Origin of the sequence: Streptomyces sp. NRRL S-340 (genome assembly GCF_000720185.1) — a bacterium.
Classification (GTDB): domain Bacteria; phylum Actinomycetota; class Actinomycetes; order Streptomycetales; family Streptomycetaceae; genus Streptomyces.
In genome coordinates, this window is record NZ_JOIY01000034.1 from 55842 (window position 1) to 113512 (window position 57671).

Consider the following 57671-nt stretch of genomic DNA (forward strand, 5'->3'; position numbering starts at 1 on the left):
CGGCCGAGACACATTACAGTCGCGGCCACGACAGCGCCTATCGTGGTCCGGTGACGAGCAGCGACGACCACGTGCCCCGTTCCCCCGTTCCTGACAGCCCGGTTGAGGCGGCGGCCACGACGGCGGTGACGACGGCGGCGGCGGCGACGGAGCCATGCGGCCGGCAGGAACGGCTTCGCCCCTTCGGATACGTGGCACGGCCGGGAACCGACGTCCGTGAGCGGCTGGTCCCGCCGTTCGCGCGGCCCTCGACACGTGTGTGGGAGCTGCTGGGTGCCGGCCCGGCACGGGCGTACCGCGTCGCGAAGGTGATGGACTGGCTGGGGCCGGTGCTCGTCGCCGTCCTGGCCGGGGCGATCCGCTTCCGGCACCTGGGCCGGCCGCGCGGCCTGGTCTTCGACGAGACCTACTACGCCAAGGACGCCTGGTCCCTGCTGCGGCTCGGCTACGAGAGCACCTGGCCGGATCGCAAGGTCGCCGACCCGCAGATCCTCGCCCACCCGCAGGCCGTCCAGCTCTCCGACACCGGGGCCTTCGTCGCCCACCCGCCGGCGGGCAAGTGGGTGATCGGCCTCGGTGAGTGGATGTTCGGCCTGGACCCGTTCGGCTGGCGCTTCATGACGGCGGCCCTGGGCACCCTGTCGGTGCTCATGCTCTGCCGGACAGGGCGCCGGCTCTTCCGTTCGACGCTGCTGGGCTGCCTGGCCGGCGGGCTGATGGCGGTGGACGGACTGCACCTGGTGATGAGCCGTACGGCGCTGCTGGACCTCGTCGTCATGTTCTTCGTCCTGGCCGCGTTCGGCTGCCTGCTCATCGACCGCGACCGCGCCAGGGGACGGCTCGCGGCGGCCCTGCCCACCGGTGCGGACGGCCGGGCGCGCCCCGACGCGCACACCGGCGACCGTGCCGGGACAGGGGTGCGGCCCTGGCGGATCGCGGCCGGGCTCTTCCTGGGACTCGCGGCGTCGGCCAAGTGGAACGGCCTGTATGTGCTGGCGTTCTTCGTGGTCCTGACCGTGCTCTGGGACGTGGGGGCGCGGCGCGTCGCCGGGGCCCGCCGCCCCTGGCGTGCGGTGCTGCGCAAGGAGCTGGGCCGCTGTGTCCTGTCCCTGGTCCCGGTGGCCGCGGTGACCTATCTGGCGACCTGGGCCGGCTGGTTCCTGTCCGACGACGGTTACGGCCGCCACTGGGCCGACGGCCGCGGCGGAACCTGGTCGTGGATCCCCGCCCCGCTGCGCAGTCTGTGGCACTACGAGGACGCCGTCTACCAGTTCAACGTGGGGCTGCACACCCCTCACACGTATCAGTCCAACCCGTGGAGCTGGCTCGTCCTGGGCCGCCCGGTGCTCTTCCACTACCAGTCGCCGAAAGCCGGGCACGACGGCTGCCACACGGCGGCAGGCTGCTCGCAGACGGTCCTCGCGCTCGGCACCCCGCTCCTGTGGTGGACGGCCTGCTGCGCCCTCGCCTACCTGCTCTACCGCTGGGCGCTGCGCCGCGACTGGCGCGCCGGTGCGGTGCTGTGCGCAGTGGCGGCCGGTTACCTGCCCTGGTTCCTCTACCAGGACCGCACGATCTTCTCCTTCTACGCGGTCGTCTTCGTGCCGTACCTGTGTCTGGCCGTGACGATGCTGCTGGGGGCCCTGGCCGGCCCGCCGGGCGCCACCGGCCGACGCCGCGCGGCGGGGGCGACGGCCGCGGGTGTGCTCGTCGTGCTCGTCGTCGGGAACTTCCTCTGCTTCCTGCCGCTCTACACCGGGCAGACGATCCCCTACGCCGACTGGCTCGCCAGGATGTGGCTCGACACCTGGATCTGAGCCTCTTCTCCCGCCGGATGTCAGGAAGTTGTCGGATTCCTGTCGCCGTCCGGTGCTCCCTCGCCGACATGTGCGGCAGCGGAGCGTGTCACCTGCCGCGCTTCCTACGATGGCCCCCATGTGTGCGTACATCGTGCTCGCCGACGACGATCCCAAACAGACCGATCTCATCCGCCGCTACCTGGAGCGGGAGGGCCATGCGGTCGGTGCCGTCCACGACGGGCGGGCCGCCCTGGAGGAGATCCGGCGGCGGACGCCCGATCTCGTGGTGCTGGACTGGATGATGCCGCGCACGGACGGGCTGGACGTGGTCCGGGTGCTGCGGCGGGAATCCGAGGTCCCGGTCCTGATGCTCACCGCGCGTGCGGAGGAGGACGACCTGCTCCTCGCCCTCGACCTGGGCGCGGACGACTACATGACCAAGCCGTTCAGCCCCCGCGAGCTGGTCGCCCGCGTGCGTACCCTGCTGAGGCGTACCCGCACCGCTGTCACGACTGTTCCGCCCGTTCCCCCGGCCGCGCCTCTTCCCGGGGCCGCCTCCGTTCCCGGGGCCACCCGGCCGGCCGAACCGGTGTTCGCCGTGGGGTCGCTCGTGGTCGACCCGGCCCGCTTCGAGGTCCGGGTGGACGGGCGGACGGCCGACTGCACGCCCGGTGAGTTCCGCGTGCTGGAGATGCTGGCGTCGGCGCCGGGCCGGGTGTTCACCAGGAAACAGATACTGGAACACCTGCACGGCATCGACCGCTACGTCACGACCCGCACGGTCGACGGGCACGTCATGAACCTGCGCCGCAAGATCGAGCCCGATCCCGCCCGGCCCGAACGGCTGCTCACCGTCTACGGCGTCGGCTACAAGCTCGCCGACGTCCGCTCCCCGGGCACCTCCGGCAGGTCCGCCGATCCCGTCGGCCGCGAGATCGGTTCCCGGTCCCGTGCGAGGTGACACACCGCCGCGCAGAAACCTGCGGGCGCGGCTGCTGGCGCTGTCCGCGCTGGTCTCCCTTGCTCGGTCGCGGCGACGGCCTGGCTCGTCGTCAGCCTCACCGCCGTCGCCATCGGGCGGGAGCGCGGCCAGGTCCTCGCCGACGACGCACGGATCTACGACACGCTCGTCGGTTTCGCGGCCACGCACCCGGACTGGGGACGGACGGTCGGAACCTGGGACCAGAACTGACGTCCGGGGCGGACGGTCGGAACTGCCTGACTGGCCAGGACGTCAGGACGGAGAAGTCCTGCCGGTGTCCTGTCGCCGTCCCCTTGCCGTGCCGTCGACGTCCGCGCCCTGTGAGGGAGTTGTCAGCGGACGGTGGGCGTCCGCTCTCCCGGTGTCCTCGTCCTCTCCGGCCCCGGCTCCGGTACGGCCGGCTTCCTTCTCCCGCCGAGAACCACCGGAAGGGCCCTGCGTCCGGGGGCCGACGCCGAGGACGCGGAGCATCGCGCGGGCGGCCGGGCTGGGGTTGAACCGGCTCCACGCCAGGTGTTCCACGCGGTGCGGGCCGCCGGCCACCGGCACCAGCGCGAGTCCGGGCTCGGCGGCGGCCGCCGGGCCGATGAACGCCGAGGGCAGCAGGGCCACGCCGAGGCCGCGTGCGATCAGCCGGATGATCAGCTCGACGAGCGCGGCCTCGTACGCGACCTCGCGGACCAGGCCCGCGGCGGTGAACGCCTGGTCGGTCTGGGCCCGGCCGGGTGTGCCGGACACGAAGTCCACGAACGTCTCCCCGGCGATCTCGCTCAACGTCACCCGGGAGGCGCCCGCCAGCCGGTGACCGGCGGGCACCACCAGCACGTGCTCGTCGTGGTCGAGGACGAGGCTCTCCACTCCGAAGGGCCGCTCGCCCTCGGGCAGGCCGAGGAAGGCGATGTCCAGGTCGCCGTCGCGGATCGCCGCCACCAGGTCGTCGCTGCGCCCGGAGCGCAACACGACGTGGACGTCCGGGTGCAGGGCGCGGTACCGCTGGAGCACCTCGGGCACGTCCACCGCGGCCGTGGTCACGATCACGCCGACGCCGAGCCGCCCGCGCACCACACCGGTCGCGGCGGCGGCGTCGGCGACCGCGCGGTCGGCGGCGGCCAGGCACTCGCGCGCGGCGGCGAGGAACGCCTCGCCCGCGCGGGTCGGTTCGACCCGGCGGCTGGTCCGGGCGAACAGCCTGACCCCCAGTTCCCGTTCCAGGCCGGCGATCCGGTGGCTGAGGGACGACTGCACCACGGAGCAGCGCTCGGCGGCGCGGGTGAAGTTGCGGGTCTCGGCGACGGCGACGACGTACCGCATCTGCTGGAGGTCCATCCATCCATCGTCATCGTTCATGGCTGCGATGACAAACATGCTTTGGAATCATGAGGGGTGCGGTCCGAGACTCGCTCCATGCACTCATCGACCCAACGGTCACCGGGGCCCCCGCGGACCTCCCAGCCGCGGCCCCGGCAGCTGGTGACCCTCGCACTGACCGCGCTCGCCCCGGCTTCCTGGGGCACGACGTACGCCGTGACGACGAAGCTGCTGCCCCCGGGGCATCCGCTGTTCGCCGGACTGGTGCGCGCCCTGCCGGCCGGGCTGATCGCGCTCGCCCTGACCCGCGTGCTCCCGCGCGGCACCTGGTGGTGGAAGGCCGCCGTCCTCGGCGTGCTCAACATCGGCGCGTTCTTCCCGCTGCTGTTCCTGTCCGCCGAACGGCTGCCCGGGGGTGTCGCCGCCACCCTCGGCGCCGCCCAGCCGCTGCTGGTCGCCGCGCTGGCCGTCGCGGTGCTGCGCGACCGGCCCTCGGCCTGGCGGCTGGTCTGGGGGGTGATCGGCGTGATCGGCGTCGGACTGGTCGTCCTCGGGCCGCAGGCCCGGCTGGACGCCGTCGGGGTCCTCGCGGGCCTCGGCGGTACGGCGACCATGGCGTGCGGGGTCGTCCTGACCAAACGCTGGGGCCGTCCCGCGGGCGTCGGTCCCCTGGCCCTGGCCGGCTGGCAACTGACGGCCGGCGGGCTGCTGCTGCTTCCGCTGACCCTCGCGATCGAGGGGGTGCCCCAGCGGATCGACGCGGGGGCGGCCGGCGGCTACCTGTGGCTCGGCGGCATGGGCGGGCTGATCGCGTACACGCTGTGGTTCCGGGGCATCGGCAGCCTCCCGGTCGGCGCGTCCGCACCGCTGGTGCTGCTGTCCCCGCTGGTGGCGACCGTCGTCGGCCTCGTCCTGGGCGAGTCGCTCAGCCTGCCGCAGGTCCTCGGTTTCCTGCTGGCGCTGGCTGCCCTGCTCGCGGCACAGCTCAGTCCCCCTGACCTGTCCCGCATCCGCCGGCGCGGCGGACGGACGGCACCGCGCCGCGCACGAGCGGACCTGTTCCCACGGGCGGGCCGGGCACCCGCTGACCGGATGGCCGAAGGGCGGACGCCATGAGGCCCCGTACGACCGTCGCCGTGCTGGGTGCCACCGGGCCGGTGGGCAGCCGGGTGACCACCGAGGCCGCCGCCCGCGGGCACCAGGTGCCCGCCACGTCCCGCAAGCCCGCGCGCGAGCCCGCGCACACCTCCGCGTACGGGACGCCGCTCGCGGTCGACGTGAGCCGGAGCCTGAGCCGGGCCAGGGCCCCGCCGGATGACCGGCACTCCGTCCCCGCCCCCGCGCGCCCGGGCGGCTCCCCAGCCGCGCGCCCTACAGGGCCCCCAGCAACTCCAGGACCTTGTTGACCGCTTCGGCGACCGGCTGGCCCAGCGCTCCGACGGTCGCGGCGATGGTGGCCACGGCGATCAGGGCGCGGTGCCGCTCCTGCGGGGCGCTCGCCCGGGAGGAGATCACGGGCAGGGCGTCGTCGATGACCCGCCCGGTGGCGGGCGCGACCTGGCCGCGCAGTTCCCGCAGGAGAAGCGACAGTTCCTCGATCGCCACGAGGAGCTGCGGGGACGCCGGTTGCGCCGTCCCAGCGTACTGGTTCTTGACGATCCCGGTGTTGTGGTTCCCGCCGTACATGTTGACGGTGTCGCCGCTCACTTCTTCAGCACCCCCGTGTTTCCCAGGCCGCCGTACATGTTGACCGTGTCGCCGAAGTGGTATTCCCTGCGGTTGAACTGGATGCTCTCCACCTCCACGTGGAGTGTCTTCTCCGGGTTCTCGACGGTCTCCATGATGGCGCGGACGATCCCGCGCAGCTCCTCCCGGTCCGGCAGCGTCACCAGGGCGCTGGCGTTGCCCGCCGTCTCGATGGCCAGCACGTGTCTGCTCGACGAGGACAGCACCTTCAGGAACCGTCCGAACAGCAGGACCACCGCGACCAGGCAGACGCCCCGCGCCTCCGGCTGCGCGTTCGCCACCACGTACGCGAGGCCGCCCCCGAGGGCCAGGTACCCGAACGCCTCCCAGCGTCTGGGCTTGAACTCGGTGGTGTAGACCCGCACGAGGTTGTGCAGCGGGTAAGCGGCCTCTCCCAGCCAGAGCACCCCTTTGTCGACGCGGAGGTCGACGCTCTTCCCCTCACGCGACGGCACCGGCGGCAGCTCCGGCGGCCCCCAGGTCCCCTTCGTCTCCACAAGTCCCCCGTACGCCATGCGACTCCATGACCGTGTGGGAACCATTAGGCATCGCCAACGCCCTTTTGGAAAGGGCAAGTTCGGTCCCTGTGACGACTCGGCACGCCTCCCGTGAGCCCGTCGGCGTGCCGGCCCGTGAGCCTGCCGGCGCGTCAGCCCGTCGCGGCCCAGCGCTCCGCCCAGCGCGGGCGGTCCGTCCCGCGGCCCTGCTGTTCGTGCTCCGTGCGGGCCGTCTCCAGCAGGAGCCGCCAGGACGTCACCGTGGGGCGGCGCCGCAGCAGGGCGCGCCGCTCCCGTTCCGTCATGCCGCCCCAGACCCCGTGCTCGATACGGTTGTCGAGGGCGTGCGCCAGGCATTCGGTGCGCACGGGACATCCGCTGCACAGGATCTTGGCTCTGTTCTGAGCGGCCCCCTCAACGAACAGTTCGTCAGGGTCGGCGGTCCGGCAGGCCGCCAGCTCGCCCCACTCCTCGTTGTCCGAAACCACCCCGGCGCCGTCCTCTCCCCTTTATGGCCAGCGGTTTTCCACCCGACTTGCGGGTAGGGACGTGACAGTACGGCAGTCGGGCATATGCCGTCAGTTCCCGCGGCCACCGTTCCACACCTTCGGGTGACCCGGATTGCAGGCGCGTAAAGCTTGGCGGTATAGGGGAGTTCGAGGAGGTGAAGCGTCAGCGTTTCATCAGCGCCCGCAGTGCCTCCGTGATGTCCTGGGGGGCTTCCTCGGCCATGAAGTGACCGCAGGACACGGTGGAGTGGTCCAGGTCCGCGGCCCAGGCGCTCCACAGGGCGGCGGCCTCGTAACCGAGCGCGGCGCCCCAGTCCTGCTGCAGCACGGAGACCGGCATCGTGAGCTGCCTGCCGTGCGCACGGTCCGCCTTGTCGTGCTCGACGTCGATGCCGGCGGAGGCCCGGTAGTCCGCCACGATGGACGGCACCGCGCCCCGGCAGGCGTCCAGGTACGCCTGGCGCACGGGGCCCGGCACGGCGTCGGGGTCCTTCGCCCACAGGTCGAGGAAGTGCGCGAAGAAGGTGTCGGCGCTCGCCTCGATCATCGCCTCCGGCAGCCCCGGCGGCTGGGCCATCAGGTACAGGTGGAAGCCGACCGCGGCCGAGGTGCCGTGCAGCGCCTCCCACATGTCCAGGGTCGGCAGGACGTCCAGGCAGGCCAGGTGCGTGACGGCGTCCGGGTGGTCGAGTCCGGCGCGGAACGCCACCAGGGCGCCCCGGTCGTGCCCCGCCAGGGCGAACCGCTCGTGCCCCAGGGCGCGGGCGAGGGTGACGATGTCCTGGGCCATGGTCCGCTTGGAGTAGGTGTGCGGGCCGTCCTCCCGCGGCTTGTCGCTGGCCCCGTATCCGCGCAGGTCGGGGCAGATGACGGTGTGGTCGGCCGCCAGGTCCGCGGCGACGTGCCGCCACATCAGGTGGGTCTGCGGGAAGCCGTGCAGCAGGACGATCGGCGCTCCGCTGCCGCCGACGGCGACATTGAGGCCGACACCCTCGTCGACGGTCACCCGCTGCTGGTCGAAGCCCGGGATCGTGTGTGTCATGGCGCTGCTCCTCGGTCGGTGGTGAGGTGATGGACAGGTGTGCCGGGCCGTGCGGCGGCAGCCGCCCGGCCGTGCACCCAGCCTGGGGGCCCCCGATCAGCAACGGATGAACGAACCACACCCGGCCGTCGCCGTGACGGGCAGGGCGCCGGCTGTCACTGTCCTCGGGCGCGGGTCGGGTTCCTCGACGCGTCGGCGCGCACACCGGTCAGGACGGACGAGGCAGGGGCACAAGCACGGGGCGCGTGCACGGGCACGGGCACCCGGGTTGCACGCCCGCGGCGCCGGGGATTGCTGTCGGGTGTTCCCGGGGGCCTGGCTAGATTGGGTGGGGCGAGCGGACGGAGAGGACGGGCTGCGAGGGTGCGTGTGAAGATCGGGGTGCTGGGGGCCGTGGCGGCCTGGGACGAGGCCGGGGACCCGCTCGCGCTCAAGGGACCCCGGCACCGCGCGGTCCTGGCCCGGCTCGTCGTCGCCCACCGGAGGGTCGTGCCGGTGACCCGGCTGACCGAGGACCTGTGGGACGATCCGCCCGCCCGCGCCGTGGGCAGCGTACGCACCTTCGTCGGCGATCTGCGCCGGGCTCTCGAACCGGACCGGCCGCCGCGGACCCCGTCCCGGCTGCTCGTCACCGAGGGCCCCGGCTACGCGCTGCGGGCCGCGAAGGAGGACGTGGACGCCTGGCGGTTCGAGCAGACGGTGGACGCCCTGGCCGACGCCGGGCCGGAGCGGGTGGCGGCCGGGCTGGGCGAGGCGCTGGGCTGGTGGCGCGGCCCCGCCTTCGCCGACTTCGGCGACGAACGCTGGCTGCGCACGGAACGCGCCCGGCTCACCGAACTGCGCCTGCACGCCGTCGAGCGCCGCGCCGAGGCCCGTATCGCCCTCGGTGAGGCGGCCGCGACCGTGCCGGGCCTGGACGCGCACGTCACGGAACACCCGTGGCGCGAGGACGCCTGGCGGCTGCTGGCCCTGGCGCTGTACCGGTCCGGGCGGCAGGCCGACGCGCTGTCGGTCCTGCGGCGGGCGCGGGCCATGCTGCGCGAACACCTCGGCGTGGACCCCGGCCCGCGGCTGCGGCGGCTGGAGGAGGACGTCCTGCGGCACGCCGAGCACCTGGACCCGGGCGCCGGCTCCGGGATCGACGACGTGTGGAGCCGGGCGACCGCCGCGTACGAGAGTTCCCTGGGCTCGCGGGCGCGGACCCGGCTGGAGTCGACGGCGAGCCTGATGCGCGACCTGGCGGTGACGGGCGGCGGGGGTCTGGAGGCGGCCCGGCGGCACCGGGTCGCGGCCGTGGCCGCCGCGGAACAGCTCGGCGACCCCGAGCTGACCGCCCGCGTCATCGGGGCGTACGACGTCCCGGCCGTCTGGACCCGGTCGGACGACCCGGAGCAGGCCCGGTGGCTGGTGGGCGCGGCCGAGCGCACCCTGCGACTGCTTCCGTCCGGCGGCCACGACGCGACGCGCTGCCGGCTGCTGGCGACCGTCGCCGTGGAGTCCCGGGGCACGCTGCCCGCCGACGAGTCGGCGGGCGGAGCGGCGGCACGCCCGCTGCGGGCCGCCCGGCAGGCGGAGGAGATCGCCCGGGGACTCGGCGACCCGGCCCTGCTCTGCTTCGCCCTGAACGGCACCTTCATGCAGACGTTCCAGCGGGCGGGGCTCGCGGCCCGGCGGGACGCCGTCGGGGCCGAACTGGTCGCGCTGGCGGCCCGCCACGACCTGGTCCGCTACGAGGTGCTCGGCCACCTCGTCCGCGTGCAGGCGCGGTGCGCCCTGTCGGACCCGGCCGGGGCCGGCCGGCACGCGAGCGCGGCCGACGAGCTGGCCGCCCGGCACGACCTGCCGCTGGTCTCCGTGTTCACCACCTGGTTCCGGGCGCTGCGCACCGCCATGACCGGGCCGCCGGACGCGGCCCTGGCCGCCTACGCGGATGCCGCCGGGTGCCTGCACGGGTCGGGGATGCCCGGGTTGCAGCAGGGCCTGCTGCCGCTGGCGCTGCTGAGCGTGCGGCTGCGGCACGGGCTGCCGGCCGGCGGTCCCGGCGACCTGCCCGCCGACGGGAGCGGCGACCGGAGCGGCGGCTGGGGGCCGTACGAGCCGTGGGTGCGTCCGGTGCTCCTGGTGGGCGAGGGACGTATCCCGGAGGCGGCGCGGGCGCTGAGGGACGTGGTGCCGCCCCCGCGCGACCTGATGTACGAGGCCATGTGGTGCCTCCTGGCGCGGGCCGCGGTGGCGGTGGGCGACCGGGCCCTCATGGCGCGGGCCCGGACGGCGCTGGCCCCGGCGGCGGCCGAGCAGGGCGGCGCCGGCAGCGGTCTGATCACGCTCGGCCCGGTCGCGGACCACCTCGCCCTGCTGGCCGACGGCGCCCCGGACTGACCCGCGGCCCGGCCCGCGGCCCGGTGCGGGAGTTTCAGGGGCTGCCCGCGCCGCGTGCGACGGGCCGGTGCGGGTCGCGGGGACGGAGCCGAGCGGGCGCGGCGCCTCCGCGCAGGGGCTGCCGGGTCCGGCCCGGTGGACGACCAGCTCCCGGCCCGGGGCCTCGCGTACGTCGGAGGCCTGGTGGTCCAGCAGGAGTGAGCCGACGCCGGGGTGCGGGAAACGCCCGGCCTTCCGGGTCCTGCCGCGCACGGGGTGGCCCGGCAGCCGGAACGGACTGTGGTGATCTACGCCGAGGCCGGGTCCCGGGAGGGCGGGGACCTGCGGCGCAGACGGCGCCGTAATCCGCTGGCGTGCGGGCGTGCCGCGCCCTAACCTGCGGCGCATGGCAAAGGCACCCGTGCTCACCCCCCGGGCGGACGACTTCCCCCGCTGGTACCAGGACCTGGTCGGCAAGGCCGAACTGGCCGACAACGGGCCGGTGCGCGGCACCATGGTCATCCGACCGTACGGGTACGGGCTGTGGGAGCGGATGCAGCAGGAGATGGACGCCCGGATCAAGGCGGCCGGCGCCTCCAACGCGTACTTCCCGCTCTTCATCCCGCAGTCGTACCTGACGAAGGAGGCCGAGCACGTCGAGGGCTTCGCCCCCGAACTGGCCGTCGTCACCCACGGAGGCGGCAAGGAGCTGGAGGAACCGGTCGTCGTCCGCCCCACCTCCGAGACGATCGTCAACGACTACTTCTCGAAATGGGTGCAGAGCTACCGCGACCTGCCCCTGCTGATCAACCAGTGGGCGAACGTGGTGCGTTGGGAGCTGCGTCCGCGCGTGTTCCTGCGCACGACGGAGTTCCTGTGGCAGGAGGGACACACCGCCCACGCCACCTACGAGGACGCCCGGGACTACGCCGCGCACATCCACCGCGCCGTCTACGGCGACTTCATGGAGAACATCCTCGCCATGGACGTCGTACCGGGCCGCAAGACGGCCAGGGAACGCTTCGCCGGTGCGGTCAACACCCTGACGCTGGAAGGCATGATGGGTGACGGCAAGGCCCTGCAACTGGCGACGAGCCACGAACTCGGCCAGAACTTCGCCAAGGCCTTCCACACCCGGTACCTGTCGAAGGACGGCACGCAGGAACACGTGTGGCAGACCTCCTGGGGCTCCACCACCCGGATGGTCGGGGCGCTGGTGATGATGCACGGGGACGACGACGGGCTGCGCGTCCCGCCCCGTCTGGCCGCGGTGCAGGCGGTGGTCGTCGCGGTCAAGGACGACGGCGCGGTGCTCACCGAGGTGCGCGCGATCGGGGAACGGCTGAAGGCGGCCGGGGTGCGCGTGCACGTCGATGACCGCACCGACACCCCGTTCGGGCGGCGCGCGGTGGACTGGGAACTCAAGGGTGTGCCGGTACGGATCGAGGTCGGGCCGCGTGACCTGGCCCACGGCAGCGCCGTCCTGGTCCGCCGCATCGCCGGGACGAAGGAGCCGGCCGAGATCGCCGCGCTGCCGGAGATCCTGCCCAAGGTTCTCGCGGACGACCAGGCGCTGCTGCTGGCGCAGTCCCGGGAGCGCCGTGAGCGGCGTACCGCTGATGTGTCGACCGTCGCGGAGGCCGTGGAGGCCGCGGGCAGCGGGTGGGCGCGGATCCCGTGGTCCGCGCTGGGTCCGGACGGCGAGGCACGGCTGGCCGAGCAGGGCGTGACCGTACGGTGCCTGGTCGCCGCGGACGGCTCGGTCCCCGAGCGCGACGACCAGCCGGGGAACGTGGCCGTCGTGGCACGCGCCTACTGACCTCCCCGCCCGGGTGCGGCTCCCCCGGCGGAGCCGCCCCCGCGGGTGGCCGCGCCGGCATCCACCATCGCCACGGCCCCAGGGCACGGAAATCACCCTCACCGTCCCCGGCGCCGCCCGGGCCACGGCCACCTGGCGGGTCAGCCTCCCCGAGAACGCCGGTTTCACCGCGGCCCGCTCCACCGCGGACGGCGTCGGGATAAGAGCTGCGAACAAAAGTGGGCCCCGGCGGGCGGCGCCCACTTTTGTTCGCAGCTCTAAGCCTCACGGGTCGCCTGGTGAATCTGAACTCCTCGCAGTTCGTGAGGTGACACCGGCGATGTCAGTTCCTGCTCACAGGCCTTTGTGAACCCTCCTGAAGGCGCCCCGCCGCCACGGCCCTGAGCTCGTCCAGTGAATCCCGCAGCAAAGGCGCCATGTCGCGCTCTTCACCGGGGGCGACCCATCGTTCGAAGCCGACCTTGAAGACGGCGACGCCCGCTTCGGCGCTCAGGCTCGCCGCCGGTTCCGGCACACCGCGTCGGCGCAGCGTGGCGGCGAGGGCGGCCGATACCGAGGCGAGCTTGATCAGTTCGCGTTCGCGCAGTTCCGCGGTGGCCATGATCACTGCCTGGCGCGTGCGCGCGAACTCACGCCGCCCGGCGAAGAAGGAACCGACCGCGTCGAGCCCCGCCGCCACCGCGTCGAGCGGCGCCGCGGATTCCGGCGCGGCGGCGACGGCCTGCGCGAACAAGTCCTCCAGGTCCCCGGCCCCGGCGAACAGCACCTCGCGCTTGTCGGCGTAGTGCCGGAAGAAGGTGCGCTCGGTCAGCCCGGCCCGTCCGGCGATCTCCGCCACGGTGGTCTGCTCGTAGCCGCGTTCCCCGTACAGCTCCAGCGCCGCCTGCGCCAAGCGCTCCCGCGTGTTCGGCTCCCATCTGCCCATGCCGCGATCGTACGCGATGACAGTGACTGACATCGAGTGATACGGTCGAATCGACGACAGTCACTGACATCACCCGTCACTGACACTGGGTCTCACCCACTCATGGAGAGTCAGGGGTTCCTCTTATGCGCATCTTCGTGACCGGGGCATCCGGCTGGATCGGCTCCGCCGTCGTTCCCCTCCTGCTGGCGGCGGGCCATCAAGTGGTGGGCCTCGCCCGCTCCGGCGCCTCCGCCGCCGCACTCACCGCTGCCGGCGCGGAGGTCGTCCGCGGCACCCTCGACGACCTCGACGTCCTGCGGGACGCGGCAGCCGCGTCGGACGGCGTGGTCCATCTGGCCTTCAAGCACGACATCGCCTTCTCCGGCGACTTCAGGAGCGCGGCCGAAGCCGACCGCCGCGCCGTCGACACCTTCGGTGACGCACTCGCCGGCAGCGGCCGCCCCTTCGTCCTCGCCGGAGGCCTGGCCGGCGTCGCGCCGGGACGGGTGGCGACCGAGCGGGACGTGCCCACGCCCCACGGTTCGGGTCTCTCCATCCGGGGTGCCACCGCCCAGGCGGTTCTCGCGCTGTCATCGCGCGGCGTACGTTCGTCCGTGGTGCGTCTCTCTCCGACCTGCCACGGCGAGGGGGACAACGGTTTCATGGCGGCCCTGACGGCAATCGCCCGCGCCAAGGGCGTGTCCGGCTACGTGGGTGACGGCACCAACCGCTGGCCGGCCGTCCACCGGCTCGACGCCGCCCGGTTGTTCCGGCTCGCGGTCGAGAAGGCGCCGGCGGGTTCGGTGCTGCACGGGGCCGCCGAGGAGGGCGTCCCGATCCGCGACATCGCCGAGGCCATCGGCCGCCATCTGGACATCCCTGTCGTCTCCGTGCCCGTGGAGGACGCCTCCGGGCACTTCACCTGGCTGGGTGACATCCTGAGCATGGACATTCCCGCGTCGAGCGCCCTGACCCGCGAGCTGCTCGGCTGGGAACCGGTCGGTCCCGGCCTCCTCACCGACCTCGGCCAGGGCCACTACTTCACCACCCCGGCGGCCACCGCCGGGTGACCCACGCGAAGACGCCACCCGCGCGAACCATCCCTGGTTCGCGCGGATGGCGTCTGACGGTGCCTGCCCGCCCGGCACCCGGACCGCGGCCCGGGCGCGTGCACCGGAGACCGGTCCCCGGTAGGCGCTATGCCATCAGCCGCGGCGGCCCGGCGAATCCTCCGCAGCCCACTCCTGCCCGGAACTCGGACCGGAGTCGGAACCGGAGTCCGCCCCCGGCCCGGCACCAGCCCGAACAGAGGCAGCAGTGCCGGGAGCCGTTTCCCTCGCACGGTCCCCATGGCCCGGCCACCACGCCGCGTGGCCGATCAGTGCCGTGAGGCTCGGGGTGAAGAACATCGCCATGACGAAGGCGGCGACCACGATGCCGAAGGAGACCGCGAAACCCATCTCCGTGAGCAGTGAGTTGCCGGCGAGCATCATGGTGGCGAAGGTCGCCGCCAGGATGAAGCCGGCCGCCGCCACGGTGGGCCCGGCGTGCCGGACCGCCATGCCCGCCGCCTCGCGCGGTTCGCGGCCCTCGCGGGCCTCCTCGCGGAGCCGGGCGATCATGAGGATGTTGTAGTCGGTGCCGATGGCGACCACGAAGAGGTACATGATCACCGGGAGCATGAACATCAGTCCCGGGTGTCCCTGGCCGTCCTGGAAGATCCAGACGGTGGCGCCCAGGGTGGCGCCGAAGCCGAGGCCCACGGAGGCCATCAGGTACCAGGGGGCGACCAGGCTGCGCAGCAGCAGCCCGAGGATGACCATGATGAGGACGGCGGCGACGGGGAAGACCGTACGGTAGTCGTGGTTCACCGCGGTGTTGATGTCCTTGAAGATGGAGGACATGCCGCCGACGACCGCCTCGGTGCCGTCCGGGGCGCCGGAGTGCGCGACGTCGCGCACCTCGCCCACGGCGTCGATCGCCTTCTCCGTCGACGCCTCGTACTTGAGGGTGACGGTGAAGTCCGCGGTGCTGCCGTCCTTGCTGACCTGGGCCAGGTGGGCGTCGGCGACGCCGTCCACGGCACCGAGCTTCTTCGCGTACGCCCCGAAGGCGGCCTTGTCCAGCGGCTTTCCGGCGGAGCTGGAGAGGTAGACGTCGGTGGGTGCGGCGGCGCCCGCCGAGTACGCCTTCTGCATCTCGTCCTGGACGACCATCGACTCCTTGGTCTTGGGCATGGAGCCCGACGCCAGGTCGAACGTGGCCTTGAAGCCGAGCGAGCCGAGCGAGAGCGCGACCAGGACGAGGCCGGAGACGGCGGCGGCCACGGCCGGCCGGCGCCGGACACCGCGGCCGAGCGCCGCGAAGCGGGCGTTGTCCGGCTCGCGCTGCCACGACTTGGACGGCCAGAAGACCTTCGGTCCGATGAGCGAGACCACCGCCGGTATCAGGGTGAGGCCGGCGACCAGGGTGACGGCGACCGCGATGGCCAGCGCCGGGCCCATCTGCTTGAGGAAGCCGAGGGTGGACAGCACCAGCGCGAGGAAGGCGATGATGACCGCCCCGGCGGCCGAGGCGATGGCCTCGCCGACCCGGTCCACCGCGTTGATCATGGCCTGCTTGGGTTCGTCACCGGCACGCAGGCGTTCCCGGTAGCGGAACATCAGGAAGAGGAAGTAGTCCGTGCCCACACCGAACAGCACGACGATCAGGATCGACGAGATCGAGCTGTTGGCCTGCAGACCGAACAGTTTGGTGGCGTAGGCGATCAGTCCGTTGGCGATGGCGGACACCAGACCGATCAGGACCAGGGGCAGTACGGCCAGGATCGGCGCCCGGAAGATGATCAGCAGCGTCACCAGGATGATCGCGAAGGTGCCGATACCGATCAGCGCCTGACCGCGCTTGGACGAATCCTCCTGGTCGAGCGCCTGGGCGGCCGAACCGCCCAGCTTGGCCTCCAGGTGCGTGCCCTTGGCCAGTTGCCTGACGTCCGCCCGCAACACCTTGGCGGCGTCGGTCTGTTCGGGCTGACCGGCCTTCTTGCTGTCCATCTGGACCAGGGTCATGGCGTACTTGCCGTCCTTGGACGGCGGGCCGGGGACGACCTTCTGCACCTGGTCGATGTGCTTCTTGCCCAGTTCGGAGGTGATCCGGGCGATGTCCTGCTTGTCGGCGGCGGTCAGCGTGCCGCCGTCGGCACGCCGGTACAGGGCGATGGCGGACGGGGTGAAGGCGCTGGGGAACGCCCTCTCCTGCAGGTCCGCCGCTTTGATGGACTCGTAACTCTTGGGCAGAAAACTGCTCTCGTCACTGTTCGAGGGCAGGCTCGGGGCGGTGGCGACGATGGCAACCGCCGCTATCAGCCACGCCACGATCGTCCAGACAGGATGTCGGACGACCATGTTCCCAATGCGTCGGAACATGCGGGAGGTCCTCCTGGGTAGGAAGATCACCGCAGCCCGGGGAGCGGACCCTGGCATCGGCGACCCCGGCCGGCACCCACCATCGCGCACCGGCCGAACTGTTGTCTTGTCCCCGATCGTAGTGACCGTTCCACAACGCCGGTCGAGCAGGCCCGGATCGGACAACTCCGTACACGGAACGAGAGATTCGGACACAGCTCGGCGCAACCCTGGTGGGGCGAGCGAGAGTTCGCGATTGATTTTCGATAGAAATCGATCGACAATCGATGCATGTCTCGTCTCTGCATCCTCGTGCTCCGGGCCGGCGTCGTCGCGGCGGTCCTCGCCGGCCTCTTCGGTCAGATCGTGGTCATTCCGGCGACGGCGGCCGGCGAAGTGGACCGCTTCCCCCCGTACGCCCCGTTCGCCACGCCCTACGTGACGGTGGCGATCGTCTGCGTGGCCTGCGTCCAGGTCGGCCTCGTCGCCCTGTGGCAGCTGCTCGCCATGGTCGATCACGGGGCGATCTTCACGCCGCGCGCCTTCCGGTGGGTGGACACCATCATCGGCGCCGCGGCCGTGGCGACGCTGCTGGCGGCCGGGGTCGCCGGGCACCTCGCCCTGGCCGACATCCCCTCCCCCGACGACGGCATGGAGGTCGTCAGCGCGCTGTTCTCGGCGGTCACCGGAGCGGGTGCGGGAGGGGCGTTCGTGATGCTCGTCGTCGTCCTGCGCGGTCTGCTGCGCAAGGCGACGGACCTGCAGAGCGAGATCGCCGAGGTCATCTGATGGCGATCATCGTCGACCTGGACGTCCAGCTCGCCCGCCGCCGGCTGTCGGTCGGCGAGTTCGCCGCCGCGGTCGGCATCACGCCCGCCAACATCGCCGTGCTGAAGAACGGCCGCGCGAAGGCCGTACGGTTCACGACGCTCGACGCGATCTGCCGCACCCTCGGCTGCCAGCCGGGCGACGTGCTGCGCTGGGTGCCGGACGAGGGTGGCGAAGGCGGTGAACGTGACGAAGGCGCCGGGAGTGACGACGGTGAGGCGGGCGCGGGAGCGGACCGGGAGGGTCAGTCTCCGGCGTCGTAGGCCGGCGTGACGACGTGGGCCGGCTCCCCGGGGAACGGCCGGTCGCCGGTGAGGTAGGGCTGCATGTCGGTGCGGCCCCGCAGGAAGCGTTCGAAGAAGGCCGTCACCCGGTGGGTGGTGATCAGCCGCTGCGTACGCTCCGTCAGCGGCGTCTGGTCCTGCTGCGGGTGGTCCTGGCCCTGGTACTGGGACCGGCAGGTGCCCGGCCGGCTCCCCGGCAGGGCGTCGTCGCGGGCCGCCACCTGGCCGCTGCTCGGGGACCACTGCCGGTTGTAGAAGTCGTGGTTGCCGCCGGTGAGCGTGTACTTGTAGATCGGCGCCCGGTTGGCGGCGGCGTTCTGCTCGAAGAACGTTCCCGTGTTGACCTGGTCGCAGGTTCCCCACATGACGGCGAACGGCGTACGGGTCACCGGATCGCCGTCCCAGGTGGCGGTGGGGGCGAGCGCGAAGGCCGCCTTGACGTCGACGCCGGCCGGCCAGTGGGCGCGGGAGGAGTCCGCGACCTCCTGCATGACTCCGCCGCCGCCCATGGAGTGCCCGAGGAGACCGACGTCGCCCAGGTCGACCCGGCCGCGGAAGCCTGCCCCCACCGGCGCACCGGTACGGGCGTCGGTGAGCGCGCCGCGCAACGGGCCGTCGCCCGTGCGGGCCAGCCGCTGCCACATCCTCAGATGCCGGTCGATCAGCGCGGCGCGGGCCCGGTAGACCGTGTCGGCCTGTCCGCCGGCGGTGGCGTTGATGCCGTTGGCTCCGACCGACACGACCACGAAGCCGCGTCCGGCCAGGGCCCGCGCCAGATAGTCGTACCCGCTGCTGCTGCGGATCGGCGCGACGCCCGGCGCGCACGGCCACGCCCACAGCCGTGCCGCCGCCTGTTCGACGATCGCCTGCTGACGGACGGCCTCGGCCTCGTCGCCCGCCTTCTCCGCCCGGTCGCGGGCCGCCCGAGCGGCGGCGCTCTCCGCCTCCGCGCCCGCGTCGGCGCAGGTCTCCCACGAGCCGTGCTGGAGGAGGACCAGAGGGTGCCGGCCGGCGCTCAGGCGCGCCGGATAGTAGACGTCGGCGGCGAGTTCGCTTCGCCCGACGTACCCGATCGAGGCAGGAGGCTGGAAGGCCTGGTCGCCCAGGTCGTAGCGGGCCTCGAGGACGGCGGGCGCGCCGGCGGGGTCGGCGGCGGTGGTTTCGGGAGCGGCCGTCGCGGGGGCGGTGAGGGTGACGGAGAGGGCGAAGGCGGGGAGGGCGGACAGGGCGAGAGCGCGGAAGGGCGCCGTCAGCCGGGCGGGGGTCTTCATCGGTTTCTTGGTTCCTTTTTCCCTGGTGGGCTGTGGGTGAGGGCGGCGGGGTGGCTTCTGGGGCCGCGGCCCGGTGGGCGGGGTGGCCCGGTGGGGCGGTCGGTCCGGGTGAGTTGGTCCGGTGAGCCGGTCGGCCCGGGCGGGTCGGGCCGGTCGGGGGTTGGCCAGGACGTGTGGCTGCCGGCTGCCCGTGTGACCGTCGGCTTGAGCGTGTGACCGGCGGCTGAGGCGTACGGCCGCCGACTGAGCCGTACGGCTACCGGCTGACCCGTACGGCTGAGGCGTGTGGCCGTCGGCTGTGTGGTGCTGCCGTCGTCGCCGGACGGGCGGCCGGCTCAGCGGGGGCTCTGGGCCGCCGTGCCCAGGGGCCTGGGCACGGCGGAGGCCGCGTCGGGTGCCGGGGCCGTGGCGGTGGCCGGGACCGGGGACGGAGCCGGTGGGCCGGTCACGGACGGGGTCGTGGCGGGCGGGGCGGGAGCGTCCTGGTGGCGTTGGCCCAGCCACAGGACGACGCCCGCCACGATCGCCGCGAGCGCGACCAGGGCCGACGCCCCGCGGCGCACCCGTGACCACGCGGCGGCGCCCCGGGCGCCGGGCGGCGCCGAGGGCCGCAGCCGTCCCGGCCCGACGAGCCGGGCGCGGGCGTCCAGGGCGGCTCGCAGGCGCTCCTCGACAGGGTCGTGCGCGGGCCGGGCGGCGGTCATCGGGGGCCCTCCAGGTTCCTGCTGAGCGCGTCCAGGGCGCGGCTGGCGGTGGACTTGACCGCTCCCCGGGACAGGCCCAGGGTCTCGGCGATCTGCACCTCGGTGAGATGGGACCAGTAGCGCAGCACCAGGACCTCGCGCTGACGCCGGGTGAGCCGGGCCAGCGCGTTCAGCACCTCGCGGTGCTCCTCGCGGAGCAGGACGTACTCCTCGGGCGGCGGGGCCGGGCGCTCCCGTTCGAGCACGGCCCGGCGGACGGTCCTGCGCCGCCGGAGCACCGAGCGGGCGGCGTTGACCACGCTCGTGCGCAGGTACGCCTCCGGGTCGTCCAGCCGCTCCAGACGGTGCCCGTGACGGCGCAGCAGCGCCGTGAACGCGTCCTGCACCACGTCCTCGGCCGTGGGCAGGTCGTCGACCAGCAGGACGGCCAGGCGCACCAGCGCGAGCCTGCGGTGGTGGTACAGCCGGTGGAGGTCGACCCCTTGGCCGGTGTCCCGCCGCCGGGGGCGGTCGGTGGGTCCCGATGGGATGCGGCCGCTGCCAGGGGGCGGGGTGTGGTCGGCGCCGGGGGGCAGGGCCGTGAGGGCGCCGGCTGCTCCGGCGGTGGGTACGACGGCGGGCGTGGCGGCGTGAACGGCGGGGGACGTGGCGGTGGGGCCGGTGGGGGGCGCTGGGCGCTCGGGTGCGTGCCGGAACAACCGCCCCCAGGCGCGCGGGAGTGCGCCCGCGTACGGGAACAGCGCCCTCGCGGCGCGCACGGCTCCCGCGCGTCCTGCGGTTCCGGTTCCCGCGCCTCCCGCGGCACCGGCCGTCCTCGCGGGTGCGGGCGCGTACACGGGCCCGCACGGTGCGGCATGAGATGCGGACATGACGATCCTTCACTCGGGGAACAGGGGGGCGGGCCGGGAAAGTCCGGGCCTCCATGGGCTTCAGACGTGCGGCGGGTGCCGAGGTTGCGGGTGGGACGACGCGGAGCACCGTCTTCGCCGGTGATGTGGATCACAAGGGGGCGGGGTCGGCGGAGCACGCGCGGGAGCGCGAAACCGGCGTGCGGCGGCGGGCATCCGTCCGCTACCGTGCGGTCCATGTCGAGCCCCGAGTCAGCCGAGGTGGGGGCTTTCGGTCACGCCGTCAGCCCCCTGCACCCCTGAACCACCGGAACGCCGGAGCACCGGCCCTCCGGGGCCGGCCCTCGTGCCGGACCACCGGGACGGCAGGAGCACTGCACTGCCGGATCGCCGGATCGCCGGATCGCCGGATCGCCGGATCGCCGGATCGCCGGTGAAGTGTGCCCTGCGGGGGCTGACCGCGGTGACGAGACGACGTTCTCTCGTTCCTCTCCTCACCTCACCTCGGGGTCACTCGATGCCTCTCGCTCTGTACCTGCTCGCCCTGGCGGTCTTCGCCATGGGCACCTCCGAATTCATGCTCGCCGGGCTGCTGCCCGCCATCGCCTCCGACCTCCACGTCACGGTGGGCGCGGCGGGCGCGCTCACCTCGGCCTTCGCGATCGGCATGGCCGTCGGCGCCCCGCTCATGGCCGCCCTCGCCCGGAACCGCTCGGGGCGGACCGTCCTGCTCGCGTTCGTCCTGCTGTTCTCGGCGGCTCACGCCGTGGGCGCCACCACGACGAGTTTTCCCGTCCTGTGCGCCACCCGGCTCGTCGCGGCGCTGGCGAACGCCGGGTTCCTCGCCGTGGCCGTGACGACGGCGGGCACGCTGGCCGGGCCCGACCGGAAGGGACGGGCGCTGGCCGTGCTGCTGTCCGGCACGACGGTGGCCACGGTCGCCGGGGTCCCCGGGGGCTCGGTGCTGGGCACGCTGTTGGGCTGGCGCGCCACCTTCTGGGCGGTCGCCGTCCTGTGCCTGCCCGCGGCCGCCGGCCTCCTCAAGACCCTGCCGGCGGGGTCCGCGCGGGCGGACACGGAGGAAGGCAGGCCGCGACTGCGCTGGGAACTGGCGCAGTTGCGCAGGCCACGCCTGGTGCTGGTGCTGCTGCTCGGTGCGCTGGTGAATGCCGCGACCTTCGCGAGTTTCACGTTCCTGGCCCCCGTCGTGACCGGGGCGGCCGGGCTGGGGGAACTGTGGGTGCCGCTCGTGCTGGTGCTCTTCGGCGCGGGTTCCTTCGTGGGGGTCACCGTCGCCGGACGACTGGCCGACCGGCGGCCCGGCCGGGTCGTCGCGGTCGGCGGTCCCGCGCTGGCCGTCGGCTGGCCGGTCCTCGCCGTGTCGGCGGCCGAGCCGGCCGCTCTGCTCGTCCTCGTGTTCCTGCTGGGCGCGTTGTCGTTCGCGCTGGGCGGGACACTGATCACGCGGGCCCTCTACGAGGGGTCGCGGGCGCCCACGATGTCCGGCGCCTACGCGACGGCGGCCCTCAACGTCGGCGCCACCGCCGGACCGCTCATCGCCGCGACCGCCCTCGGGACCCCGGCGGGGGACCTCGGACCGCTCTGGGCGAGCGGACTGCTCGTCGTGGCGGCCCTCCTGGTCGCGTACCCCTTCCGCACGGTGATCGCCACGGCGACCGAGGCGACCGAGCCGACCGAGCCGACCGAGGCGACCGAGGCGACCGGGGAGGGCCGGTGACCCGGGCCAGGACTCGGGCCGCTGCGACGACCCGGGGTGCCCGGCGTGCCCCGGGTCTCCGGCGTGCCCCGCGCCCGTCCCGACGCCGCTGCCTGGTTACGCGCCCGTCTCGGCGCCCCTGCCTGGGCCGGGTTCCGCGTCCGTCCAGGCGCCCGTGCCTGGGTCGGCTTCCGCGTCCGTCCCGACGCCGCTGCCTGGGCCGGCTTCCGCGCCCGTCCCGGTCCGGCTGACCAGTCGCTCGTAGCGCTGCCTGGCCGCCTGCGGGGTGGCCAGGCCGAGGCCGAAGGCGATCTCGGGCCAGGTCATACCGCGTCCCCGCGCCATCCCGAGCAGCCCCGCCTCGAGTTCGTCCATCTCGGCGCGGGCGAGCGGGACGAGACTCAGCGCGGCGGTGATGTCCGCGCGGTCGACCTCGGGCTCACCGTCCTCGCGCAGAGCCGCGCCGCTGAGCAGGAACGACACGATCCTGATCGCCTCGTGCGGGCCGGGCATCGCGGGGTGGACCTGACGGCGGCGCTGCTCGTCCGTGGCGGCGTGACGCTCCGCGATGCGGAACAGGGAGGCGTACACGCGCTGCGCCCGCGCCTCCTCGGCGCTCGGCGGGGTGAAGGCGTCGGCAGGCTGCTGGGGCGTCGTCGGCATGCGGTCATCCTGCGGGGCAAATAATTTGTTGTCAACGCTCCGCAGTAAACGGCCAGTTGTTACGAGATGTGACGTCCGCTCATCGGCGGAGCCCGGGCACCGGGCACCCCGCCGTGGACCGGCACGAGCGGGCGGAGGGCCGTACGGGACCGCTGTCGCCCGGCGTTCATCCCGTGGACTCATTGGTCGCATATGAGTAACGGGTCTGGCCCAGAAAGGATCCCTTCATGGAACGCAGGTCCCTCATCGCCGCGACGGCCGGTGCCGTCGCGCTCGGTGCACTCGCCGAGGTCCCCGCCGAAGCGGCCCCGCTGCGCGGCGGCGCACCGCTGACCGCCTTCAACGTCATCAGCGACATCCAGGGCGACCTCGGCGACCTCGCCGTCGCGCTGAAGGACATGCGCGCCACCAACCCGCACAGTTCGGGACTGGCCGTGGCCGGTGACATCACCCCGCGCGGCTACGACGCGGAGTACGCCGAGGTGCGCAAGGTGTTCGCGGGCAGTCCGCACCCGCGCGAGATCGCCTGGGCCATCGGCAACCACGAGTTCTACGTGCCGAAGTGGGCCGACCCCGGCACGCTGGCCCAGGCCACCTGGCCCAACGGCACCACCGAGGACTCGCTGTTCCGCAGTTTCTACCGCTTCGCCGAGCGGGGCAGGGTCTACGCGGAGACGACGTTCGGCGGCATACCGGTGCTCACGATCGGCACCGAGCGCTACATGCACTACCACGACCCGAAGCTGTGGGACGAGGTGTGGCTGAGCGAGACGCAGTTCCGGTGGCTGGAGGAGCGCCTGGCGTACTGGGCACGCCGGCGCAGGCCCGTCATGGTGATCACGCACCACCCGCTGCCGGACACCGTCTCCGGAACCCGCAACAAGCTCTACATGAGCGACTACCTCCAGGCCGACCGGCTGCTCGGACTCCTCGGCCGCCACCGTGACGTGTTCCTCTTCAGCGGGCACACGCACTGGGACCTCGGCCTGTCCGACTGGTACGTGCGCCGTGTGGTGCCGGGGACGGCCAACCTCGACGGTTTCGCGGTCATCAACACCGGTGCCGTGCAGACCGGTTTCACCGACAACGGGCAGGGCGGCGAGAACGCCGTGGACGGCGCGTTCAACCAGGGCCTCCAGGTCGAGGTGTACCGTGACCGGGTGGTGGTCAAGGCGCGCGACTTCGCCTCCGGTACCTGGCTGAAGCAGGTCACCGTGCCGCTCGCGACCCGCATCTGACCGCGCCGCCCGCGCGTCACCGCGCGGCCTGCTCCGGACCGTGCGGGCGCGCGTCACCGCACGGCCCGTGTCCCACCCCGCCGGCCCCGCATCACCGCACGGCCCGCATCCGGCCGTGCCGGTCCTCGCACGACCGCGCCGGCCCGCGTACGCGGGCCGGCTCAGCCCTCGATCCGCTCTCCCGCACTCAACTCCCGGGCAGGGTCCCTTCGGTCCCTCCACCGGCTCCGGACGGGCGGTGCGCGGAAGGCGTGGCGGAGGCCGGTGACGCGCACGTCGTGCGCGCCGGCGAGTGCGCCGGCGCGGAACGGTGCGCGGGCCACAGGAGCGTCAGACGCACTTGCCCTGCAGCCACGTCGTGAGGTCCTTCGTCCACGAGGTGGCGACGGGCACCGAGGTCGTGGTCGAGCCCAGCCGGGTCCAGGCCGCCTGCCAGGAGGCGTAGTTGCCGGAGGCCGCGGGCGGCGGTTCCTCCCAGCCGATCCCGTCGATCCAGCTGGGGTGGCCCGTGAGCGTGGCCGACAGACCGGCTGCCTTGATGCGCTTGTCCAGTTCGGGCTGCAGCGCGGTGTCGTGCGTGTAGATCATGATCTTCTGCGAGGCTATACGCTCCGATATGGGCGCTATCACCTCCGCCCACGCCCGCTCACGGATGGCCGAGTCGCTGTTGAGCAGCGACTGCTCGGCCTCGCCCTTGAGTTCCACCAGAGGCGTCAGGTTCTTGGACTTGGCGCTGTCGAGCCATTCTCGGAAGGTGTAGACGGTCTCGCCGGTGTAGGGGCCGCGGGTGATGGTCCGGCCCTTGAGCTGGTCGGCCCCGGTCGCCCACCACAGTTCGGTGATGGGCTTGCGGGTGCCGGTGAGCCCGTTGGTCGTGGTGTTGTGCCACATGACCCCCTTGGTGCCGTCCCGGGTGAGCTGGAGGTCGGCCTCGACGCCGCCCGCTCCCCAGCTCTTCTGCTGGGCGAGCCCCTTGGGGTTGTTGGGCTGCCGCACCTGGTCACGGTCCCAGGGGTCGGCGCCGGTGGGGTAACCGCCGTGCCCGAAGACCGTCGGGCAGAGGGGCAGCGCGGTCGTGGCGGCCCCCGCGGGCGAGGCCTGCGCGGTGCAGAGCAGCAGCACCGCCGAGGCGGCGGCCACCCCCCACGTCCTTGGTCCCGGCATGGTCCACGGTCCCGGCATGTTCCACCTCGTGTCTTCCCGGCGCGCGTGAGCACGCCTGTGGCGGTGCCCCCGGCCGCGGTCGCGGCCGGAGCCGCGCCTCCCGGGGCGAACCGCGCGGCAGTTCGAGCCGACAGGCGCCGCCGCAGCTTACGAGGGATCGGCCAAGTCGCTCTACTGTTCGGCCCTTTGAGGTGGTATGCCGCGAATCACCAGGTCAGCGACGGTCGGTACCCGTACGCCCGCCTCACGGCCGCGTCGGCCGCGGTCCGGTCGCCACCGGTCTCCGTCATCGCAAGCCGACCACTTCCAGGCTGTTCGGGCCGTCGTCCGCGCCCTTCAGCGTGATGTCGAACAGCAGCCGTCCCCCGCCGGGGCGCAGGGTCACCTCGTGGCCCGGCCGGACCGCCTGCTGCGGACCCTGCTCGCGCGCGCCCTGCCCACGGCCCGCGATGCACGTGACGTACACCAGGGAACGGCCGGAGTTGCGCACCGTCACCCTCGACGTCCGCGCGCACCGCTCGCCGTCCCGGCTCCCGGCGGGGCAGACGTAGCGCACGTCGCCGAACCCGTACGTACCGCAGGACAGTTCCATGCCGCGCGGGAGGGAGGAACGGCACACGCGGCCGACGGCCACCCGGTCGGCCCGGGCCGGCGGCTCACCGTGCCGGCCGTGGAGCCAGCATCCCGCGACGGCCAGCCCGGCCACGGCGGACCAGGTGCACGCGGCGGGCCACACGAATCCCCGGCGCGCGGACCTCATCAGCGCAAGCCTCCACTTTCCGTGTCCTTCAGGGGGGTGTGCGCGGGCGTACGTGCCGGGCGGAGGGCGCGGACACGCACGGTCCCCGTACAAGAAACCTGAGTCAGTCTACGCACACCCGCCGAGCCTGCCCGGACCGATCGAACGCATACCTGCCGACCCCGCACGAAACACTTTCCCAGCTGCCCCGAAATACCTCGCAGACAGCCCCGAAACACCTTCTGTACCACCCCGGAACACCTGCCGGTCTGCCCCTTCGGGATCCGTCGGCCTGCCTTCCCGAACCTGCCGAACTGCCCCGCGACGCGCGTGCTCCGGCCCCTCCGGGTGGGGTCCCCCCGGCATTTTCCCGGCCCCTGCCATGGTTCCTTCACACCTGGTTCAACATGCCGCCAGACCTTTCACCGCTCCCCCACGTGCGGCTGTTTTCCTCGAACATGTCATATCTGACGGGTGGTAGGGTGCGCGCCGATCGTCCTACCTGACGTCCCGTACTCGAAATCTGGATATGCATGAGTGATACGGCAGCGGAAACACATATGACCACGTACACCCCGGGCGGCCGTCGTCGGCACCGGAAGACGAAGCAGGGCGGAACGGGTGTCCGGCGGGCCGTGGTGCTCGCGATGGCGGTGCCCGTCGCCTCGGCCGCGCTCGCCGGCACCTCGGCCTTCGCGGCGGGCAACGACACCGCGACCGCGGCCGGGCACAGCGCGCCGGACCACGCCGAAGGCACCCCCGCCACCGGCACCACCGCCACCGTCACCGATGACCAGCAGATGGCCGCGAACCTCGACGCCCGGGTGCTCGACCAGCGCCTGGGCTCCGACGTCAGCGGCGTGGTCCTCGACGCCGACTCCGACTCCACCCTGTGGGACCACCACGCCTCCACCGCGCTGATGCCCGCCTCCAACGCCAAACTGGCCACGGCGACCGCGGCGCTGACCGTGCTGGGCCCGCAGCACCGGTTCACCACGAAGGTCGTCTACGGCGACGGCACCCTGAAGCTGGTCGGAGGCGGTGACCGCACCCTCACCGGCGACGACCTCGGCGAGCTGGCGCGGACGGCGGTCGCCGGGCTGAAGAAGGCGGGCCTGTCCTCGGTGAAGGTCGCCGTGGACGACAGCCTGTTCCCCGAACCGACCCTGGCCGCCGGCTGGAACGACGGCTACTACCCGGACACCGTCGCCCCGGTCCGCGCCCTCGTCGTCGACGGCCACGGCGTCCAGGACACCTCCGTCGACGCCGGGCAGGCCTTCGCGAAACTGGTCGCCGCGCAGGGCGTCACCGTGGACGGCGACGTCACCCGCGCCACGGCCCGCCGCACCGACGTTCCGGTGGGCCACCACACCTCGGCCCCGCTGGCGGACGTCGTCAAGAAGATGCTCAAGACCAGCGACAACAACATCGCCGAGACCCTGCTGCGCATGACCGCGCTGAGAGCGGGACGGCCCGCCACCTTCGAGGGCGGCACCGAGGTCGTACGCCATGTGCTGAGCAGGCACTACGGCGTGTCCCTGGAGAACTTCGAGATCCACGACGGCAGCGGCCTGTCACGGGCCGACCGGATCCCCGCCGCCACCCTCGCGCAGCTCCTCGAACTGCTCACCGAAGACCGCTACGCGCACACGCTGGGCTCGATCCTGGAGGGCCTGCCCGTCGCCGGTGAGGCCGGCAGCACCCTCGGCCCGGAATGGGGCCGCTTCGACGACCCGCATTCGCAGTGCGCCGTCGGCAAGGTGCAGGCGAAGACGGGCACCCTGACCGGAGCGATCGCCCTGAGCGGTCTGACCCGGACCGAGAGCGGCGAGTGGAGGGTCTTCTCCTTCGTGGAGAACGGCGCGACGGCCGCCCCGAGCGACACCAAGGACGCGATGGACGGCCTGGCCGCGACCGTGAACGGCTGCTGGGCCTGATCCCGCGGGCGCGCGGCGTACGCCCGCCGGCCGGTCCGGAGAACCCTCCGGCCGGTGCGGCGTACGCCCGCCGCCGAAGGCACACTCGCGCCGCCGAGGACCTCCGCCCACTGCCGGCGGCACCGACACGTCCGCGGACGCCGCCCGCACGCGTCCGTGAGGCGCACCCGCACGCATCCGTGAAGGGCCGCCCGCACCTCTCCACGAGGAACGCCGGCACGCGCGTGGGGGCCGCCCGCAGGCGTCCGTGAGCGCGCCCGCCGGCACACGTCCGACGGCGCCGCTACTCGCCGTCCTTGGCCTTCCTGACGTTGCCGTTCTTGTCGATCACGTGGCTGTTCCAGTACTCGTCCCACTTGTCCCCGACCGTCTTGGGCTCCTTGCCCGCGGGGTAACGGACGTAGCCCGCCGGCGGCTCCTTGCCCTTCGGGGTGCACGCGCTGCCTGTGCCGCCCACCGCCTGGACCGGGTATTCACCGCCGCCGCACACCGCCTCGTCCATCGAGCACGCCGTGAGCGTGGCGAAGGCCATGGCGCCGACCGCGGCGAGTGCCGCTCCCCGTCGGAGGTTCCGCATGTCTGGTGTCTCCTTTAGGACCGAAGAGAACCGAAGGACTCCGGTACAGCCTCGCCGAAGGCCCGGCCCGGCACATGGGCGCGGGTACTCAGCGGAGCTTGAGTACCCGCGGAGACAACCCGGACGACCCCCACGGCGTCCGGCATACGACGTCCGGGGTCCGACGTCCGGGGTGACATGCGTGAGTCGTCACGCGGATGGTGTCACGCGCACGGTGTCACGCGGACGGTGTGGCGCGGATCGCATAGAAGGTGAGGTCACGGACCTCCTCCCAGCGTTCCACCACGTCCGCCCAGCGCCGCTGGACGTCCGAGATGTGCTGGGTGCCGAAGAACGCGGCGGTCAGCGTGCGGGCCGCCGCCTCGGGGTCGACGCCCTCGCGCAGTTCACCGGCGTCGCGGGCGGCCACCAGCAGGCCGGTGATCATCACGGTCCAGCCGACGTAGGGCACGGGGAGTTCGGCGTCGATGAGGGGGCGCTCGATCTGGAGCCGCGCGCCGCCCTGGACGAGCGGGTCGTCGCGGAAGAGGACCGCGGCCCGGTTGAAGATCTCCTCGGCGGCCCGCAGCGGGGAGGGCGTCTGCTCCTGGACCTCGGCGAGCAGGGCCGGCCAGCGTTCGTACAGTTCTTCGACGACCGCGAGGGCGAGCGCTTCCTTCGTGGGGTAGTGGAAGTAGACGGCCCCCTTCGTCATGCCCATCCGGTCGGCGACGTCCTTGACCGAGGTCTGTTTGAAGCCCTTCTCGGAGAAGAGTTCCGCCGCGGCACTCAGCACCAGGGCCTTGGTCCGGATCGCCCGGTCCTGCCGCGGGTCCGGGCCCTGCGCGACGGTGAACTTCGGCACCGGGAAGGAGGGGGGAGGGGATGTGGTCACGTGGTCCATCTTTCATCTGTGACGGGGTGCTGTCACCCGTGCCGTGGGGGGTGGCCCGGGGGCCTCTTCTGAAGGCCATTGCTTTTCGGGCCTGCTGCTCAGCATGATCGTCCGGGCACCGGGCGTGACCGCCGCCCGGCACGACCTCACGGCCTTTCTCAGGGGGATGGAGTCCGTACGTGAACGTCGCCACAACACGGTTCTTCCGGACACGGCAACCGATGCCGGTTCCCGCGCCGACCGGGATGCACCGGGCCTGCAAGGGATCCCCGACCACACCCGCCTCGTCCCGCGCCCCCTGGTGCACAAGACCTCGTCCGCCGAGGTCCTGCTGACCGACGCGGTGCGGCTGGACGACGACCGGTTCGCGGTCGGCGCCCGCTGGCCGGCCGACCACCGGCTCTACCGGCGCTCCGAGGACGGCGAGAGCGACCCGTTCTTCCTGATCGAGACGGTGCGCCAGGCCCTCATCCACGTCTCGCACCGCTTCTACGACGTCCCGGTGGACCACCCGTCCGTCCTGCGTGAAACCTCTGTGTCGAGCCCTCCTTCGCGGGGCTCCCGGACACCGGTTCGGACCCGCTGTCGGTGACGCTCGACGTCAGTTTCCTGCGGGCCCCCGGCCACGCGCGCCGCTTCGGCGTCGAGTTGGAGGCCGTCCTGTACGCCGGCGGACGGGCCCACGGCCGCGCACGGCTGAGCTGGGAGGTGCGCACCGGACTCGGCCCGGGACCCCGCCCCCTTCCCCGGCGGGCGGCCCCGGCGGGCGGCCCGGGCGGGGAAGGGAGCGGTGAGTCCCCCTGACGGTGCCGCCACCGTGGTGTGAGCGGTCCCGTCACCGGAAGGTGAGCGGTCGGGGGCGCCGGGGGCCGCGCGGACGGGGCGCCAGGGGTGAGCGGTCAGGGGCGCCGGACCGTGGTGGCGGCGAGCAGGGCGCCGTCGTCGGCGCGCTGGGTGGCGATGACCTGGGCGGCGGCCCGTGCGTCGGCGATCCGGCCGCGGTCGCGCGGGTCGACGGTGAAGGCCTGCTGGTCGGCGTACCGCGGGTGGGCGGCCCGTTGTGCCGCGGTCAGGGTGGTGGGGATCAGGCGCAGCCAGTACCCCTCGTCGGACAGCGCGCCGTCCTGGACGGTGATGCCGCCGTGCGGGGCGTAGACGAGCTGCTGGCCGGCGACGCCCGTTCCGGTGCCCTGCCACACGACGGTCGTGTCGTCGAGCCAGGTCGCGGCGGAGGCGGTGAGGTCCAGGCCGAACGCGCCGGCGAGCGACGGGGCCAGGTAGTCCGGGTCGCCTGCCACCCGCCACACCTCGTGCCCGTACAGGGAGAAGTCGAGGGCCTCGTCGACGGGGACGTCCTTCTCCTCCTTCTTGTGCAGGATGTAGCTGAGGGAGTCCGCGTGGGCGGTCAGCGGGACCTCGAAGACGAGGCCGAAGGAGTCCTGGCCGACCGGCCGGACGGGGTCGTTCCACTCCGGCGGGTGGGCGGCGCCCGTCCAGGCGTGCAGGCCCCAGCCGGTGTAGTCGCCGTCCGCGCGGTGGTAGTGGATGACCGCCTTGGCCGGGTCCTGCGGCGGGTAGGCGCCGGTGGGCCGGGCCGCCTCCACGCTGTCGCTGCCCTGGGCGGTCCACACCTCGGCCGCGGCGGCGAAGTCCAGGGTGCGGGCGGGTCCGTCGGCGGTGCCGTTCTTCTCGACGGTGAAGCGGACGGCGGTGGTGCCGGCGGCCGGTTCGAACCAGGCGAAGGCACCATAGGCGTCGCGGCCGGTGAACGGTGCGGTGCGGCCGTCGGCGGTGCGCAGGGTGAGGCCGGTGTAGTCGCCGTCGGCGCGGTGGTAGTGGACGACGGCGCGGTGGCGGGCCGCCGTGGGTCTCGCGGCCGCCGGGGTGGCGCCCGCGGTGGTGGACGCCAGGGCGCCGGCGGTGCGTCCGGCGCGGTCGACGACGACCGCCTTGTACCGCAGGGGGGTTCCGGCGGCCACGTCGGCGGAAAGGTGCTGGGTGATCGTGTAGGGGGCGTGGTCGGCGGTGCCGAGCGTCCGCCATGCGCCGCTGCCGGTCTGCGCGGCGAAGACGACGCGGTCGAGTTCCCCGCCGCCGGTGTCCGCGCTGATCTCCACGGTGCCGTGCGCTCCGGCGGCCGGGGCGTGCAGCGTGAGGGCGGGGCGGGCCGCGGGTGCGGGCAGCCGCTTCGCCGCCCGGAACACGACCGAGGACCAGGCCGGTACGGTCACGGTGACCTTGCCGTCGGCGCCGCCGCGCACGGTGCCGGTGGTGCCGTACAGCGCCCGGAACTCCGTGTTCGCCGTGCCGGTCGGGACGGTGACGGTCTTCGCCCGGTCCGCGTTGTTGAACGCGACGAGGTAGGGGCGCTGCTCCTGCAGGCCGGTGCGGGTGACGGCGTACACGGAGCCCTGGGCGTACCGCTCGGTCTGCACGCCGTCGCGCAGCGCGGGGTGGCGCCGGGTCAGCCGGGAGAGGGCGGCGACGGCCCGGTAGAGGGGGTGGGCGGTGTCGTAGGAGTCCGAGGCGGCGGTGCGGTCGGTGCCGATCTCGTCGTCGTCGAGGTAGTCGGGGACGCGGGAGGCGAACATCGTCTGGCGGGCGTCGACGTCTCCGCCCGCGCCGGTGAAGCCCTGTTCGTCACCGGAGTAGATCACCGGGTTGCCGCGGGAGAGGAACATCAGCTCGTGGGCGAGGCGGTCGCGGCGCAGCAGTTCCGCGTCGCCGGCGCCCGGGTTGTCCTGGGCGAGGAAGGTGCCGATGCGGCCCATGTCGTGGCTGCCGAGGAAGGTGACCTCGCTGTAGGCGTCGGTCTTGTCGGTGCCGTAGCGGTAGTCCTGCGCGAAGACGTGGGCGAGGTCGTCGGCGGGGCCGCCGCGGGAGGCGAAGTTGCGGGCGGCGGCCTGGAAGGGGAAGTCGAGGGTGGAGTCGAGCCGGCCCTGCGTGACGTAGGGGGCGGTGATGGCGGGGTCGGCGGAGAAGGCCTCGCCGAAGAGGAAGAAGTGCGGGCGTCCGTGCTGTGCGGCGTAGCGGTCGAGCGCGGTGGCCCACTGCGTCCAGAAGTCCATGCCGACGTTCTTGGCGGTGTCGACGCGGAAGCCGTCCACGCGGTAGTCCCTGACCCACTTCTCGTAGATCTTCTCCATGCCGCGGACGACCTCGGGGCGTTCGGTCCACAGGTCGTCCATGCCCTGGAAGTCGCCGTAGAGGGCGCTCTCCCCGGCGAAGGTGGAGTTGCCGCGGTTGTGGTACATCGCGGGATCGTTGAGCCAGTCGGGGACCTTGCGGTCGCGCGGGTCGGTGGAGGTGCGGGGGGTGTAGGGGGCGCCGCCCGCGTCCGTCGGCCGCATCCCCTGGGCGTCGTCGAAGGGGCGGCCGGTGGTGTCGAGGTAGGGGTAGGCGCCCTTGCTGCGGTAGCCGTATTGCTGTTCGGCGTAGTCGATGGTGTCGGCGGTGTGGTTGGTGATGACGTCGAAGAAGACCTTCATGCCCTTGCGGTGGGCCTTGCCGATGAGTTCGGTGAGGTCGGCCTCGGTGCCGAAGTGCGGGTCGACGCGGGTGAAGTCGGTGATGGCGTAGCCGTGGTAGTTCGCGGTGGCCCTGCCGTCGCGTACGGTGACGGGCTTGTTGCGGAACACCGGGGCCAGCCAGATGGCGGTGGTGCCCAGGCCCTTGATGTAGTCGAGGCGGTCGATGACGCCGCGCAGGTCGCCGCCCTGGAAGAAGTCCTTGTCGGTGGGGTCGTACCCGGTGGTGAGGCGGTCGCCGGTCAGACCGCCTCGGTCGTTGGCCGGGGAGCCGTCGGCGAACCGGTCGGGCAGCAGGAGGTAGAACTGCTCCCTGCTGTCGGCCGGGCGGGCGGACTGCGCGGCGAGCCGGGCGTCCGAGGGCGGGGCCGGGGACGCGGGCGGGAGTGCGGCCGAGGCCGGGGGCGCCAGGGGCGACAGCAGTGCGGCGGACAGGGCGAGGGCCAGGGCGGTTGTGTTACGGCGGACGGTGCCGGCCACGTGAGGTCTCTCCTCGTCTTCTCGGTACGGGCACACGGGCCGGTGGCCCCTCGCTGAGGGGGCACCGGCCCGTGCCGGGACCTGGTGGCGGCTCGTGCCGTGCGGCGGTCAGCCGCCCGGGTGGGCGGCTTCCCGCTGTACGGCGGTCAGCCGCGCCAGGTGTCGTTCAGGGTGAGCAGGCCGCCGGTGCCGACGGTGGCGGTGCGGTTGGCGCCGCTCTCCCAGGTGACGTTGCCGCTCGCGTCCTTGCGGAGGTACTTGTACTGGAAGGCCGTGCCCGCGGGCAGGGAGACGTCCAGCTTCCACACGGGGTAGCTCGCGGGGTCCAGCTTCAGGGCGTTGGCGGTGTTCCAGTTGCCGAGCGCGGCGTTGTCCCCGGTGACGTAGATGTTCTGGCCCCACTGGGTGGTGGCGTTGACGTGGAAGGACGCGCCGGTGGCGGTGCTGCCGCCGTCGCCGCCGCCGTTGCCGGAGCCGCCGCAGGTCTTCGCGCCGACGTGCAGGGCGAGCGCGGAGTCGGCGCCGAGCGTGGCGGTGAACTGCCCGGAGGAGTTCACGGTGACGCCCTTGCCGCTCTGCACGTCGCAGTAGTCGCCGGCCGGCAGGGAGGTCTGGAAGGTGCGGGTCAGTGCGGAGCCCTCGTGGTTGATGGCGACGTAGGCCTTGTCACCGCGGCCGAAGGCGATCTGGTTGCCGCCGTTGTCCCACCAGTCGGTCACCGCGGTCCCGGCGGCCGTGTTGCGGAGCTTGACCATGCTCGCGATCTCGCGCCAGGCGTGCTCGCACTTCCAGCCGTCGGTGTAGCAGGCGTTGACCTGCCCGTTGTCCGGGCCTCCGGCGTCCTTGTCGCTGAACTCGTAGCCGGAGTGGACGTCGGGCGAGCCGTAGGGCCAGGCCAGCATGAAGACGTGTGCGAGGGTGTACTTGGCGCCGTCCTTGTAGGTGAGGGTGCCGCCGTTGCGCTCGGTGTCGTGGTTGGTGATGAACACGGAGGCCTTGTCGGAGCGGACCAGGCCCCAGTCCTCGCCGAAGTTCTTCAGCTCCGAGAGCTTCTCGTTGTTGAAGACCCGCTTGAGGTCGTAGGCGTAGTTGAACTCCTGGACGTCGCCGGTGCCGTAGTACTCGGGCGGCTGCACCGCCTCGCCGGCCGCGCCGATCGTCTCCTGCTTCCAGTAGACGCCGGGGGAGGTCAGCCGGGACTTGATGTTGGCGAGGTCGTCCTCGGGGATGTGCTTGGCCGCGTCGATGCGGAAGCCGTCGACGCCGAGGGAGAGCAGGTCGTTCATGTACCCGGCGATGGTCTTGCGGACGTACTCCTCGCCGGTGTCCAGGTCGGGCAGGCCGCCCATCTCGCAGTGCTGGACGTTCCAGCGGTCCGCGTAGTTGGTGACCGGCGAGGTGCAGTCGTCCATGTCGGCGGCGGAGTACGTGCCCGGGTAGTCGTACTTGCTGAAGGGCGAACCCGCGGTGCCGGTGCCGGAGGCGTTGGCCATGTGGTTGATCACGGTGTCCGCGACCACCTTCACGCCGGCGGCGTGGCAGGTGTCGACCATGCTCCTGAACGCGGCGCGGTCGCCGAGCTTGGTGCCGATCTTGTAGCTGACCGGCTGGTAGGCCGTCCACCAGGAACTTCCCTGGATGTGCTCGTTCGGCGGGGAGACCTGAACGTATCCGTACCCGTCGGGGCCCAGCTCGTCCGTGCAGGCCTTGGCGACGGAGGCGAAGTTCCACTCGAACATCACCGCGGTGACGTCCTTGCCGCCCGGCGCCGCGGCCTGGGCGGGCGTGGGTGCCGTGACGGCCACAGCGGCTCCCGCCAGGGCGGCGAGTGCAGCGGCCACGGTCTTTCTGGCCATGTTTTCTCCAGTTCGTGGGGTGGGGTGACACCGGAGCAGCAGCCTCGAGTGGCAACGCGCCGTGCCGGAGAAGGCCGTGTGACTCTTGCCGCCGATGTTTCTTGCTGCAAGAGATTGCGGCCGAGAACGTACGGCGCCGCATTACCGTGGGTCAACCCCTCCCGCGGAAAAGACCGTTCATCAGGCGATCGACGCCCGTAGAACACCGCAAGGCCTTTCGCAAAAATTTCAGCGATGCTACGTTCGTCGAACTCCGGCCCCCGGTCGGGGGGTTGGTCCGCCGGTCAGCCGCCGGGTCACCCCCACGCGCCCGGCCGGCCGGCCGGAGTACCCCAGTCCCCCCACCCCTCCCCCTTCTCACCTCTCCCCCCGTTCTTCCACGGCCCTGTTCAGGACGAGGTCAGCAACGGCTCCCACCACGTGCGGTGGGCGCGGTACCAGTCCACCGTCCCGGTCAGCGCGGCGTCGAAGCCGACCTGGGGCCGGTAGCCGAGTTCCGCGGTGATCCGGCCGTGGTCGACGGCGTACCGGCGGTCGTGCCCCGGCCGGTCGGTGACGTGCGTGATGCGGTCGGGGCCCGCGCCGCACCGTTCGAGCAGGCGGTGCGCGAGGTCCAGGTTGGTCAGCACCGTGCCGCCGCCGATGTTGTAGACGCGGCCGGGCCGGCCCCCCGTGCGCACCAGTTCCACCGCGTGCACGTGGTCGTCCACGTGCAGCCAGTCGCGCACCTGCGCGCCGTCGCCGTACACCGGCAGGTTCCCGCCGGTCAGCAGCGCGGTCACGAAGCGCGGGATGACCTTCTCGGGGTGCTGGTAGGGGCCGAAGTTGTTGGTGCAGCGGGTCACCCGGACGTCGAGGCCGCGGGTGTGGTGGTGGGCGAGCGCGATGAGGTCGGCCGCCGCCTTGGAGGCCGCGTACGGCGAGCTGGGCCGCAGCGGGTCGTCCTCCACGGCGGCGCCCCGGGGCAGCGAGCCGTAGACCTCGTCGGTGGAGATCTGCACGAAGGTGCGCACGCCGTGCCGCAGGGCGGCGTCGAGGAGGGTCTGGGTGCCGACCACGTTGGTGCGGGTGAAGCCGGAGCCGTCCTCGATCGAGCGGTCCACGTGGGACTCGGCGGCGAAGTGCACGATGTCGTCGTGCCCGGCGGCCAGCTTCCGCACGGTCGCCGGGTCGCACACGTCGCCCTCGACGAAGGTGAGCCGGCCGTCCCCGCGGACCGCGTCGAGGCGGGTGAGGCTGCCGGCGTAGGTGAGTTTGTCGAGCACGGTCACCTCGACGCCGGGCGGGCCGGCCGGGCCGAGCAGCGTGCGGACGTAGGCGGAGCCGATGAAGCCGGCTCCGCCGGTGACGAGAACGCGGGATGTCATGAGTACAACTGCACCTTGCTGTGGTCGCCGATGACGAGACGGTGGGCCTGCGGGAGCCGGGGCGCCGCGGCCACGGTCGCCTCGCGGCCGATGAGTGACTGCTCGATCCGGGCGGCACCCTCCACACACGCGCCCCGCAGGAGCACGGAGTAGCCGATCGCGCTGTCCTCGATCCGGCAGTCCTCGGCGATGGCGGTGTAGGGGCCGACGCTGGAGTTGCTGACGACGGCTCCCGCCCCGATCACCACGGGGCCGACGATACGCGACCCCCTGACGACGGCGCCCTCCTCGACACGGACCCGGCCCACCAGCACGCTGTGCGGGTCGACCTTGCCGTCGACGCGCCCCTCGATCCGGTCCAGGACGTGCCGGTTGGCCTCCAGCATGTCGTCGACGCTGCCGGTGTCGCGCCAGGGCCGGGTGGTCGTCTCGCCGCGCACGGCCAGGCCCCGGTCGATCATCCACTGCACCGCGTGGGTGATCTCCAGCTCGCCGCGGCCGGAGGGCCGGATGGCGCGCACCGCCTCGTGCACGGCCGGGGAGAAGGCGTAGACGCCGATGAGCGCGAGGTCGCTGGCCGGGTGCTCGGGTTTCTCCTCCAGCCGCCGGACCAGTCCGCCGTCGTCGACCTCGGCGACGCCGAAGGCGCTCGGGTCGGGCACCGGGGTGAGCAGCAGCCGTGCGGCGTCGTGGCCGGCCGCGGCGCGGCGCACGAAGCCGCTGACACCGTCCTCCAGGTAGTTGTCCCCGAGGTAGAGCAGGAAGTCGTCGTCGCCGAGGAAGTCCCGGGCGAGCAGGACCGCGTGCGCGAGGCCGAGCGGCGCCGACTGGTGCAGGTAGGTCACCCGCACGCCGAAAGCCGCTCCGTCGCCGAGCACCTGGCGGATGTCGTCGGCGTGGCCGCCGACCACGACACCCACCTCCTCGATGCCCGCCTCGGCGATGGCCTGCAGGGCGTAGGCGAGGACGGGTTTGTTGGCGATGGGCAGGAGCTGTTTGGCGCGTGTGTGGGTGAAGGGCCGCAGTCTGCTGCCTGTGCCGCCCGCCAGGACCAGGGCTTTCACACCGGCCACCGGTGTCGCGCAAGGGGCTGGGTCTGTGGTCTCACGGATCTCTCCTCGAACGCGGGTCGCGGTGTCACCGGCTGAGCTGTTCCTGACTCAAGCAGAGGTGTGCCGAGCAGCGCAAGGCGCTTCTGAAATTTTCAGCAAGTCCTTGCAGAGGGCGCGTCTTTGGTGTTTGACTCGCCACCGGCATCGCCCAACGGCGCGGCGCAGCGCGCAGTTCGCACACATGAGTTGGGGGCAGTACGTGACAGGTCGGCACCAGCGGGAACGGCTGGAGCGGGAGGCCGGGCATCTGGCACCGGGCGCCTCGGAGGAGGCCGCCGTGGGGCGCCGGGTGTTCGCCGAGGGCCGCGGCCCCGTCCTCACCGATCTCGACGGCAACCAGTACCTCGACTTCGCGGCGGGCACCCTGACCCAGTCACTGGGCCACGGGCACCCCGAGGTCGTCCGGGCGCTCACCGAGCAGGCGGGCCGGCTGTGGAACGTGCACGACTCGGCCACACCCGAGCGGGCCGCGCTCCTGGACCTGCTGGCCCGGCTGCTGCCCGAACAGCTGAACACCTATGCGCTGTTCTCCACCGGCGCCGAGGTCGTCGAGGCCGCGCTGCGCGTGGTGCAGGCGACCGCGCCGCCCGGCCGCAACCGGATCGGCGCGCTGCGCGGCGGCTTCCACGGCAAGACCATGGGCGCCCGGATGCTCGTCCACTGGGACGTCGGCCACCAGGCGTTCGCCGGCAACTCCGTGCTCGGGTACTCCGCCTACTGCTACCGCTGCCCGCTGGAACTCACCTACCCCTCGTGCGGGGTGCGGTGCGCCTCGCTGGTGCGCCGGCACATCGCCGAGAAGCCGAACGTCTCCGCGCTGGTCTTCGAGCCCGTGCTCGGCGCCGCCGGCGTGGTCGTGCCGCCGCCGGGCTACTGGGAGCAGATCGCGGAGGCGTGCCGCTCCCACGGGGTGCTGCTCGTCGCCGACGAGGTGCTGACCGGCGGCGGCCGCACCGGAACGTTCCTGGCCAGCGAGCAGTTCGGCGTCGAACCCGACCTGGTGACCCTGTCCAAGGGGATGGCCAGCGGGTTCCCGTTCGCCGTGCTGGCCGGGCGCTCGGAGCTGCTGCGCCATCCGGCGGCGGCCGGGGCGGGGGCCTACGCCTCGACGTACGCGGGCAACCCGCTGGGCATCGCCGCCGCCCGCGCCACCCTGGAGGTCGTCGAACGCGACCGGCTGATCGAGCGGGTACGGGTCCTCGGGGACCTGCTGCGCGAGCGGCTGGCGGCGCTGCACGCGCGGTTCGACAACCTCGGTGACGTGCGCGGCATCGGACTGCTGTACGGACTGGAGTTCGTCACCGACCGGGCGAGCCGCACCCCCGCGCCCGACCTGGCCCGCGCGGTGTACACCACCGCGCTCGACCTGGGTCTGCGGGTCGCCCTCGGCGGGCACATCCTGCGGCTGGCACCGCCGTTCACCCTGGACGAACCGCTGCTGGACGAGGGCGTGCGACTGCTCGAACAGGCCATGGAGCGGGTGCTGTCGTGATCGTCGCGGAGAACCTCGTCAAGGAGTTCCGGATCCCCGAACGCAGGTCCGGCCTGGCCGGCAGCCTGTCCACGCTGCTGACCCGCCGGCACCGCGTCGTGCGCGCGGTCGACGACGTGTCCTTCACCGTCCCGGCCGGCTCGAAGACGGCGTACATCGGCGCCAACGGGGCCGGCAAGTCCACCACGATCAAGATGCTCACCGGCATCATGACGCCCACCAGCGGGCGCTGCCTGGTCGGCGGCATCGAGCCCTACCGGCACCGGCAGCTCAACGCGCGCGGCATCGGCGTCGTCTTCGGACAGCGCAGCCAGCTGTGGTGGGACCTGTCCGTGCCGGACTCCTTCCGCATCCTGCGCAGGATCTACGACATCCCCGACGCGGTCTACCGCCGCAACCTCGCCCTGTACCGGGAACTCCTGGACATCGACGCCCTCGGCGGCACACCCGTGCGCCAGCTCAGCCTGGGCCAGCGGATGCGCGCCGAGATCGCGGCGAGCCTGCTGCACGACCCGGCGGTGGTGTTCTGGGACGAGCCGACCATCGGCCTGGACATGGTCCTCAAGGACGCGGTGCGCCACCTGGTCAACCACGTCCACCGGGAGCTGGGCACCACGGTCGTGCTCACCAGCCACGACATCACCGACATCGCCGCGATCTGCGACAGCGCGCTGGTCGTGGACCGGGGGCGGGTGGTGCACCAGGGCAGCATCCGGGACCTGCTGCGCGGCGCCGACCGGCGCTCGGTCGTGTTCGACCACCGCGGCGGCCCCGCCCCCGCGGCGGCCTGCGCGGACATCGAGCGGGGACTGCCGGGGGTGACGGCCTCGCCCGGCGAGGACGGCCGGATCCGCGTGGAGTACCCGGTGGAGCGGCTCACCTCGCGACAGGTGCTGGGCTTCCTCCTGGACCGCTTCGACCTGGCGGACTGCTACGCGCCCGAACCGGACCTGGAGGACGTGCTCCGCGAGATCTACGGCGGCGGACGGCGGGAGGCGGTCCCGGCCGGCGTCCCGGGCGCGGCCGACGTCCCGGCCGCGGACCGCGTCCCGGGCGCGGGCGCCCGGGAGGACGGTGGTCCCGTATGACCGGCTCGGCACCCGCACCCGCCTCCGGCCACGGACCCGGGCACGCATCCGCGTCCGGCCGCGCGCCCGGCCCCGGAAAGGTCCGCGGCCCCGGCCCCCTGGGGCGCGTCCGCCCCTACCTGTCCTTCGCCACCGGCGGCCTGCAGTCGCTGCTCCAGTACCGCTCGACGTTCGTCATGACCGGGGTCACCGCCGCGGCCGGCGCCGCCGTCACCGTCTTCCTGTGGCGGGCGGTGTACGCGGACGCCCCGCCCGGCGGCGGTCCGGGCGGTTTCACCGCCGAGGGCATCACCACCTACCTGCTGATGGCCCAGGTCCTCCAGGTGCTGCACGCCAACCGGGTGGACGACGAGGTCGCCGCCGAGGTGTACCGCGGTGACGTCGCGGTCATGCTGGTGCGGCCGGTCAGCTACCCGGTGGTGCGGTTCTTCGCCTGTCTGCCCGTGGTCGCGGCCAACGCCGTGCTGGTCGGGGTGCCGGTGCTCGTCCTGTTCGCCCTGCTGGTGCCGCTGACCGTGCCCCGGCCGGCGGACGTGCCGCTGTTCCTGGTCTCGGCCGCGCTCTCCGTCCTCCTCGCCTTCTTCGTGAACCTGCTGACCGGGATGACCGGCTTCCTCACCACCAACACCTGGGGGGTGCGGATGGTGAAGCAGAGCGTGGTCGCCTTCTTCGCCGGTCAGCTGGTGCCGATCGCGCTCATGCCGGGCCCGCTCGCGGCGCTCGCCTCCGCGCTGCCCTTCCGCGGCATGGTCGACGCCCCGCTGACCCTGCTGCTCGGCCGCTACGACGGCTGGACGGGCGCGGCCGACGTGCTCGCCCGGCAACTGGGCTGGGTGGCCGCCCTGACGGTGCTCACCACCGTGCTGTGGCGGGCCTCGCTGAGCCGGCTGGAGGTGCTCGGCGGATGACCCGGACGGTGTGGCGCCACGTGCGCCTGGCGTTCTTCCTCGGCGGTGTCGGGCTGCACCGGCTGACCGCGTACCGGATGGACTTCGCCCTGGGGGCGGGTGCCTTCCTGGTGCGGGTCGGACTCCAGACGGCGGTGGTGGGCCTGGTCTTCCGCCAGGTCCCGGCGGTGGGCGGCTGGACCTACCACGAGGTGCTGTTCCTGCTCGGCTTCTCGCTGCTGCCGCGCGGCCTGGACCACCTCTTCACCGACCAGCTGTGGGAACTGGGCCGCAAGCTCGTGCAGCGCGGCGAGTTCTACCGCTATCTGATCCGCCCGGTGAACCCGCTCTTCTCGCTGCTGTCGGAGCGCTTCTTCCACCCCGACGGCCTGGGCGAACTGGTCGTCGGCGCCGCCCTGGTGGGCTGGACCGGCAGCGAACTGGACCTGCACCTGACGCCGTTGCAGTGGGCCGTCGCACCGCTGCTCGTGCTGTGCGGGGCGCTCATCCACACCGCCGTGAAGCTGCTCTTCGCCTCGCTGTCCTTCTGGACCGTGACCAGCCTGCCGTCGATGTACGCGGCGAGCCAGGTGTCCGAGTTCGCCGCCTACCCGCTGGACATCTACCACTCCTCGCTGCGCGCCCTGCTGACCTGGGTGCTGCCCTTCGCCTTCACCTCCTACGTGCCGTGCGTCTACCTGCTGACCGGCGCGACGGGACTGGTGGTGTGGCTGCCGGTGGTGACGGCGGGAGCCCTGGCCGTCGCCCTGACCGTCTGGCGGCGCGGCGTCAACGCCTACGAGATGACCGGGAGTTGAGCGAGTTGAGCGAGTCGCACGAGCCGACCGAGTTGAACGGGCCGAGCGTGATTGTGCCGGATGACGCGCAGCTCGGGGCGCTGCTGCGCGACGCCCCGTGGATGTCCCACGACGCCCGCGCCGCCGACCGCTTCGAGCGGATCGACCACGCGGTGCTGGGCCCGCACGACCTGCTGCTCGTGGTGGCCGCGGTGGGCGGCCCCGCGTCCGGGCAGCGGTTCTTCGTCCCGGTACGGACCGGCGGGCCGGACGGCGCACCCGGGGGCGGGCCCGGGGACGGGGACGCCACCGCCGGACTCGCGGCCGTGCGCCGGGTGCTGGCCGGGACACCGCTGCGCACCGCGCGCGGCGGGGTCCTGGAGTTCCGGCGGGCGCCCGGCGTCCCGGCCGGCGAGGTGCGGCGCCTGCCGTTCGACCAGGGCTGGTCGTCCAACGCCCTGTCGCTGGTGGAGATCGGCGGCCTCGCCCACATCCACAAGACCTACCGGCGGCTGGACGAGACCGTCCGCGAACCCGGGCTGCTGCGGCTGATGAGCGGCACCGGGCGCACCCCCGAGTGGGCCGGTGACTACACGTACACCGACCCGGTGCGCGGCACCCGGCACCCGCTGGGCGTCCTGTACCGCCACGCGCCGGGCCGGGGCATCGACGTACCGCTGCGGGAGAACCTGCGCTCCCTGTGGCCGCGGCTGACCGGGCAGGGAGCGGCGCCCGAAGGGCTCGTCCGGGCTCATCTGCGCCCCCTGGAGGAGAACCTGCGCGCCGCCGGGAGTTTCCTGCGCGCCTTCCACCGGGACCTGTCGGCGCTCCTGGGCGCGCCCTCGGCCGGCTATCCGGTGGGCGAGGCGCTGGAGCGTGCCGCGCGGCGGCTGGCCGGCCTGGAGGGCGCCGCACAGCCCCCGGCCGGAGCCTCGGGGGACGGGCCGTCCCTGCCGTCCGCCGCCCGAGGTGCCGCCTTCGCCGCCCTGGAGCGCGAAGTGGCTCTGCTGGGCCAGGAGTTCGCCGGGGCGGACACGGCGCCGGGCGCCGGGCCCTGCCACGGCGACCTGCACCTGTCGCACCTGCTGTGCGGTGAGCAGGACACCGACGGCGCCCCCTGGCGGATGAGCGTCATCGACCTGTCCACGCCCGCCGTGTCACCCGACGACCCGGCCTACGCCGCCCAGTCGCCGCTCCAGGACCTCGTCGCCGTCCAGCGCGCCCTGGAGTACTTCGCGGCCGACGAGGCCGCCTTCGAGAGCGCCCGCCGGCTCGGCATCGACTCCACCCTGACCATGTACGCCTCCCTGGAGGTTACCGGCGAGGCGTCCCCGGACGGTGCCGACGGTCTGCCGCCCGGCGGGCGGGCCGTGGTGGACGCCGTGTTCCGCACCGCCGACACCTGGCGCGCGCACGTGCTGCGCCTGCTGCTCGGCCCCGCCCCCGACAGCCCGCTGCGGCGCCTGCTCTACCTGCGCCGCCTGCTGCACGAGCTGGGCTACAACCACGACCACGCCCGCCCCTACCACGCAGCGATCGACCTGCGCCACGCGCTCGCGCTGGCGCCGGACACCGCCCCGACGACCCCCGCCCCGACGACCCCCGCGAGGACATGACCGTCGTGAACGCGCCCCGGCCGCCCCGCACCTCCCCCGAGCCCCGGATGCACGTCATCGAGACGTACTTCGAGTGCTGCGGCTTCGACCACACCTTCCTGCAGGGCGGCACCTCCGTCTACCTGTGGAACCTCTCCAGGACCTTCGCCGCCCGCGGCCACCGGGTCTCCATCGTGACCCCGGCGCACGGCCGCCTCGACGACCTGCGCAGCCGCTACGACGTGGAGGACCTGCCCTACGACGACGCCTACACGCTGCCGGTGGCCCTGGACACCCGCGTGTGGCACGGCTTCCCCTCCGAGGTGCGGCTGCCGCTGCGCACCACCGCCCACCGCATCCGGCTCGACGGTGTGGACCTGTACTTCCTGTCCAACGAGTACCTGGACCGGCTGCCGGACACCTTCTACCCGCCCTACTCCGCCAAGGGACGGGACCTGGTCTTCTTCAAGCCGCTGGTGTTCCAGGTGGACTGCGTGCGGTTCCTGCGCGCCTGGTTCGGCCAGGAGCGGGCGATCGTGCACGCGCACGAGCCGTACTACCACCACCTGCTGCCGGCCGCGCTGCGCGCGGACCCCACCAAGCTGGTCGTCAGCAACGTGCAGAGCAACATGCCGATCGCGAAGAAGGTGTACGCGCCCGAGGTGGAACGGCTCTTCGAGCTGCTCGGCGTGGACGTGAAGCTGCCCGGACCGGACCCCGAGCCCGACGTGCCCGCGGCCGTCGTCCAGTACCAGCAGCTCACCCACCTGCACTACACCTACCCGCAGGACCACGTGGCGCTCTACGAGCTGACCGCCGAGCACGCCGACCTGATCGACTTCCTCTCCCCCGGTCAGCTCGACTTCTACGCCTCCTTCCGGGACACCCCCTTCGAGGCGCTTTTCCGGCGGCTGCCGATCGCCGACGTGGTGCGGCGCAACGCGCACAAGATGTTCGTCGGCGGCTGCGCCATCTCCGACCAGTGGCTGGCCTGGGACCCCGAGGGGGTCGACCGGACCGAGGTGCTCGGCGGCCTGGGCCTGGACCCGGCGCTGCCCACGTTCTTCCACAACGCCCGCTACGCCGTCCACCACAAGGGCCAGGTGGAGCTGGTGCGGGCCGTGGACCGGGTGCTCGGCGAGGGCCTGGCGGCCAACTTCGTCGTCCGCTGCATCTCCGGCGCCGGCATCGACGACCCGTACTTCCACGAGGTCGCCGCCCGGCACGCGGGCCGGCTGCACCTGGAGTGGGAGCGGGTGCCCGAGGAGCGGGTGTTCGCGTACGCCGCCGCCTCGGACTTCGCGCTCTTCCCGTCCAAGTTCGAGATGGACACCTTCCTCATCGCGCAGGGCGAGGCGATGGCCGCGGGAGCGGTGCCCATCGCCACCGACCAGCGTGGCATGGAGCACTTCCGGCACGCCGACGGACCGGAGACCACCACCGGCTTCGCGGTCAACCGGTCCTTCGCGGAGGACGACGAGCTGCTGGTCGCCGCGCTCGCCGACCGCATCCGGCAGGCGGCGGCGCTGTGGTCCGCGGAGCCGGACCGCTACCAGGAGCTGTCGCGGCGGGCCTCGGCAGTCGCCCGGGTCTTCACCTGGGACCACTGCGCCGACCTGCACCTGGCGGCGTTCACGGAGCTGTGGGAGGGCCGGCCGCCGGTTCTGTCTCCTGAACTCGCCCTGAGGCACGGCTGGTTCGACCTGCTCCCCGACGACCTGGGGTACGACCGGCAGGCCGCGGCCGACGCCGCCGTGGACCACGGCGACCTCGACGCCTACGCGCGCCACGCCCCGCTCGACGCGGACGCCGCCCGCCGGATCTTCCGTGCCGCCTGGCTGCGGGCCGACTTCGCCGCCTGCGAGCAGGTCCTCGCCCGCGTCCCCGGCGCCGTGCCGCCCGCGGAGGTGACCGCGCTGCGCGAGCGCCGGCGGGTGAGCGGCACCCGTCTGGAGTACCGGCTGCCGCACGCCGAACGGGTGGAAGTGGTCGGCGCGCGGCCGGACTCGGACCGGGCCCTGCCCGAGGTGACCACCCTGGAGCGCACCGCACCGGGCGTCTTCACGGGTGAGGCACCGGCCGACGGCACCCAGCTCCTGCTCACCCTCTCCTGCGGCCGTGTCACCTGGGACGAGGTGCGCCATGTCTGATCCTCGGGCACATGACCCGCGCGGAACCGGCCTGCGGGGCGTGCGCGCGGTGCTGCTGGCCGGCGGCGAGGGCCGGCGCATGGGACCGCTGGGCACCGGCCGGCTCAAGCCGCTGGTCCCCTTCGGCGGCGCCTGCCGGCTCATCGACTTCAGCCTGGCCAACGCCCGCGCCTCGGGCCTGCCGGAGGTGCTGCTGCTGTCGCAGTACGAGGAGCGGCTGCTGATGGACGACCTGCACCGGGTGTGGAACGCCCGGCCGGGCTTCCGGGTGCTCTTCGGGCCGTACGACAGCGCCTACCGGGCCGTCCCCGCGGGCCGCCTGCCCGGTGAACTGCCCGCCCGGACCTGGCCGTTGGAGCGCGGCACCGCGGACGCGCTGATCCGCAAGGCGGAGTACGTCTTCACCGAGGGCACCGAGCACGTCCTGGTGCTGCACGCCGATCACGTCTACCGCTACGACTACGGTCCGCTGGTCGCGGCGCACCGGGCGTCCGGGGCCGCGCTGACCGTCGCCTACCAGCGCATCGACCCGCGCTGGGTGCACCTGTTCGGCATGGTCGGCTTCGACGGCCGCGGCCGGCTCACCGAGTTCGTGGAGAAACCGGAGAACCCCACCTCCGACCTGGTCTTCGCGGCGTTCTGCGTGTTCGACGCGGCCGTGCTGCGCCGCTACCTGACCGCGCTGGACGGCACCGGCTGGCAGCACGACATCAGCCGGGACGTGATCCCCGCGATGCTCGCGGCCGGGGAGCACATCCGCGGGCACGAGGTGCGCGGCCACTGGGAGGACATCGGCACCGTGGAGCGCTACCACCGCGCGCATCTGGCGCTGGCCGCCGGTCCGCGCGCGCCGCTACCGGTGACCGAGATGCCGCTGACCGTCCGCCCGGGCACCGCCCGGCACTGGGTGGCCGAGGCCGCCGGCGTGCGTGCCAGCCTGGTCCCGGCCGACCTGGTCAACGCCGGTCTGGTGGAGGACAGCGTGCTGTTCCCGGGCGTGCGGATCGGCGCGGGGGCGCGGGTGCGGCGCAGCGTGGTGCTGCCCGGTGCCGTGGTGGCGCCGGGCGAGGACATCGACGGGGCGGTCGTCCTGGAGGACGGCCAGGTCCAGCAAGTCACCGAAGGAGTGAGGGCATGACCGTCTCGGGACAGGCCGCGGGCGAGCGGCGGGGTTCGGGCGACTACGACGTGCTGGTGGTCGGCGGTGTGGGCGTCGACACCATCGTGCGGGTCGACGAACTGCGGGTGCCGCCGGGCGACTCGGTGTTCGTGGAGCCGCTGCGGGACTACGTGGGGCACACCGGCAACGGGGTGGCGCTGGGCTGGCACACGCTGGGCCTGCGGACCAAGTTCATCGACTTCCTCGGCGACGATCCGCAGGGCCGCATGGTGCTCGACCACTACGCGCGCCACGGCCTGGACTTCAGTCACGTCGTCTCGCCGCACGGCACCCCGCGCGCGGCCAACCTCGTCGACCCGCAGGGGCGGCGGTTCTCCTTCTACGACGGCCGGCACCCCGCCGGGCTGAGGCTGCCGCGCGACTTCTACCTGCCGTTCCTGGAGCGCTCCGCGCACGTCCACCTGTCGATCACCGGCCACAACCAGGACATGTACGAGGACATCCACCGCCTGGGCGTGACCAGTTCGACGGACCTGCACGACTGGGACGGGCGCAACCCGCACCACCGTACGTACGCCCTCGCCTCCGACTACGTGTTCCTGAGCGCGGCGGCGATCCACGACCGGGTGGAGGCGGTGCTGCGGTCGGTCGTCGAGGAGGGCCGGGCGCGGTTCGCCGTCGCCACGGACGGCGCCGACGGCTGCCACCTGCTGGTGCGCGGCGAGGACCGGGTGCGGCACTTCCCGGCGGTGCGTCCGGAGCGGCCGGTGGTGGACACCAACGGCGCGGGCGACGCGTTCGTCACGGCGTTCCTGCACACCCTCTTCGAGGGGCGTGAGCTGGAGGAGTGCGTGCTGGCGGGTTCGGTGGCCGGCGCGTTCGTGTGCGGCAGCGTGGGCACCCACACCGAGTTCATCGGCCTGCCGGAGCTGCGCGCCGCCGGCGCCCGCGCCGCCGCGGCACTCGGATGAGGCGGGAACGCATGCACGGGACACGGACATCCGGCGCACAGGGACTGCCCGGGACACGGACACCCCGGGAGCGGCGTGCGGACGGGACACGGACGCACGACGCGCCCGCGGACGCGATGCACATCATCCACTTCGCCTTCGAGTGCGGCGGGTTCGACAACCGGCTCATGCGGGGCGGGCTGTCGCCGCTCGTGTGGAACCTCTCGCGCGAGTACGCGGCCCGCGGCCACCGGGTCTCGCTGGTCACGCCCGCCCACGGGCTGCTCGGCGCGCTGCGCCGCGACCACGCGATCGAGGAACTCGACTACGTCCACGAGCACCGGGTGCCGCTCGTCCTGGACCCCAAGGTGTGGCCCGGCCACCCGCCGGAGATCACGCTGGACCTGACCACGCGGGCGCACCGGCTGCGGCTGGAGGGTGTGGACGTCTACTTCCTCTCCGACGCCTTCCTGGACCTGCTGCCGGACCGGCTGTACCCGCCGCCGGGCACCGAGGGCCGGGACCTGGCCCACTTCAAGCCCCTGGTCTTCCAGGTGGCCGGGGCCCACTTCATCCGCCGCCACCTCGGCGGCGGCCCGGCGGTGGTGCACGGTTTCGAGCCGTACTACCACTACCTGCTGCCGCCCCTGTTCGCCGGCGACCCGCTGCTGCGCACGGTGAGCACGGTCGCGGCGAACGCGCCGGTGACGCAGAAGGTGTACCGGCCGCAGGTGGAACGGCTGCTGGCGCTGTTCGGCGTGGAAGCGGACCTGGACGCGCCGGACGCGCGGCCGCCCGCCGAGGACAGTGCGGCGGCGACCATGGCGCGGGCCCTGGCGGGGACCCGGATGCACGTCGAGTACGGCCCCGACCACGTCTCCTTCCTGCCGCTGATCATGGCCCACGCCGATCTGGTCGACTTCGTCTCGCCGGGCCAGCGCGACCACTGCGCCACCTTCCGCGACACGCCTTTCGAGAGCCTGTTCGCGACGCTGCCGCTGGCGCGGATGGTGCGCGAGCGGGCGGACAAGCTGCTCATGGGCGGCTGCGGGATATCCGACAGCTGGCTGGCCCGCGATCCGGGCGCCGTCGACCGGGCGGCCGTCCTGCGCTCGCTGGGCCTCGACCCGGAGCGCCCGGTCTTCTACCACGCCGCCCGGTACGCGGTGCACCACAAGGGCCAGTTGGAGCTGATGCGCGCGGTCGAGGAGGTCCTGGCGGCCGATCCGGAGGTGAGCTTCGTCCTGCGGTTCGCCACCGGCGGGGGCGGGGCGGCGGCGGCCGGTCCGGCGAACGCCCACTTCCAGGCCGTCGCCGACCGGTATCCGGACCGGGTCCACCTGGACTGGCGGCTGGCCGGCGAGGACACCCTGTTCGAGCAGGCCGCCTGCGCGGACTTCTGCGTCTTCCCCTCCAAGTACGAACTCGACGGGTTCCTCATCGCCCAGGCCGAGGCCATGGCGTGCGGGGCGGTGCCGCTGGCCACCGCGCAGACCGTCACCGCCCACTTCGGGCACGCCCTGCCGCCCGGGGACCCCGCGTCGACGGGATTCGCGCTGCCGGGCTCCTTCCGCGACGACGACCCGGCGCTGGCCGGTGCGCTGACCGCGCGCATACGCGAGGCCGCCGCGCTGTGGCGCACGGACCGCGACGCGTACACCCGCCTGTCGGAGCGGGCCCGCGCCACCGCCCGGTCCTTCACCTGGCGGCACAGCGCCGACCTGCGGCTGGCGGCCTTCGCGGACCTGCTGGACGGCCGCCGCAGACCGTACCCGGTCCAGGACGCCGTACGGTACGGCTGGTTCGACGCGCTGCCCGCCGCGGCCTGGACGGAGCACCGGGCACTGGTGGCCCGGTCGGCGGCGGCGCTCGGCGACGTGGACGCGTACGGGCGGTGCGCGCCGCTCGACGAGGCGGCCTGCGAGCGGCTGTTCGCCGCCGCGTACGCGCGGGCGGACTTCGTCCGGTGCGCGCGGGTGGCGCGGGCGGCGGGCCGTCAGGACTGGGCGGCGCGGCTGCGCGGGCGCTGCCGGACACGGCAGGACGCGGCGGGCCGCTGGCACGTCACGTACACGCACCCGGGCGCGCGCCACGTCGACGTGGCGGTCACCGGGACGGTGCGGGCCTCCGACCTGGAGTCCCGTGCCGAGGCGGTCGCCTCCGACGAGGCGGTGCCGGCCGGCAGCGGGGTCGTCCTGGCCCCGCTGGCCCCGGCCGGGGACGGTGTCTTCCGGGGCACCCTGGACGGGCCGCCCGTCGGCCGGCACCTGCTCGTCATGCTCACCCTCGCCTCGGGCCGGGTCACCTGGGACAGCATCGAGGTGGCCGCCACGGCCGGCGGACAGGACAAGGTGACCTCCGAGGGCGCCGAAGGCTCCGGGGGCTCCGGGGGCTCCGGGGGCTCCGAGGCGACCGTCCGGGTGGCCGCGCCCGCCGGCGGCCCGGCGGGCGCGGCCCGGCCGCCGTTCCGGCTCGTGGCCACCGACCTCGACGGCACGCTGCTGCGCGACGACCTCACGGTGTCCGCGCGGACGCTGCGCGCCCTGGCGCGCGTACGGGAGGCGGGGGCGCGGCACCTGGTGGTCACCGGCAGGCCCGCCACGGCCTGCAAGCAGTACCTGGCCGCGCTCGGCTACCGCGGACTCGCCGTGTGCGGGCAGGGCGCGCAGCTCTACGACGCCGGTGCCGACCGGCTGCTGACCTCGGCCTCGCTCGACCTGGACCTGGCGCGCAGTGTGGTCGAGCGGGTGGAGGCCGCGCTCGGGACGCTGGAGCTGGGCGTGGTGACGGCCCCGCCGGAGAGCCGGTTCAAGGTGACCCCGCGGTTCGGGGAACGGGTGCGGCACGGCTGGGACGTGACCACCGACCGCGGGCTGCTGTGGACCGATCCGATCGACAAACTGGTCCTGCACCATCCGGACGTCCCGGAGGACGAACTGGAGTCCGAGGCCCGGCGGTTGTGCGGGGACGAGGTCACCGTGGTGCACTCGGTGCGCGGCATGGTGGAGGTGCTGCCGCCGGGCACCACCAAGGGCGCCGGGGTGGCGCGGGCGGCGGAGCTGCTGGGGCTCACCGCCGCCGAGACGGTCGCCTTCGGCGACATGCCCAACGACATTCCCCTGCTGGCCTGGGCCGGGCACGGGGTGGCCGTGGGCAACGCCCACCCGGCCCTGCGGGCGATGGCCGACGAGATCGCCCCGGGCAACGACGAGGACGGCGTCGCCGTCGTCCTGGAACGCCTCTTCGGCACGGCGGAGGAGACCGGTGACGCCGGTGGGACCCGTGACGTCACTGAAACCGGTGACATCGGTGCGGCCGGTGACGCCGGTGCGGCCCCTGACGTCCATGGGACCGGTGCCGTCGGTGCGACCGGCGGGGCCGGGGAGTCGCCGCGGTCGCGCCCGCACCCGGTGCCGGAGCGTGGCGCATGAGTGAGGCCCTGCGCGAACTGGCCCGTGCCCACGGGATCTCCACCGCGTACACCACCGACCGGGGCCGGCGGGTCTCCGTGTCGCCGGACACGCTGGTGGCCGTGCTCGCCGCCTGCGGGGTGGACGCCTCGACGGACTCGGCGGCCGGCGCCGCGCTGGCCGCCCACCGGGCGCGTGCCGCGGCCCGGCTGCTGCCCGACTGCGTCGTGCTGCGCGGCGCGGACGCGGCCCGGCCCGCGCTGCCCGAGGGGGCGGTGGCCGAGGTGGAGCTGGAGGACGGCGGCGGCCGGGCCGCCCTGTCCGGCCCGCTGCCGATCGGCCGGCACACCCTGCACGTGAGCGCGCGCGGACGTGACGCGTCGGCGCCGCTGCTGGTCGTACCCGAGCGGCTGCCCGTGCCCGAGGGCCGCCACTGGGGGTTCCTCGTCCAGCTGTACTCGGTGCTCTCGCGCCGTTCCTGGGGCATGGGCGACCTGGGTGACCTCGCGGAACTGGCGTCCTGGTCGGGCCGGTCCCTGGGCGCGGACTTCGTCCAGCTCGGCCCGCTGCACGCCGTCGAGCCCGGACCGCTGCCCGACCCGTCGCCCTACCGCCCCGGCACCCGCCGCTTCCCCGACCCGATGCACGTACGGGTGGAGGCGGTACCGGAGTACGCGTACCTCACCGGCGAGGCCCGCCGCCGCGCCGAGCGGTGCGCCGAACGGGCGCGGGCGCTGAACGAGGCCGTGCTGCGCGGCGACGCGCTCATCGACCGGGAGACCGTGCGGTCGCTCAAGCACGAGGCGCTGCGCGCGGTGCACGAGGTGCCGCTGACGCCCGGCCGGGCCGCCGCGTTCACCGCGTTCACCGCGCGCGAGGGCCGTGACCTGACGGACTTCGCCACCTGGTGCGCGCTGGCCCAGGTGCACGGCGGTGCCTGGCGGTCCTGGCCGGCGGGGCTGCGCGACCCGCGCTCGCCCGCCGTGGCGCGCGCCCGCGAGGAACTCGCCGCCGAGGTGGACTTCCACCGCTGGCTGGCGTGGATCACGGACGAACAGCTCGCGGCCGCGCAGACGGCGGCGACCGGCGCGGGCATGGGCATCGGGCTCATCCACGACCTCGCGGTCGGGGTGGCCCCGGAGGGCGCCGACACCTGGGCGCTGGCGGACTGCCTGGCCGCCGGGATGAGCGTCGGCGCACCGCCGGACGACTTCAACCCGCACGGCCAGGACTGGGGACAGCCGCCGTGGCGCCCCGACGGGCTCGCGGCGACCGGCTGGCTGCCGGCCGCGCGGCTGCTGCGCGCGGGCCTGCGGCACGCGGGCGCGCTGCGCATCGACCATGTGATGGGCCTGTTCCGGCTGTGGTGGGTGCCCGAGGGCCGGCCGCCTTCGGAGGGGACCTACGTCCGTTACGACGCGGAGGCGATGCTGGGCACGGTCATGCTGGAGGCGCACCGGGCCGGGGCGTCGGTGATCGGCGAGGACCTGGGCACCGTGGAGGCCGGCGTACGGGAGTTCCTGCACGCGCGCGGCGTCCTCGGCACGTCCGTGCAGCGGTTCGAGTACCTCGGGGGTTCCGAGGGCCGGCACGGCCCGCTGCCGCCCGAGCGGTGGCGCGCGGACTGCCTGGCCACGCTCACCACGCACGACCTGCCCACCACGGCCGCCTGGCTGAGCGGCGAGCACGTCGAACTCCGCTCCCGGCTGGGCCTGCTGACCCGCCCGGAGGCCGAGGAGAAGGCCGAGGCCGCCGCCGAGCGCGACGGCTGGCTGGCGGAGCTGGAGCGGCTCGGGCTGCTGCCGGACCCGGAGGGCGACGTCGTCGCGCTCCACCGGTTCCTGTGCCGCACCCCGGCCCGGCTGCTCGGCGTGTGGCTGCCGGACGCCACCGGTGACCTGCGCCCGCAGAACATCCCCGGCACGTCGTCGGTGCACCCCAACTGGCGGCTGCCCGTCAGCGACGGCCGGGGCCGCCCGGTCCCGCTGGAGGAGCTTCCCGGCCGGCCCCTGGTACCGGCCCTGACCCGGGTGTTCGCGGCCCTCGGTCAGCGTGGCGCGGAAACCCGCGAGACATGTGAACCCAGTAATACGTGTGAGAAGACCGAGGAAGACTGAGGAGACAGATGTCAGGCCAGGTTCTTGACCGGGTCGGCCAGCCGCTCGCGGGGGTCCGCGAGGACGCCGGCGGCTTCGATCTGAGGGCACCGGACGGCACCCGTTACCGGGTCGACCTCGCCGGTGGAGTGCTCGATGCGGACAACACCCTGCTCGCCGACGCCGTGGACGGCCGCCGTGTGGTGGCCTACGTCAGTCCGGCCGTCGACCGGCTCTACGGCGCCCGGATACGCGCCTACCTCGACCGCCATGTGCGGCCGGGCCAGTGGACCCTGCACGTCCTGCCCACCGGCGAGCACCGCAAGACGCTCGCCTCCGTGGAGCACGTGTGTGCGGTCGCCAAGGCGGACGGCCTCGACCGGCACGGGGTGATGCTCGCGGTCGGCGGCGGCATCGTCGCGGACGTCGTCGGTTTCGCCGCGTCCATCTACGCGCGCGGGATCCGCTACATCAAGGTCAACACCACCCTCGTCGGCCAGGTCGACGTGGGGGTGGGCGTCAAGACCGGTGTCAACGCGCTGCACACGAAGAACATGTTCGGCGCCTACCACCCGGCGCACGCCTCCCTGAACGACCCCGCCTTCCTGGCGACGCTGCCGTCCCGGGAGATCCGCTGCGGCCTCGCGGAGATCGTGAAGATGGCCGTGATCCTCGACGAGGACCTCTTCCGGACGCTGGAGCGGCACCCGGACGTGTTCCGCGGGCCGGCCGGCGAGAGCGGCGCGGACCGTCCGCACGGCGAGCTGGAGGAGTACGTCCTGCGCACGTCGATGCGGCTGATGATGGAGGAGCTGTGCCCGAACCTGCGCGAGCACGACCTCGCCCGGCTCGTCGACTTCGGCCACACCTTCAGCCCCGTCGTGGAGACGGCGGGCGAGCACCGGCTCCGCCACGGTGAGGCCGTCGCCGTCGACATGGCGCTGTCCGCGCACGTGGCGAGGCTGCTGGGCCTCGCGGACGAGGAGACCTGCGAGCGGATCGTCCGGCTGCTGCGCGCGATCGGGCTGCCGGTGTTCGACCCGGACACGTGCACGCCGGAGCTGATGACGCAGGCGCTGCGGGCGTCCTGGCAGCGGCGGGGCCGCAAGCTGCACCTGGTGGTGCCGACCGGGATCGGCAAGGCCGCGTTCGCGGAGGAACTGGAGGACGTGCCCGGGGACGTGCTGGTGGCCGCGCTCGGCGCGCTGGCCGAGGACGCGGGCACACCGGACACCGGGCGCGCAGGCGCGGGAGCGGAGCGGCGCGATGCCTGACGAGGACGTGGTCAATCTGCGGGAGCTGCTGACGGGCAAGGAGCGTGACCACGACGGCCTCGGCACGATCCTCGCCCACCGCCTCTTCGCGCGCAGGCCCGGCTCGCCCGGCGCGGAGTTCGTCGACCTCGCGGTGCTGCCGCCGGGCACCTCGATCGGCCGGCACCGGCACGGCGCCGACCGGGAGACGTACGTGGTGCTCGACGGCGGCGGGCTGATGTACCGGGACGGCAGGGAGTTCCGGGTGGGCCCCGGCGACGTGGTCGTCAACGAGCCCTACGGGGAGCACGGCCTGCGCAACGACTCCGCCCACGAGGACCTGCGGCTGCTGGTCTTCGAGGTGGCGGTGCGCGAGGAGCGGCGCGACGGGCCCGGCGGAGCGGCGCACGGGGAAGGGGCGGACGGTGCCCATGGCGCGTGACGACGGCACCTTCACCGTGCTCGACGTGGGCGGCACGACGCTGCGGATCGGCGCCTACGACCCGGCGACGGGCGTGCTGTCCCGGGTGCGCCGGATGCCCGTCGAGGGCATGCACCGCGACCCCGGCGCGCCCGTGCCGGTGCTCCAGCGGCGGGTGGTGGACCAGATCGTGCGGGAGGTCGGCGCGCACACCGGCGGGCGCGTCCCCCGGGCCCTCGGAGTGGCCTTCGCCGGTCCCATCACCGCGGGCGGCCTCGTCCTGGCCGCCCCGACGGTGTGGGGAAGGCGCGGCGACCCGCTGCCCCTGGGCGACCTGCTCACCGAACGGACCGGGGCACCGGCGGTCGTCGTCAACGACCTGACGGCGGCGGCCTGGCGGTACGCGGCCACCGAACCGGGCGACTTCTGCCTGCTGACCGTCAGTTCGGGCATCGGCAACAAGGTGTTCCGCGGCGGTGAGGTCCTCGTCGACGCCGACGGCCACGGCGGGGAGCTGGGCCACTGGGTGTGCGACGTCTCCGCGGACGCGCCGCCGTGCGACTGCGGGGGGCGCGGCCACCTCGGCGCGATCGCCTCGGGCCGGGGCGTGCTGGCCGCCACGCGGCGGGCCGCCGCGGCCGATCCGGCCGGTTTCGGCCGCTCGCGGCTCGCCGCGCTGTGCGGCGGCCGGCCCGAGGACATCGACAACCGGGCGACGGCCCGCGCGGTACGCGAGGGCGACGCCTTCGCCACCGAGGTGCTGCGCGGCACGCTCACCCACCTCGCCCAGGCGGTCTCGGCGGTGTTCACGTCGATCGGGGTGTGCCGCTACATCCTGATGGGCGGCTTCGCGCTGGCCGTCGGTGAACCCTACCGGCGGCTCCTGGTGGGCGAGTTGACCCGGCTCGGCTGCTTCGGCCTGGACGCGGGACAGGTCGACGCGATGGTGTCGCTGGGAGTGGCCGACGACGACCACGGGCTGATCGGCGCGGGCCGCCTGCTGACCGAGCGCACGCCGGTCCCCTCCTCGCAGGGGGCGCCGTGAACGGCCTCACGGAAGACGGCGTGAACGGCCACGCGGGGGGCGCCGCCGGCGATCACCCGGCACCGGGCGCCGCGAGCGTCCCCGTCCCGGGCGCCGCGAACGTCCGGACGCCGGGCGCCGCGGGGGCGGCGCGCACGCTCGTGGTGGGCAGCGGGCTGATCGGCTCCGCCCTCGCCCGTCGGCTGATCGCCTCGGGTGAGGCGGTGACGCTCGCCTCGCGCCGCCGCCCCGTCCCGGCTCCGGAGTCGTACGGGGTCCGCTGGGAGGCGCTGGACGCCACCGACCGGCGGTCCTGCGGCCGGCTCCTGGCCCGGGTCCGTCCCGACCGCGTGGTCCTGGTGCACGGCCCCTCCGACGCCACCTGGTGCGAGGAACACCCCGAGCAGGCGCGGGCCGCGCACGTCGCCGTGGCGGAGAACTTCGCCGCCCTGGCCCGGGACGCGCGGATCGTGCTGGTCTCCACCGACAACGTCTTCGACGGCACCTCGGCGCACAACACCGAGAGCACGCCCGTGAGCCCGGCCAACGCCTACGGCCGGGCCAAGCTCGCGGCCGAAGGGGCGCTGCTGTCCGCGTCCCCGGGCGCCGTCGCGCTGCGCGTCAGCCTGGTCTACGGTCACGAGGGCGCCGACGCGGGCAAGTGGCTCAACTTCTTCGCCGTCTGCGCCCACCGGCTGCTGCGCGGCGAGCGCGTGGAGGCCCCCGACGACCACTGGACGACGCCCGTGGTCCTGCCCGACGTGGCCGAGGTGACGGCGGCCCTGCTGCGCACCGCGGACCCGCTGCCGGCGGTGCTGCACCTGGGCGGCCCGGACCGGGTCACCCGCGCGGAGTGGGCGGCGGTGATCGCCGGGGCCCTGGGAGCACCGCCCGGCCTGGTCGTCCCGGTGCCCCGGGCCCGGACGCGCTACGCCTCCCGCCCGGCGAACGCCTGCCTCACCAGTGAGGTGCTGCCCGCGCTCCCGGCCACGGAGAAGCTCACCGTGCGGGGCGTGGCGGAGGGGGCCCGGCTGCTGGCGCCCGCGTTCACCGGCAGCGGCACGGACACGGGCACGGACCCGGGCCCTGCGCGGTCGTAACACCCGCGTCCCGCGTGCCCCGTCCAGCCGTAGGGCGCCCGCGGTCCCCGCGCGGCCGCGGCGTGCCCCAGGACGCCGGGCAGCCGCAGCGCGCCCGTGGTCCGTGCGACCGTGACGCGTCCGTGGCAGCCCGGTGGCCGGGCGCCGGCCGGCGCACCCGTCCGCCCGCCGTTCACCCCTCCCTCCATCCAGCCCTTCACCCCGCCGTTCACCCCGCCGTTCACCCCGCCGTTCACCCGGCGACGACACCTCATGGGAGCAGCCATGGCAAGCTCATCGATCCCCTCCGGCTACGACGTCGTCATCCTCGGCGGCGGTGTGGCGGGCTGCGTGCTGGCGGCCCGGCTCAGCGAGGACCCCGGCCGCTCGGTCTGTCTCGTGGAGGCGGGCCCGGACTACGGTCCCAGGGAGCGGGACTGGCCGGAGAAGGTGCGCAACGCGCGCGCCCTGCCCCGCGAGGACGTGTGGGAGCGGCACACCGCGTTCTACCGCATCCGCGCCCGCGTGCTGGGCGGCTCCTCGTGCATCAACGGCTGCTGGAACACGTGGGGTTCACCGGCCGACCACGCCGAGTGGGTCCGCGCGGGCGGCGAGCGCTGGTCGGCCCCGGCGATGGACCCGTACCGGCGCGGGGCGGTGGAGCGGATGGGGCTGCGCACGGTCCCGGACCGCGAACTGTCCGCGTGGAGCGAGGGCGCCCTCGATGCGGCCGGCCGGCTGGGCTACCCCGA

45 protein-coding genes and 2 pseudogenes (1 of these 47 only partly in view) are annotated in these 57671 nt (G+C 73.6%); 28 read left to right on the plus strand and 19 right to left on the minus strand.

The window, feature by feature from the left end:
• Positions 1-125 precede the first annotated feature (125 nt).
• Entirely contained in the window at positions 126-1817 is a 1692-nt protein-coding gene (locus tag IG64_RS25615; protein ID WP_199811654.1) for a dolichyl-phosphate-mannose--protein mannosyltransferase, read from the plus strand.
• Between the two features lie 118 nt (positions 1818-1935).
• Positions 1936-2760: a response regulator transcription factor gene (locus tag IG64_RS25620; protein WP_051813332.1), complete on the plus strand. Its 825-nt coding sequence runs from the start codon at positions 1936-1938 to the stop codon at positions 2758-2760.
• Between the two features lie 456 nt (positions 2761-3216).
• Here IG64_RS25620 and IG64_RS25625 read toward each other — a convergent pair.
• A pseudogene (locus IG64_RS25625) lies at positions 3217-4107 on the minus strand (LysR family transcriptional regulator); the annotation flags it as partial.
• Between the two features lie 78 nt (positions 4108-4185).
• Here IG64_RS25625 and IG64_RS25630 point away from each other — a divergent pair.
• Entirely contained in the window at positions 4186-5205 is a 1020-nt protein-coding gene (locus IG64_RS25630) for an EamA family transporter (RefSeq protein ID WP_037860396.1), read from the plus strand.
• Positions 5206-5460: 255 nt separating this feature from the next.
• Here IG64_RS25630 and IG64_RS25635 read toward each other — a convergent pair whose 3' ends face one another.
• The 4 genes from IG64_RS25635 to IG64_RS25650 all read right to left on the minus strand — a co-directional run bounded on the left by IG64_RS25635 (position 5461) and on the right by IG64_RS25650 (position 7883).
• Complete coding sequence (locus IG64_RS25635; RefSeq protein WP_037860398.1) at positions 5461-5796, minus strand: hypothetical protein; 336 nt, start codon at positions 5794-5796, stop codon at positions 5461-5463.
• Complete coding sequence (locus tag IG64_RS25640; protein WP_158771634.1) at positions 5793-6350, minus strand: DUF6232 family protein; 558 nt, start codon at positions 6348-6350, stop codon at positions 5793-5795. Before IG64_RS25640 ends, IG64_RS25635 begins: the two co-directional genes overlap by 4 nt.
• A 134-nt stretch (positions 6351-6484) precedes the next feature.
• Positions 6485-6820: a WhiB family transcriptional regulator gene (locus IG64_RS25645; protein ID WP_037860399.1), complete on the minus strand. Its 336-nt coding sequence runs from the start codon at positions 6818-6820 to the stop codon at positions 6485-6487.
• A gap of 184 nt (positions 6821-7004) precedes the next feature.
• Positions 7005-7883, minus strand: coding sequence for an alpha/beta fold hydrolase (locus IG64_RS25650; RefSeq protein WP_037860401.1), 879 nt, complete (start codon positions 7881-7883; stop codon positions 7005-7007).
• Positions 7884-8246: 363 nt separating this feature from the next.
• Between IG64_RS25650 and IG64_RS25655 the strand changes: the two genes are divergently transcribed.
• Positions 8247-10262, plus strand: a complete 2016-nt coding sequence (locus tag IG64_RS25655) for a BTAD domain-containing putative transcriptional regulator (protein WP_037860402.1) — start codon at positions 8247-8249, stop codon at positions 10260-10262.
• A 385-nt stretch (positions 10263-10647) separates the two neighbouring features.
• On the plus strand, positions 10648-12060 hold the full coding sequence (gene proS / locus IG64_RS25660; protein WP_037860404.1) for a proline--tRNA ligase: 1413 nt from the start codon (positions 10648-10650) through the stop codon (positions 12058-12060).
• 322 nt (positions 12061-12382) lie between these two features.
• Here proS and IG64_RS25665 read toward each other — a convergent pair whose 3' ends face one another.
• Positions 12383-12985, minus strand: coding sequence for a TetR/AcrR family transcriptional regulator (locus IG64_RS25665; protein ID WP_051813334.1), 603 nt, complete (start codon positions 12983-12985; stop codon positions 12383-12385).
• Positions 12986-13110: 125 nt separating this feature from the next.
• Here IG64_RS25665 and IG64_RS25670 point away from each other — a divergent pair, with 125 nt between their 5' ends.
• Positions 13111-14037: an SDR family oxidoreductase gene (locus IG64_RS25670; protein ID WP_037860406.1), complete on the plus strand. Its 927-nt coding sequence runs from the start codon at positions 13111-13113 to the stop codon at positions 14035-14037.
• Between the two features lie 135 nt (positions 14038-14172).
• Here IG64_RS25670 and IG64_RS25675 read toward each other — a convergent pair whose 3' ends face one another.
• Positions 14173-16392: an MMPL family transporter gene (locus IG64_RS25675; RefSeq protein ID WP_037860407.1), complete on the minus strand. Its 2220-nt coding sequence runs from the start codon at positions 16390-16392 to the stop codon at positions 14173-14175.
• 270 nt (positions 16393-16662) lie between these two features.
• On the opposite strand from IG64_RS25675, the gene IG64_RS25680 reads away from it, so the two are divergent.
• Both IG64_RS25680 and IG64_RS25685 read left to right on the plus strand, forming a co-directional pair.
• Positions 16663-17160: a DUF2975 domain-containing protein gene (locus IG64_RS25680; RefSeq protein ID WP_037860410.1), complete on the plus strand. Its 498-nt coding sequence runs from the start codon at positions 16663-16665 to the stop codon at positions 17158-17160.
• Positions 17160-17366: pseudogene (locus IG64_RS25685) on the plus strand (helix-turn-helix domain-containing protein); the annotation flags it as partial. The gene IG64_RS25680 and the pseudogene IG64_RS25685, both read left to right, overlap by 1 nt.
• A 77-nt stretch (positions 17367-17443) precedes the next feature.
• Here the strand turns inward: IG64_RS25685 and IG64_RS25690 are convergent.
• From IG64_RS25690 to IG64_RS25700, 3 genes are all read right to left on the minus strand, one after another.
• Positions 17444-18754: an alpha/beta hydrolase gene (locus IG64_RS25690; RefSeq protein WP_051813336.1), complete on the minus strand. Its 1311-nt coding sequence runs from the start codon at positions 18752-18754 to the stop codon at positions 17444-17446.
• Positions 18755-19089: 335 nt separating this feature from the next.
• Entirely contained in the window at positions 19090-19458 is a 369-nt protein-coding gene (locus IG64_RS25695) for a hypothetical protein (protein WP_037860412.1), read from the minus strand.
• Positions 19455-20216 (minus strand): RNA polymerase sigma factor, encoded by a 762-nt coding sequence (locus tag IG64_RS25700; RefSeq protein WP_037860413.1) that lies wholly within the window; start codon positions 20214-20216, stop codon positions 19455-19457. The genes IG64_RS25695 and IG64_RS25700 overlap by 4 nt, the downstream gene beginning before the upstream one ends.
• 607 nt (positions 20217-20823) lie before the next feature.
• On the opposite strand from IG64_RS25700, the gene IG64_RS25705 reads away from it, so the two are divergent.
• A complete protein-coding gene (locus IG64_RS25705; protein ID WP_051813337.1) occupies positions 20824-22044 on the plus strand; it encodes a Cmx/CmrA family chloramphenicol efflux MFS transporter in 1221 nt (406 codons plus the stop codon).
• Positions 22045-22140: 96 nt separating this feature from the next.
• On the opposite strand, the gene IG64_RS25710 is transcribed toward IG64_RS25705, so the two are convergent.
• Positions 22141-22686 carry a DNA-binding protein gene (locus IG64_RS25710; protein WP_234438610.1) on the minus strand — a complete coding sequence of 182 codons (546 nt, stop codon included), beginning with the start codon at positions 22684-22686 and terminating at the stop codon, positions 22141-22143.
• Between the two features lie 227 nt (positions 22687-22913).
• Here IG64_RS25710 and IG64_RS25715 point away from each other — a divergent pair, with 227 nt between their 5' ends.
• The gene (locus IG64_RS25715; RefSeq protein ID WP_037860416.1) at positions 22914-23924 is read left to right on the plus strand and encodes a metallophosphoesterase family protein; all 1011 of its coding nucleotides are present in this window, start codon (positions 22914-22916) and stop codon (positions 23922-23924) included.
• Positions 23925-24254: 330 nt separating this feature from the next.
• Here IG64_RS25715 and IG64_RS25720 read toward each other — a convergent pair whose 3' ends face one another.
• Both IG64_RS25720 and IG64_RS25725 read right to left on the minus strand, forming a co-directional pair.
• Positions 24255-25064, minus strand: a complete 810-nt coding sequence (locus tag IG64_RS25720; protein ID WP_037860418.1) for a glycerophosphodiester phosphodiesterase family protein — start codon at positions 25062-25064, stop codon at positions 24255-24257.
• A gap of 310 nt (positions 25065-25374) precedes the next feature.
• Complete coding sequence (locus IG64_RS25725) at positions 25375-25848, minus strand: hypothetical protein (protein ID WP_037860421.1); 474 nt, start codon at positions 25846-25848, stop codon at positions 25375-25377.
• A 512-nt stretch (positions 25849-26360) separates the two neighbouring features.
• Between IG64_RS25725 and dacB the strand changes: the two genes are divergently transcribed.
• Complete coding sequence (dacB, locus tag IG64_RS25730) at positions 26361-27764, plus strand: D-alanyl-D-alanine carboxypeptidase/D-alanyl-D-alanine-endopeptidase (RefSeq protein ID WP_037860423.1); 1404 nt, start codon at positions 26361-26363, stop codon at positions 27762-27764.
• A gap of 283 nt (positions 27765-28047) precedes the next feature.
• Here dacB and IG64_RS25735 read toward each other — a convergent pair whose 3' ends face one another.
• Both IG64_RS25735 and IG64_RS25740 read right to left on the minus strand, forming a co-directional pair.
• Entirely contained in the window at positions 28048-28341 is a 294-nt protein-coding gene (locus IG64_RS25735; RefSeq protein WP_037860424.1) for an SCO0607 family lipoprotein, read from the minus strand.
• A 217-nt stretch (positions 28342-28558) separates the two neighbouring features.
• Positions 28559-29215 (minus strand): ScbR family autoregulator-binding transcription factor, encoded by a 657-nt coding sequence (locus tag IG64_RS25740; RefSeq protein ID WP_051813356.1) that lies wholly within the window; start codon positions 29213-29215, stop codon positions 28559-28561.
• A gap of 166 nt (positions 29216-29381) precedes the next feature.
• Here IG64_RS25740 and IG64_RS25745 point away from each other — a divergent pair, with 166 nt between their 5' ends.
• Together IG64_RS25745 and IG64_RS37690 are read left to right on the plus strand one after the other, a co-directional pair.
• Complete coding sequence (locus tag IG64_RS25745) at positions 29382-29807, plus strand: AfsA-related hotdog domain-containing protein (RefSeq protein ID WP_158771636.1); 426 nt, start codon at positions 29382-29384, stop codon at positions 29805-29807.
• Positions 29804-30019: a hypothetical protein gene (locus IG64_RS37690; RefSeq protein ID WP_051813338.1), complete on the plus strand. Its 216-nt coding sequence runs from the start codon at positions 29804-29806 to the stop codon at positions 30017-30019. The genes IG64_RS25745 and IG64_RS37690 overlap by 4 nt, the downstream gene beginning before the upstream one ends.
• Positions 30020-30114: 95 nt before the next feature.
• Here IG64_RS37690 and IG64_RS25750 read toward each other — a convergent pair whose 3' ends face one another.
• The 4 genes from IG64_RS25750 to IG64_RS25765 form a co-directional block, all read right to left on the minus strand.
• Positions 30115-33222 carry an alpha-amylase family glycosyl hydrolase gene (locus tag IG64_RS25750; protein WP_051813339.1) on the minus strand — a complete coding sequence of 1036 codons (3108 nt, stop codon included), beginning with the start codon at positions 33220-33222 and terminating at the stop codon, positions 30115-30117.
• Positions 33223-33368: 146 nt separating this feature from the next.
• The gene (locus tag IG64_RS25755) at positions 33369-35078 is read right to left on the minus strand and encodes a carbohydrate-binding module family 20 domain-containing protein (protein ID WP_037860429.1); all 1710 of its coding nucleotides are present in this window, start codon (positions 35076-35078) and stop codon (positions 33369-33371) included.
• Between the two features lie 389 nt (positions 35079-35467).
• Positions 35468-36445, minus strand: coding sequence for a dTDP-glucose 4,6-dehydratase (gene rfbB, locus IG64_RS25760; RefSeq protein ID WP_037860430.1), 978 nt, complete (start codon positions 36443-36445; stop codon positions 35468-35470).
• On the minus strand, positions 36442-37509 hold the full coding sequence (locus tag IG64_RS25765) for a glucose-1-phosphate thymidylyltransferase (RefSeq protein ID WP_037860495.1): 1068 nt from the start codon (positions 37507-37509) through the stop codon (positions 36442-36444). The genes rfbB and IG64_RS25765 overlap by 4 nt, the downstream gene beginning before the upstream one ends.
• 247 nt (positions 37510-37756) lie before the next feature.
• Between IG64_RS25765 and IG64_RS25770 the strand changes: the two genes are divergently transcribed.
• From IG64_RS25770 to IG64_RS25845, 15 genes are all read left to right on the plus strand, one after another.
• A complete protein-coding gene (locus IG64_RS25770; RefSeq protein ID WP_234438611.1) occupies positions 37757-39049 on the plus strand; it encodes an aspartate aminotransferase family protein in 1293 nt (430 codons plus the stop codon).
• Positions 39046-40137, plus strand: coding sequence for an ABC transporter ATP-binding protein (locus tag IG64_RS25775; protein WP_078884218.1), 1092 nt, complete (start codon positions 39046-39048; stop codon positions 40135-40137). Before IG64_RS25770 ends, IG64_RS25775 begins: the two co-directional genes overlap by 4 nt.
• On the plus strand, positions 40134-41045 hold the full coding sequence (locus IG64_RS25780) for an ABC transporter permease (RefSeq protein WP_078884219.1): 912 nt from the start codon (positions 40134-40136) through the stop codon (positions 41043-41045). The genes IG64_RS25775 and IG64_RS25780 overlap by 4 nt, the downstream gene beginning before the upstream one ends.
• Positions 41042-41842 (plus strand): ABC transporter permease, encoded by an 801-nt coding sequence (locus tag IG64_RS25785; protein ID WP_051813340.1) that lies wholly within the window; start codon positions 41042-41044, stop codon positions 41840-41842. Before IG64_RS25780 ends, IG64_RS25785 begins: the two co-directional genes overlap by 4 nt.
• A gap of 47 nt (positions 41843-41889) precedes the next feature.
• On the plus strand, positions 41890-43437 hold the full coding sequence (locus IG64_RS25790) for a hypothetical protein (protein ID WP_158771638.1): 1548 nt from the start codon (positions 41890-41892) through the stop codon (positions 43435-43437).
• Complete coding sequence (locus IG64_RS25795) at positions 43434-45566, plus strand: glycosyltransferase (protein ID WP_234438612.1); 2133 nt, start codon at positions 43434-43436, stop codon at positions 45564-45566. Before IG64_RS25790 ends, IG64_RS25795 begins: the two co-directional genes overlap by 4 nt.
• On the plus strand, positions 45559-46704 hold the full coding sequence (locus IG64_RS25800; RefSeq protein ID WP_234438613.1) for a sugar phosphate nucleotidyltransferase: 1146 nt from the start codon (positions 45559-45561) through the stop codon (positions 46702-46704). The genes IG64_RS25795 and IG64_RS25800 overlap by 8 nt, the downstream gene beginning before the upstream one ends.
• Entirely contained in the window at positions 46701-47657 is a 957-nt protein-coding gene (locus IG64_RS25805; RefSeq protein WP_051813341.1) for a carbohydrate kinase family protein, read from the plus strand. The genes IG64_RS25800 and IG64_RS25805 overlap by 4 nt, the downstream gene beginning before the upstream one ends.
• Before the next feature lie 116 nt (positions 47658-47773).
• Complete coding sequence (locus tag IG64_RS43110; RefSeq protein ID WP_063758839.1) at positions 47774-51067, plus strand: Cof-type HAD-IIB family hydrolase; 3294 nt, start codon at positions 47774-47776, stop codon at positions 51065-51067.
• Positions 51064-53163, plus strand: a complete 2100-nt coding sequence (gene malQ, locus IG64_RS25820) for a 4-alpha-glucanotransferase (RefSeq protein ID WP_051813342.1) — start codon at positions 51064-51066, stop codon at positions 53161-53163. Before IG64_RS43110 ends, malQ begins: the two co-directional genes overlap by 4 nt.
• A gap of 8 nt (positions 53164-53171) precedes the next feature.
• Positions 53172-54416, plus strand: coding sequence for a sedoheptulose 7-phosphate cyclase (locus IG64_RS25825; RefSeq protein WP_051813343.1), 1245 nt, complete (start codon positions 53172-53174; stop codon positions 54414-54416).
• Positions 54409-54837 carry a cupin domain-containing protein gene (locus IG64_RS25830; protein ID WP_078884220.1) on the plus strand — a complete coding sequence of 143 codons (429 nt, stop codon included), beginning with the start codon at positions 54409-54411 and terminating at the stop codon, positions 54835-54837. Before IG64_RS25825 ends, IG64_RS25830 begins: the two co-directional genes overlap by 8 nt.
• Entirely contained in the window at positions 54827-55861 is a 1035-nt protein-coding gene (locus tag IG64_RS25835) for an ROK family protein (RefSeq protein ID WP_037860434.1), read from the plus strand. Before IG64_RS25830 ends, IG64_RS25835 begins: the two co-directional genes overlap by 11 nt.
• A gap of 20 nt (positions 55862-55881) precedes the next feature.
• Positions 55882-56940 carry an SDR family oxidoreductase gene (locus tag IG64_RS25840; protein WP_158771640.1) on the plus strand — a complete coding sequence of 353 codons (1059 nt, stop codon included), beginning with the start codon at positions 55882-55884 and terminating at the stop codon, positions 56938-56940.
• Between the two features lie 264 nt (positions 56941-57204).
• On the plus strand, positions 57205-57671 hold the beginning of the coding sequence (locus IG64_RS25845) for a GMC family oxidoreductase (RefSeq protein WP_158771642.1). It continues 1033 nt past the right edge of the window; only the first 467 of its 1500 coding nucleotides appear in the window; it begins with the start codon at positions 57205-57207; the stop codon falls past the right edge of the window.

Bases quoted from the DNA above. Each gene is read 5' to 3' on its own strand.
- dacB (WP_037860423.1), top strand. From the start codon at position 26,361: ATGAGTGATACGGCAGCGGAAACACATATGACCACGTACACCCCGGGC.
- rfbB (WP_037860430.1), bottom strand. From the start codon at position 36,445: ATGACATCCCGCGTTCTCGTCACCGGCGGAGCCGGCTTCATCGGCTCC.
- IG64_RS25665 (WP_051813334.1), bottom strand. From the start codon at position 12,985: ATGGGCAGATGGGAGCCGAACACGCGGGAGCGCTTGGCGCAGGCGGCG.
- IG64_RS25650 (WP_037860401.1), bottom strand. From the start codon at position 7,883: ATGACACACACGATCCCGGGCTTCGACCAGCAGCGGGTGACCGTCGAC.
- IG64_RS25805 (WP_051813341.1), top strand. From the start codon at position 46,701: ATGACCGTCTCGGGACAGGCCGCGGGCGAGCGGCGGGGTTCGGGCGAC.
- IG64_RS25785 (WP_051813340.1), top strand. From the start codon at position 41,042: ATGACCCGGACGGTGTGGCGCCACGTGCGCCTGGCGTTCTTCCTCGGC.
- IG64_RS25715 (WP_037860416.1), top strand. From the start codon at position 22,914: ATGGAACGCAGGTCCCTCATCGCCGCGACGGCCGGTGCCGTCGCGCTC.
- IG64_RS25620 (WP_051813332.1), top strand. From the start codon at position 1,936: ATGTGTGCGTACATCGTGCTCGCCGACGACGATCCCAAACAGACCGAT.
- IG64_RS25705 (WP_051813337.1), top strand. From the start codon at position 20,824: ATGCCTCTCGCTCTGTACCTGCTCGCCCTGGCGGTCTTCGCCATGGGC.
- IG64_RS43110 (WP_063758839.1), top strand. From the start codon at position 47,774: ATGCACATCATCCACTTCGCCTTCGAGTGCGGCGGGTTCGACAACCGG.
- IG64_RS25795 (WP_234438612.1), top strand. From the start codon at position 43,434: ATGACCGTCGTGAACGCGCCCCGGCCGCCCCGCACCTCCCCCGAGCCC.
- IG64_RS25675 (WP_037860407.1), bottom strand. From the start codon at position 16,392: ATGTTCCGACGCATTGGGAACATGGTCGTCCGACATCCTGTCTGGACG.
- IG64_RS25725 (WP_037860421.1), bottom strand. From the start codon at position 25,848: ATGAGGTCCGCGCGCCGGGGATTCGTGTGGCCCGCCGCGTGCACCTGG.
- IG64_RS25670 (WP_037860406.1), top strand. From the start codon at position 13,111: ATGCGCATCTTCGTGACCGGGGCATCCGGCTGGATCGGCTCCGCCGTC.
- IG64_RS25800 (WP_234438613.1), top strand. From the start codon at position 45,559: ATGTCTGATCCTCGGGCACATGACCCGCGCGGAACCGGCCTGCGGGGC.
- IG64_RS25690 (WP_051813336.1), bottom strand. From the start codon at position 18,754: ATGAAGACCCCCGCCCGGCTGACGGCGCCCTTCCGCGCTCTCGCCCTG.
- IG64_RS25630 (WP_037860396.1), top strand. From the start codon at position 4,186: ATGCACTCATCGACCCAACGGTCACCGGGGCCCCCGCGGACCTCCCAG.
- IG64_RS25710 (WP_234438610.1), bottom strand. From the start codon at position 22,686: ATGCCGACGACGCCCCAGCAGCCTGCCGACGCCTTCACCCCGCCGAGC.
- IG64_RS25825 (WP_051813343.1), top strand. From the start codon at position 53,172: ATGTCAGGCCAGGTTCTTGACCGGGTCGGCCAGCCGCTCGCGGGGGTC.
- IG64_RS25695 (WP_037860412.1), bottom strand. From the start codon at position 19,458: ATGACCGCCGCCCGGCCCGCGCACGACCCTGTCGAGGAGCGCCTGCGA.
- IG64_RS25640 (WP_158771634.1), bottom strand. From the start codon at position 6,350: ATGGCGTACGGGGGACTTGTGGAGACGAAGGGGACCTGGGGGCCGCCG.
- IG64_RS25745 (WP_158771636.1), top strand. From the start codon at position 29,382: ATGGAGTCCGTACGTGAACGTCGCCACAACACGGTTCTTCCGGACACG.
- proS (WP_037860404.1), top strand. From the start codon at position 10,648: ATGGCAAAGGCACCCGTGCTCACCCCCCGGGCGGACGACTTCCCCCGC.
- IG64_RS25755 (WP_037860429.1), bottom strand. From the start codon at position 35,078: ATGGCCAGAAAGACCGTGGCCGCTGCACTCGCCGCCCTGGCGGGAGCC.
- IG64_RS25680 (WP_037860410.1), top strand. From the start codon at position 16,663: ATGTCTCGTCTCTGCATCCTCGTGCTCCGGGCCGGCGTCGTCGCGGCG.
- IG64_RS25835 (WP_037860434.1), top strand. From the start codon at position 54,827: ATGGCGCGTGACGACGGCACCTTCACCGTGCTCGACGTGGGCGGCACG.
- IG64_RS25780 (WP_078884219.1), top strand. From the start codon at position 40,134: ATGACCGGCTCGGCACCCGCACCCGCCTCCGGCCACGGACCCGGGCAC.
- malQ (WP_051813342.1), top strand. From the start codon at position 51,064: ATGAGTGAGGCCCTGCGCGAACTGGCCCGTGCCCACGGGATCTCCACC.
- IG64_RS25735 (WP_037860424.1), bottom strand. From the start codon at position 28,341: ATGCGGAACCTCCGACGGGGAGCGGCACTCGCCGCGGTCGGCGCCATG.
- IG64_RS25830 (WP_078884220.1), top strand. From the start codon at position 54,409: ATGCCTGACGAGGACGTGGTCAATCTGCGGGAGCTGCTGACGGGCAAG.